Source organism: Halomonas sp. 25-S5 (assembly GCF_029889845.1).
Classification (GTDB): Bacteria; Pseudomonadota; Gammaproteobacteria; order Pseudomonadales; family Halomonadaceae; genus Halomonas.
Map to the genome: position 1 here is coordinate 1 of NZ_JARANV010000004.1, position 55,341 is coordinate 55,341.

General features: G+C 67.5%; 55 protein-coding genes and 1 pseudogene (1 of these 56 only partly in view). 32 read left to right on the plus strand and 24 right to left on the minus strand.

Annotated elements, in window-relative coordinates:
* On the plus strand, positions 1-514 hold a 514-nt coding region (locus tag OP498_RS04365; protein WP_280552728.1), incomplete at its 5' end, for a transposase.
* A gap of 240 nt (positions 515-754) precedes the next feature.
* On the opposite strand, the gene OP498_RS04370 is transcribed toward OP498_RS04365, so the two are convergent.
* Complete coding sequence (locus OP498_RS04370; protein ID WP_280552729.1) at positions 755-2,032, minus strand: Y-family DNA polymerase; 1,278 nt, start codon at positions 2,030-2,032, stop codon at positions 755-757.
* Positions 2,029-2,463, minus strand: a complete 435-nt coding sequence (gene umuD, locus OP498_RS04375; RefSeq protein ID WP_112053160.1) for a translesion error-prone DNA polymerase V autoproteolytic subunit — start codon at positions 2,461-2,463, stop codon at positions 2,029-2,031. Before umuD (OP498_RS04375) ends, OP498_RS04370 begins: the two co-directional genes overlap by 4 nt.
* A 665-nt stretch (positions 2,464-3,128) precedes the next feature.
* Here umuD (OP498_RS04375) and OP498_RS04380 point away from each other — a divergent pair.
* Genes OP498_RS04380 through OP498_RS04390 form a run of 3 tightly spaced genes read left to right on the plus strand, consistent with a single transcriptional unit; the run spans position 3,129 to position 4,847 of the window.
* Complete coding sequence (locus OP498_RS04380; protein WP_146742453.1) at positions 3,129-3,788, plus strand: hypothetical protein; 660 nt, start codon at positions 3,129-3,131, stop codon at positions 3,786-3,788.
* A gap of 28 nt (positions 3,789-3,816) precedes the next feature.
* Positions 3,817-4,491 carry a hypothetical protein gene (locus tag OP498_RS04385; RefSeq protein ID WP_146742452.1) on the plus strand — a complete coding sequence of 225 codons (675 nt, stop codon included), beginning with the start codon at positions 3,817-3,819 and terminating at the stop codon, positions 4,489-4,491.
* A 20-nt stretch (positions 4,492-4,511) separates the two neighbouring features.
* Positions 4,512-4,847, plus strand: coding sequence for a phage minor head protein (locus OP498_RS04390; protein WP_112053159.1), 336 nt, complete (start codon positions 4,512-4,514; stop codon positions 4,845-4,847).
* A gap of 103 nt (positions 4,848-4,950) precedes the next feature.
* On the opposite strand, the gene OP498_RS04395 is transcribed toward OP498_RS04390, so the two are convergent.
* Both OP498_RS04395 and umuD (OP498_RS04400) read right to left on the minus strand, forming a co-directional pair.
* Entirely contained in the window at positions 4,951-5,139 is a 189-nt protein-coding gene (locus OP498_RS04395) for a hypothetical protein (protein ID WP_280552731.1), read from the minus strand.
* Positions 5,136-5,594, minus strand: coding sequence for a translesion error-prone DNA polymerase V autoproteolytic subunit (umuD, locus tag OP498_RS04400; protein WP_280552733.1), 459 nt, complete (start codon positions 5,592-5,594; stop codon positions 5,136-5,138). Before umuD (OP498_RS04400) ends, OP498_RS04395 begins: the two co-directional genes overlap by 4 nt.
* 147 nt (positions 5,595-5,741) lie before the next feature.
* Here umuD (OP498_RS04400) and OP498_RS04405 point away from each other — a divergent pair, with 147 nt between their 5' ends.
* Positions 5,742-7,715, plus strand: a complete 1,974-nt coding sequence (locus tag OP498_RS04405; RefSeq protein WP_280552734.1) for an acyl CoA:acetate/3-ketoacid CoA transferase — start codon at positions 5,742-5,744, stop codon at positions 7,713-7,715.
* Between the two features lie 9 nt (positions 7,716-7,724).
* On the opposite strand, the gene OP498_RS04410 is transcribed toward OP498_RS04405, so the two are convergent.
* On the minus strand, positions 7,725-10,835 hold the full coding sequence (locus OP498_RS04410) for an EAL domain-containing protein (protein ID WP_280552735.1): 3,111 nt from the start codon (positions 10,833-10,835) through the stop codon (positions 7,725-7,727).
* 172 nt (positions 10,836-11,007) lie between these two features.
* On the opposite strand from OP498_RS04410, the gene OP498_RS04415 reads away from it, so the two are divergent.
* Positions 11,008-12,288 carry an MgtC/SapB family protein gene (locus OP498_RS04415; RefSeq protein ID WP_280546177.1) on the plus strand — a complete coding sequence of 427 codons (1,281 nt, stop codon included), beginning with the start codon at positions 11,008-11,010 and terminating at the stop codon, positions 12,286-12,288.
* 9 nt (positions 12,289-12,297) lie between these two features.
* Here the strand turns inward: OP498_RS04415 and OP498_RS04420 are convergent, their stop codons facing one another.
* Genes OP498_RS04420 through OP498_RS04430 form a run of 3 tightly spaced genes read right to left on the minus strand, consistent with a single transcriptional unit; the run spans position 12,298 to position 14,478 of the window.
* Positions 12,298-12,777, minus strand: coding sequence for an SRPBCC family protein (locus OP498_RS04420; protein WP_280552736.1), 480 nt, complete (start codon positions 12,775-12,777; stop codon positions 12,298-12,300).
* A 34-nt stretch (positions 12,778-12,811) separates the two neighbouring features.
* Positions 12,812-13,435 carry a hypothetical protein gene (locus tag OP498_RS04425; RefSeq protein ID WP_280552737.1) on the minus strand — a complete coding sequence of 208 codons (624 nt, stop codon included), beginning with the start codon at positions 13,433-13,435 and terminating at the stop codon, positions 12,812-12,814.
* Positions 13,436-13,455: 20 nt separating this feature from the next.
* Positions 13,456-14,478, minus strand: coding sequence for an AraC family transcriptional regulator (locus tag OP498_RS04430; protein ID WP_280552738.1), 1,023 nt, complete (start codon positions 14,476-14,478; stop codon positions 13,456-13,458).
* Positions 14,479-14,672: 194 nt separating this feature from the next.
* Between OP498_RS04430 and OP498_RS04435 the strand changes: the two genes are divergently transcribed.
* Positions 14,673-16,112 (plus strand): FAD-binding oxidoreductase, encoded by a 1,440-nt coding sequence (locus tag OP498_RS04435; protein ID WP_280552739.1) that lies wholly within the window; start codon positions 14,673-14,675, stop codon positions 16,110-16,112.
* A 72-nt stretch (positions 16,113-16,184) separates the two neighbouring features.
* Here the strand turns inward: OP498_RS04435 and OP498_RS04440 are convergent, their stop codons facing one another.
* Positions 16,185-16,406, minus strand: coding sequence for a hypothetical protein (locus OP498_RS04440; protein ID WP_280552740.1), 222 nt, complete (start codon positions 16,404-16,406; stop codon positions 16,185-16,187).
* A 227-nt stretch (positions 16,407-16,633) separates the two neighbouring features.
* On the opposite strand from OP498_RS04440, the gene acsA reads away from it, so the two are divergent.
* Genes acsA through OP498_RS04465 form a run of 5 tightly spaced genes read left to right on the plus strand, consistent with a single transcriptional unit; the run spans position 16,634 to position 21,962 of the window.
* Positions 16,634-18,388 (plus strand): acetate--CoA ligase, encoded by a 1,755-nt coding sequence (gene acsA, locus OP498_RS04445; RefSeq protein ID WP_280546179.1) that lies wholly within the window; start codon positions 16,634-16,636, stop codon positions 18,386-18,388.
* On the plus strand, positions 18,385-19,434 hold the full coding sequence (gene pdhA / locus OP498_RS04450; protein WP_280552741.1) for a pyruvate dehydrogenase (acetyl-transferring) E1 component subunit alpha: 1,050 nt from the start codon (positions 18,385-18,387) through the stop codon (positions 19,432-19,434). The genes acsA and pdhA overlap by 4 nt, the downstream gene beginning before the upstream one ends.
* Complete coding sequence (locus OP498_RS04455) at positions 19,431-20,411, plus strand: alpha-ketoacid dehydrogenase subunit beta (protein WP_280552742.1); 981 nt, start codon at positions 19,431-19,433, stop codon at positions 20,409-20,411. Before pdhA ends, OP498_RS04455 begins: the two co-directional genes overlap by 4 nt.
* Before the next feature lie 31 nt (positions 20,412-20,442).
* The gene (locus OP498_RS04460) at positions 20,443-21,717 is read left to right on the plus strand and encodes a dihydrolipoamide acetyltransferase family protein (RefSeq protein WP_280552743.1); all 1,275 of its coding nucleotides are present in this window, start codon (positions 20,443-20,445) and stop codon (positions 21,715-21,717) included.
* On the plus strand, positions 21,705-21,962 hold the full coding sequence (locus tag OP498_RS04465) for an acyl carrier protein (protein WP_280552744.1): 258 nt from the start codon (positions 21,705-21,707) through the stop codon (positions 21,960-21,962). The genes OP498_RS04460 and OP498_RS04465 overlap by 13 nt, the downstream gene beginning before the upstream one ends.
* Before the next feature lie 84 nt (positions 21,963-22,046).
* On the opposite strand, the gene OP498_RS04470 is transcribed toward OP498_RS04465, so the two are convergent.
* Complete coding sequence (locus OP498_RS04470) at positions 22,047-23,237, minus strand: Xaa-Pro peptidase family protein (protein ID WP_280552745.1); 1,191 nt, start codon at positions 23,235-23,237, stop codon at positions 22,047-22,049.
* Between the two features lie 150 nt (positions 23,238-23,387).
* Here OP498_RS04470 and OP498_RS04475 point away from each other — a divergent pair, with 150 nt between their 5' ends.
* Complete coding sequence (locus tag OP498_RS04475; RefSeq protein ID WP_280552746.1) at positions 23,388-24,116, plus strand: YebC/PmpR family DNA-binding transcriptional regulator; 729 nt, start codon at positions 23,388-23,390, stop codon at positions 24,114-24,116.
* A 99-nt stretch (positions 24,117-24,215) separates the two neighbouring features.
* Here OP498_RS04475 and OP498_RS04480 read toward each other — a convergent pair whose 3' ends face one another.
* The 3 genes from OP498_RS04480 to dbpA all read right to left on the minus strand — a co-directional run bounded on the left by OP498_RS04480 (position 24,216) and on the right by dbpA (position 27,109).
* Positions 24,216-24,650, minus strand: coding sequence for a DUF4399 domain-containing protein (locus tag OP498_RS04480; RefSeq protein WP_280552747.1), 435 nt, complete (start codon positions 24,648-24,650; stop codon positions 24,216-24,218).
* A 97-nt stretch (positions 24,651-24,747) separates the two neighbouring features.
* Complete coding sequence (locus tag OP498_RS04485; protein WP_280552749.1) at positions 24,748-25,650, minus strand: PA4780 family RIO1-like protein kinase; 903 nt, start codon at positions 25,648-25,650, stop codon at positions 24,748-24,750.
* Between the two features lie 64 nt (positions 25,651-25,714).
* Positions 25,715-27,109, minus strand: a complete 1,395-nt coding sequence (gene dbpA, locus OP498_RS04490; RefSeq protein WP_280552751.1) for an ATP-dependent RNA helicase DbpA — start codon at positions 27,107-27,109, stop codon at positions 25,715-25,717.
* 323 nt (positions 27,110-27,432) lie between these two features.
* Between dbpA and OP498_RS04495 the strand changes: the two genes are divergently transcribed.
* From OP498_RS04495 to OP498_RS04540, 10 genes are read left to right on the plus strand one after another with little or no spacing between them, the layout of a single operon-like run.
* Positions 27,433-27,693 carry a HypC/HybG/HupF family hydrogenase formation chaperone gene (locus OP498_RS04495; protein WP_280552847.1) on the plus strand — a complete coding sequence of 87 codons (261 nt, stop codon included), beginning with the start codon at positions 27,433-27,435 and terminating at the stop codon, positions 27,691-27,693.
* Entirely contained in the window at positions 27,686-28,051 is a 366-nt protein-coding gene (locus tag OP498_RS04500; protein WP_280546193.1) for a hydrogenase maturation nickel metallochaperone HypA, read from the plus strand. Before OP498_RS04495 ends, OP498_RS04500 begins: the two co-directional genes overlap by 8 nt.
* 13 nt (positions 28,052-28,064) lie before the next feature.
* A complete protein-coding gene (gene hypB / locus OP498_RS04505) occupies positions 28,065-28,850 on the plus strand; it encodes a hydrogenase nickel incorporation protein HypB (protein WP_280552754.1) in 786 nt (261 codons plus the stop codon).
* 3 nt (positions 28,851-28,853) lie between these two features.
* Positions 28,854-32,393 carry a carbamoyltransferase HypF gene (gene hypF / locus OP498_RS04510; RefSeq protein WP_280552756.1) on the plus strand — a complete coding sequence of 1,180 codons (3,540 nt, stop codon included), beginning with the start codon at positions 28,854-28,856 and terminating at the stop codon, positions 32,391-32,393.
* The gene (hypE, locus tag OP498_RS04515) at positions 32,390-33,418 is read left to right on the plus strand and encodes a hydrogenase expression/formation protein HypE (RefSeq protein WP_280552758.1); all 1,029 of its coding nucleotides are present in this window, start codon (positions 32,390-32,392) and stop codon (positions 33,416-33,418) included. The genes hypF and hypE overlap by 4 nt, the downstream gene beginning before the upstream one ends.
* Positions 33,419-33,466: 48 nt before the next feature.
* Positions 33,467-34,660 (plus strand): 4Fe-4S dicluster domain-containing protein, encoded by a 1,194-nt coding sequence (locus OP498_RS04520; RefSeq protein ID WP_280552759.1) that lies wholly within the window; start codon positions 33,467-33,469, stop codon positions 34,658-34,660.
* The gene (locus OP498_RS04525; protein WP_280552761.1) at positions 34,657-35,490 is read left to right on the plus strand and encodes an FAD/NAD(P)-binding protein; all 834 of its coding nucleotides are present in this window, start codon (positions 34,657-34,659) and stop codon (positions 35,488-35,490) included. Before OP498_RS04520 ends, OP498_RS04525 begins: the two co-directional genes overlap by 4 nt.
* Positions 35,491-35,492: 2 nt before the next feature.
* Positions 35,493-36,314, plus strand: coding sequence for a sulfhydrogenase subunit delta (locus OP498_RS04530; protein WP_280552763.1), 822 nt, complete (start codon positions 35,493-35,495; stop codon positions 36,312-36,314).
* A complete protein-coding gene (locus OP498_RS04535) occupies positions 36,311-37,612 on the plus strand; it encodes a Ni/Fe hydrogenase subunit alpha (protein ID WP_280552764.1) in 1,302 nt (433 codons plus the stop codon). Before OP498_RS04530 ends, OP498_RS04535 begins: the two co-directional genes overlap by 4 nt.
* Positions 37,596-38,168, plus strand: coding sequence for a hydrogenase maturation protease (locus OP498_RS04540; RefSeq protein WP_280552766.1), 573 nt, complete (start codon positions 37,596-37,598; stop codon positions 38,166-38,168). Before OP498_RS04535 ends, OP498_RS04540 begins: the two co-directional genes overlap by 17 nt.
* Here the strand turns inward: OP498_RS04540 and OP498_RS04545 are convergent.
* Positions 38,165-38,662 carry an Lrp/AsnC family transcriptional regulator gene (locus OP498_RS04545; protein WP_280552767.1) on the minus strand — a complete coding sequence of 166 codons (498 nt, stop codon included), beginning with the start codon at positions 38,660-38,662 and terminating at the stop codon, positions 38,165-38,167. The genes OP498_RS04540 and OP498_RS04545 overlap by 4 nt on opposite strands.
* A 179-nt stretch (positions 38,663-38,841) precedes the next feature.
* Here OP498_RS04545 and OP498_RS04550 point away from each other — a divergent pair, with 179 nt between their 5' ends.
* The 3 genes from OP498_RS04550 to OP498_RS04560 all read left to right on the plus strand — a co-directional run bounded on the left by OP498_RS04550 (position 38,842) and on the right by OP498_RS04560 (position 41,977).
* Positions 38,842-39,447 (plus strand): LysE family translocator, encoded by a 606-nt coding sequence (locus OP498_RS04550; RefSeq protein WP_280552769.1) that lies wholly within the window; start codon positions 38,842-38,844, stop codon positions 39,445-39,447.
* A 116-nt stretch (positions 39,448-39,563) separates the two neighbouring features.
* Positions 39,564-41,030, plus strand: a complete 1,467-nt coding sequence (locus tag OP498_RS04555) for a dihydrolipoyl dehydrogenase (protein ID WP_280552771.1) — start codon at positions 39,564-39,566, stop codon at positions 41,028-41,030.
* A gap of 2 nt (positions 41,031-41,032) precedes the next feature.
* Positions 41,033-41,977, plus strand: a complete 945-nt coding sequence (locus OP498_RS04560; RefSeq protein WP_280552773.1) for a patatin-like phospholipase family protein — start codon at positions 41,033-41,035, stop codon at positions 41,975-41,977.
* 95 nt (positions 41,978-42,072) lie between these two features.
* Here OP498_RS04560 and OP498_RS04565 read toward each other — a convergent pair.
* Positions 42,073-42,252, minus strand: a pseudogene (locus OP498_RS04565) (transposase); the annotation flags it as partial.
* Between the two features lie 216 nt (positions 42,253-42,468).
* Complete coding sequence (locus tag OP498_RS04570; protein ID WP_280552774.1) at positions 42,469-43,818, minus strand: GGDEF domain-containing protein; 1,350 nt, start codon at positions 43,816-43,818, stop codon at positions 42,469-42,471.
* 188 nt (positions 43,819-44,006) lie between these two features.
* On the opposite strand from OP498_RS04570, the gene mltF reads away from it, so the two are divergent.
* Positions 44,007-45,398, plus strand: a complete 1,392-nt coding sequence (mltF, locus tag OP498_RS04575; protein ID WP_280552776.1) for a membrane-bound lytic murein transglycosylase MltF — start codon at positions 44,007-44,009, stop codon at positions 45,396-45,398.
* 40 nt (positions 45,399-45,438) lie between these two features.
* Here mltF and OP498_RS04580 read toward each other — a convergent pair whose 3' ends face one another.
* Together OP498_RS04580 and OP498_RS04585 are read right to left on the minus strand one after the other, a co-directional pair.
* Positions 45,439-46,383, minus strand: coding sequence for a sensor domain-containing diguanylate cyclase (locus OP498_RS04580; RefSeq protein WP_280552778.1), 945 nt, complete (start codon positions 46,381-46,383; stop codon positions 45,439-45,441).
* A gap of 65 nt (positions 46,384-46,448) precedes the next feature.
* On the minus strand, positions 46,449-47,063 hold the full coding sequence (locus OP498_RS04585; protein WP_280552779.1) for a LysE family transporter: 615 nt from the start codon (positions 47,061-47,063) through the stop codon (positions 46,449-46,451).
* A 139-nt stretch (positions 47,064-47,202) separates the two neighbouring features.
* Here OP498_RS04585 and OP498_RS04590 point away from each other — a divergent pair, with 139 nt between their 5' ends.
* The 3 genes from OP498_RS04590 (at position 47,203) to OP498_RS04600 (ending at position 49,897) form a co-directional block, all read left to right on the plus strand.
* Positions 47,203-48,072 (plus strand): LysR family transcriptional regulator ArgP, encoded by an 870-nt coding sequence (locus OP498_RS04590; RefSeq protein WP_280552780.1) that lies wholly within the window; start codon positions 47,203-47,205, stop codon positions 48,070-48,072.
* A 373-nt stretch (positions 48,073-48,445) separates the two neighbouring features.
* Positions 48,446-48,757 carry a hypothetical protein gene (locus OP498_RS04595; RefSeq protein ID WP_280546215.1) on the plus strand — a complete coding sequence of 104 codons (312 nt, stop codon included), beginning with the start codon at positions 48,446-48,448 and terminating at the stop codon, positions 48,755-48,757.
* A 141-nt stretch (positions 48,758-48,898) separates the two neighbouring features.
* A complete protein-coding gene (locus OP498_RS04600) occupies positions 48,899-49,897 on the plus strand; it encodes an NADP-dependent oxidoreductase (RefSeq protein ID WP_280552848.1) in 999 nt (332 codons plus the stop codon).
* Positions 49,898-49,927: 30 nt separating this feature from the next.
* Here OP498_RS04600 and OP498_RS04605 read toward each other — a convergent pair whose 3' ends face one another.
* The 3 genes from OP498_RS04605 to OP498_RS04615 form a co-directional block, all read right to left on the minus strand.
* The gene (locus OP498_RS04605) at positions 49,928-50,293 is read right to left on the minus strand and encodes a hypothetical protein (RefSeq protein ID WP_280552781.1); all 366 of its coding nucleotides are present in this window, start codon (positions 50,291-50,293) and stop codon (positions 49,928-49,930) included.
* A gap of 112 nt (positions 50,294-50,405) precedes the next feature.
* Positions 50,406-51,281, minus strand: a complete 876-nt coding sequence (yghU, locus tag OP498_RS04610; RefSeq protein ID WP_280552782.1) for a glutathione-dependent disulfide-bond oxidoreductase — start codon at positions 51,279-51,281, stop codon at positions 50,406-50,408.
* Positions 51,282-51,402: 121 nt separating this feature from the next.
* Positions 51,403-52,071 carry a lysozyme-like domain containing protein gene (locus OP498_RS04615; protein ID WP_280552783.1) on the minus strand — a complete coding sequence of 223 codons (669 nt, stop codon included), beginning with the start codon at positions 52,069-52,071 and terminating at the stop codon, positions 51,403-51,405.
* Between the two features lie 296 nt (positions 52,072-52,367).
* Here OP498_RS04615 and OP498_RS04620 point away from each other — a divergent pair, with 296 nt between their 5' ends.
* Positions 52,368-53,513: a putative sulfate/molybdate transporter gene (locus tag OP498_RS04620; RefSeq protein ID WP_280552784.1), complete on the plus strand. Its 1,146-nt coding sequence runs from the start codon at positions 52,368-52,370 to the stop codon at positions 53,511-53,513.
* 66 nt (positions 53,514-53,579) lie between these two features.
* Positions 53,580-53,789, plus strand: coding sequence for a TOBE domain-containing protein (locus OP498_RS04625; protein WP_280546221.1), 210 nt, complete (start codon positions 53,580-53,582; stop codon positions 53,787-53,789).
* A gap of 215 nt (positions 53,790-54,004) precedes the next feature.
* Here the strand turns inward: OP498_RS04625 and OP498_RS04630 are convergent, their stop codons facing one another.
* The 3 genes from OP498_RS04630 to OP498_RS04640 form a co-directional block, all read right to left on the minus strand.
* Entirely contained in the window at positions 54,005-54,451 is a 447-nt protein-coding gene (locus tag OP498_RS04630) for a DUF6789 family protein (RefSeq protein ID WP_280546222.1), read from the minus strand.
* A 113-nt stretch (positions 54,452-54,564) separates the two neighbouring features.
* Entirely contained in the window at positions 54,565-54,987 is a 423-nt protein-coding gene (locus OP498_RS04635) for a VOC family protein (protein ID WP_280552785.1), read from the minus strand.
* Positions 54,988-55,021: 34 nt separating this feature from the next.
* Positions 55,022-55,341: the 3' end of a restriction endonuclease gene (locus OP498_RS04640; protein ID WP_280552786.1), read on the minus strand. Its footprint extends 616 nt past the window's final position; only the last 320 of its 936 coding nucleotides appear in the window; its start codon lies beyond the right edge, outside the window — the gene reads right to left on this strand; it ends in the stop codon at positions 55,022-55,024.

Below are 55,341 nucleotides of genomic sequence, written 5' to 3' on the forward strand. Positions count from 1 at the left end.
GATCCTGCTGAAGCGTGCTCACGACGTTTCAGATCGCGAGCGGCTCATCATGGAGACATGGACAGGGGCCTTCCCTCGGCTCCTTGCGGCCTACGAACACAAGGAGCGGTTCTACCACATCTGGGACTGCACCACTCGTCGTGATGTCGAGAAGGCGCTGGCTCGCTGGATTGACGATATCCCGCAGGGGCAGAAGGAGGTCTGGAAAGATCTCGTCAGCGCCGTCAGCGGCTGGCGTGAGGAGATACTGACCTACTTCGAGACTGACATCCCGATCACCAACGCCTTCACGGAGTCGATCAACCGGCTGGCCAAGGATAAGAACCGCGATGGCCGGGGTTATTCGTTCGAGGTGATGCGGGCCCGGATGCTCTACACCACCAAGCACAAGAAGAAGTCGCCGCAGACCAAGGAATCCCCGTTCCTAGGCAAGGCCACTATGACCTACAGCATGGGGCTCCCCGAGCCAGAGAAGAATTTCGGCGTCGATCTATCAACCTTCTGGGAGGATTAAGGGTTTGGAAGGGCTTGAGGGCCCCTTCAACCAGTTAATCCGGATACCCGAAATTATGTATAAAGCGCATTATAAAGAGCGCTTATTTTGCTGAGTGATCACAACCAGCACAAAATGCCAAGAACTATTAGGCCTATAGATCCTATGTAAGTGCAGCTTGTGTTTCGTTTGACTGACACCCCCGACCCCTAGTCTTCTTGCATGCAAAGCATATTTGATATACTAGACATATATTGGGCATCACGATTTTACTACTACCAGCTCCTCCCATCGCGTCGTGTACCTCGGCGATCTCTTTTCACACTTTAGTCTCCAGGAATTTTCTTGTCTAGGTAAGCCTAGTCTAACCTTGTCTCTCCCCAGCTCACGGTTAAGTATGTCGACTGTGGCCATCAAATTCTGACGTCGTTTACGCTCGCCCTCACTCTGTGTGGTCTCCCCCAACGATAGCTGGCGGTTAGCCTCGTCCGAGATATCGAGAAGCATCACGCCAACTTTTTGGTAGCGGTACCCTTCCAGGAATACGATATCAAGCCCGCGTGCTGCGGCCTGGGCAATATCGCGGGTGTCGTTGCAGGGCTGCGCCAAGGGCACCACGGCGCTGTTGCGATACTGTGGCTGGCTTGGCTGGAAGGGGTTGGTACGTACGAACACCATCACCGCTCTGGCCACGCTGCCCTGGCGACGCAGCTTTTCCCCGGCTCTGGCGGCGTGCTGCCGAACGGCTTCGCGCAGATCGGTGGGATCGCTAGTCAGACGCCCGAATGAGCGTGAGACCATGATCTGCCGCTTCGGCGCCGCCATGTCATCGAGCGTAATGGCGGGCTGGCCTCGCAGTTCCCAGACGATTCGCTCTAATACTACTGAGAAAGCTCGACGAATCCGCTTGGGATCAGCCTCACGCAACTGCCAGGCAGTCTCGATGCCCATCACTGCCAAGCGCTCGCCGGTGCGTCTGGCTACGCCCCATAGCTCTGTCACGGGCAAATTTTGAAGCAGCGACCGCGTGGTATGTCCGTTGTCAGCGTCCAACATGCAAACGCCCTCATAGGCTGGATTCATCTTGGCTGCTCGGTTGGCAACCTTGGCGAGAACACGGGTCTGCGCGATGCCCACCGACACCGGGATGCCGGTCCACTTGAGAACTGTTCGGCGCAACTGATGACTATGCTCTTCAAGCGTAGACGGATCGAAGCCCTGGAAACCGACGAAGCTCTCGTCGATGGAGTAGACTTCGATATGCGGCGAAAACTCGCCAAGTATCTGCGTTACACGCCGACTCATGTCGCCGTATAGCGCGTAGTTGCTGGACAGCAGCACAGCCTGGTGACGGACATGTGGTGGAAGCAGGTGCATGGCCGCACCCATTTCGACGCCTTGGCTTTTTAGCTCGCTGCTGCGGGCGACGATACAGCTGTCGTTGTTGGAAAGAACACCAACTTGGCGCCCTTCGAGCCGCGGGTCGAACACTCGTTCGCAACTGACGTAGAAGTTGTTGCAGTCTACCAGGGCGATCAAGTTGGTGCGCCTGGCAACGCGTGAATGACGTGAGTGACCACACCCCAGACATGAGTCTCGCGGCCAGCCAGCGGAATCGGCCGGTAGCTCGGGTTGGCTGCGACCAGATAGTACTGCTGGCCCACTCGCTCCAGGCGCTTAACGGTCAGTTCGCCATCTAGAGCGATGATTAGCACACGGCCTGGGCACGCCTCTAGGCTGCGGTCGACCACCAGTAAGTCACCGTGGTAGATCCCGTCGCCGTGCATTGAGTCACCCTCGGCGCGTACGAAGAAGGTCGCCGCTGGTCGCTTGACCACATAAGAGTGCAGGTTGATGTCGGTATCGAGGTGATCATCGGCGGGACTGGGGAAGCCCGCTCTTACGCAGCAGCCCAGCAGAGGCTGGGTCTTGCTGCCAGCGGCGGCGGTAATGTCTGGGGTCAATAACATGCCATGGGCTCCTGTGTTGTATATATATACAGTATCTAAGCTACAGACGCATGCTGCAAGCTTAAAAAGTTGCCCAATCAATGGCTAGATTGCTGTTGACAGCAGGAGCTGTCTCTTTGACTGTGCGGTTCAGGGGACATACTCGCTAGTACCACATAGCGTTAGGCTTGCGGGTGCCGTGCACTGACGGCGGCTGATTGACATCGCCTAGTTTGAGGCATCACCGCACCTTATAGTAGTTACAGAGCAAGCCACTGCCGCAGATGTCAGCGAGACGCTCAACACCGATGCCGTGAATGATTGAACTGCACAGAACGGACATTTTTGATCGGTAGAAATGAGGACTGTTCTAATTGGTATTGGCACTGCAGCCGACTCCAGCGGAGCCTCATGCTTGACGACGCTCCCCAGTAGCCGTTCATGAGATGTATCGCGTAGGTTTGTCATCTCAGTCTCCATAAAGGGAACGAGAAACGGCCCTTTCCTTATATAGAAGGAATATGCGCATTCTGTGCTCAAAATCAGCCCACAGCAGGGTGCCCAGGGGGCAAGGCACAACGCGTAAGGAAAACGACCTGGTTATTAACGGAGTTCATTTATCGACACCCTATATAAATAAAAGTTATCATTACACAAAGCATAGACGTTTTTATACTGAGGGAAAAATGGCCAATCTAATAAAAGTTATGTCTTCATCAGTTTTCTTGATGCTTGTTAGCAGCTTAACATTCGCAGAAGTTGAACCTGGTCTCTTAGAGGGTAAAGGATCATATGAAATCAGTGATATTATTTATGATCTAATGCAAGAGGACGGAGCAACCACTATACCCTGGTCGCATATGTCCAATAGCGACATCGCCTGGACAACAGATGGATACGACAGTGACGGAGAGACTACTGTAAGGCATGGTTTTTTAAGAATAAATATTCTTGGCGAAAAAAGTACAGTACTAAAACGAAATAAACGAGAGCTAGGGTGGAGCATATCCTATATCTCCACTGGGGTACCTAAATTTGGCGCAAATTATGCTTTTTTAGCACCTGGAGGACCAGGGGTCAGCAAGTGTTTTGGTAGCCTCTTTGAGATGTGCTCCTTTGATATAATAGACTCACTTAGAGAAAATGAAAACTTAGAAACTGAAGTCATATGTAGTTCAGAAACCTTTAGAGAAAACGATGTTTATTTGATTTCTTCTGAAGGCAAGGAACCTTCGGTTATAATAATAGAAACTAACGGGGGTTCCGGGGGAAGCCATTCAAAACTATTAATGACAATTGGAGATGAGGTGTTAAATAATAGCGATCTTTGCGCACCTAGATATTAGGTCAAGCTTAATAAAATAAGGAATGAAAATGGCGCCAGGGCAATTCTTAGGGGTAATAAAATTCTTTAGAAATGAAGATTTTTTAGACAAGATGATATCGGGGCTTTTCCACTGCCAGCCACCAGAGTTATATAGAATAAGTGGCAGTGAAGGAGTTTCAGACAAATTCGAAAGTTGTTACTATTCTTATAGGCGAAATCGGAAAGATAGCTCACCTCACTTTGCTGTAAATGGAATTGAATTTAATACGGAAAATATTAATTCATTAACAACATACAACCTACCCCAGAAAGACTCATGGCTTAGCTGCTGGATGTCTCTTAAGGCTCCTGAAAGTGAGGATGAACTATTGCTCCTAAAAAAAGATATCGAAAAAATGAAATATTTTTTTGGGAGATATTATGTGTACATAACTATTGATGATATGCACAAGCTAGTTTCTCGATTGAAAAGAGTAAGTGAAAAAGAGATGCGGGTCGGAGAAGTTATGTATACAAATGAAAAGAAGAAGTGGGGTAATTTTTGCAAGCACATAAATTATTCTTACCAGAGAGAATATAGATTTGCTTTCGGGCAATGTGAAACATTAGAAACCAAGCCTTATGAAATAGTATGTGCTGAAGGTCTGCAAGACTTAATGTATAAAAACCCAGAGATCAAAATAAATTTAAGTAATAATGAATTTGCTTTGATTGAATATTAGAGATTAAAGGATTGCTGATCATGTTTAGTTTAATTACAAAGATATTTAAAAAGACTCCTTTGGAATCAAGCTCTATCAACAAAGAGTATGTGATTAATCAGGCAAAAGAAAACGGAGCAGGGGAAGAAGATGTTATTAGAATAAAAGCATCCTTAGAAAAAAGAGAAAGAATGATAAATTCCGGTGTAACATATTATACTTGGGTGTCATCAAATGATGAAAAAGTGTGTGGAGAATGCAAAAATAATAACGGTAAGGAATTTAATATAAGAGGGATGAATAATCACCCAGGTGAGTTTATATGCAGCAAACACAAGAATGTATGCAGGTGCACAATAAGCCCGATAATCGCGTAGATCCACTGCCTACTTGGAGCTTTGAGACGAAAGCGGGCATTGTCCTCAGTGGCGTCCCGATACTCAAGCTAAAAAATGGACTAGCGAGTCATTGTGGTCCATTTCAAGGAAGAGAAAATGGGCTGGTTATGAAAATATAAGTTATTGAAAATAATGTAAAAAATAAAGTCCATTTCTTGAAAAATACAGGTCCATTACTGGAGAGCACGCCGACCGGACGTCCCTCCAGGCGCGGGTCGAAGACCCGCTCGCAGCTGACGTAGAAGTTGTTGCAGTCGACCAGGGCGATCACGGCCCGCCTCCCGGCAGGGCATGGAGCACATGGGTGACCACGCCCCACACCTCGCATTCGCGGCCCGCCAGGGGGATCGGCGCAAAGCGCGGGTTGCTGGCCACCAGGAAGGTCTGCTCGCCGCGGCGCTCCAGGCGCTTCACGGTGGGCTCGCCATCCACGGCGATTACCACCACCCGCCCGGGCAGCGGCTCCAGGCTGCGGTCCACCACCAGCAGGTCGCCGTCGTGGATGCCGTCGCCGAGCATGGAGTCGCCCTCGGCCCGCACGAAGTAGGTGGCGGCCGGGCGGCGCACCACATGGGCGTGCAGGTCGATCTCCACGTCCAGGTGGTCGTCGGCGGGGCTCGGGAAGCCCGCCCGCACCCGGCACCCCATCAGCGGCTGGGCCGTCTCGCCGGGGAATGGCACGGCACGGCCGATCACCCGGGCGGTGGTGGACAGCGGCGACATCATGGGCCTCTCCCTCGAATACTGTACATATGAACAGTATTCGACACTTCGCCCCTGCCTGGCAAGCCCTGCCGGCACGGGGGACGCGTGCTACCGTGAAGGGGCCATCACAAAGAGCCATCACCAAGCCCCCTCACCAGGACGCCCGCCATGCCCCATCCCTTGCTCTCCCGCCAGCCCTTCACCGCGAAGGGCAAGGTGGTCTCCGCCCGCGAGGCCGTGAACCTGATCCGTGACGGCGATGCCCTGGCGACCGGCGGCTTCGTCGGCATCGGCTTCGCCGAGGGGCTCGCCGTGGCCCTGGAGGAGCGCTTCCTGGAGACCGGCGAGCCCCGCGACCTGACCCTGGTGTATGCCGCCGGCCAGGGCGACGGCAAGGAGCGCGGGCTCAACCACCTGGGCCACGAGGGGCTGGTGGCGAAGGTGATCGGGGGCCACTGGGGGCTGGTGCCCGCCCTGCAGAAGCTCGCCATCGAGGGGCGCATCCAGGCCTGGAACCTGCCCCAGGGGGTGATCTCGCACCTCTTCCGCGACATCGCCGCCGGCAAGCCGGGCACCCTGACCCGGGTGGGCCTGGGCACCTTCGTCGACCCGCGCCTGGGCGGCGGTCGGATCAACGACGTCACCCTCGAGGAGCGCGTCTCGCTGCTGCCCATCGACGGCCAGGAGTACCTCTTCTACCGGGCCCTGCCGCTGCAGGTGGCGCTGCTGCGTGGCACCACCGCCGACACCCTGGGCAACGTCAGCATGGAGCGCGAGGCCCTGACCCTGGAAGCGCTGGCCATCGCCACGGCGGTGCGCAACTCCGGGGGCGTGGTGATCGTGCAGGTGGAGCGCCTCGCCGAGCACGGCACCCTGCACCCCAAGGACGTCAAGATCCCCGGCGTGATGGTCGACTGCGTGGTGGTCTGCGAGGATCCAGCCCACCACTGGCAGACCTTCCGCACCGCCTACAACCCGGCCTTCTCCGGCGAGATCCGCGCCCCCATGGCGACCCCCGAGCCGCTGCCGCTCTCGGCGCGCAAGATCATCGCCCGGCGCGCGGCCTTCGAGCTCAGGCCCAACAGCGTGGTCAACCTGGGGATCGGCATGCCCGAGGGCGTCGGCGCGGTGGCTAGCGAAGAGCGCCTGCTCGAGCACCTGACCCTGACCGCCGAGCCCGGGGTGATCGGCGGGCTGCCGGCCGGCGGGCTCGACTTCGGCGCGGCACTGAACACCCAGGCGATCATCGACCAGCCGGCCCAGTTCGACTTCTACGACGGCGGCGGGCTCGACATCGCCTTCCTGGGCATGGCCCAGGTGGACGGTGCGGGCCACGTCAATGTCTCGCGCTTCGGCCCGCGGCTGGCCGGCGCCGGCGGCTTTATCAACATCAGCCAGAATGCCCGCAAGGTGGTGTTCATGGGCACCTTCGTGGCCACCAGGGAGGCGCTGGCCATCGTCGACGGGCGGCTCGAGGCGCCCCCCGGCGGCCAGGGCAAGTTCGTCGCCGAGGTGGAGCATCGCACCTTCAGCGGGACCCTGGCCGCCGCGGACGGCAAGCCGGTCTGCTATGTCACCGAGCGGGCGGTGTTCGAACTCACCCCGGAGGGGCTCACCCTCACCGAGATCGCCCCGGGGGTCGATCTGGAACGCGACGTCCTGGCACTGATGGCCTTCACCCCGCGGATGCCCGAGCCGCCCCGACTGATGGACGCGCGGATCTTCTGCGAGGCGCCCATGGGGCTCGCCGAGGAGCTGCTCGACCGGCCGCTGGCGCAGCGCTTCAGCCTCGACGAGAAGGAAGGCATCCTCTTCATCAACTTCGAGCACCTGCGCGTCGCCTCCCGGGCGGACATCGACGCCATCGAGCAGGAGGTCGAGCGCCGTCTCGCCCCGCTGGGCCGCCGCGTCCAGGCCATCGTCAACTACGACCACTGCCGCATCGACGACGCCCTGCTTGCCCCCTACACCGAGATGGTGCGCGGCCTCGAGCAGCGCTTCTACACCCGGGTGACCCGCTACACCACCAGCGGCTTCATGCGCCGCAAGCTCGGCCACGCCCTGGAGGCGCGCGCCGTCTCGCCGCATATCTACGAGAGCGCCGAGGAGGCCGAGGCCCACCTGCGCGACCGCGACGCCTGAGCCCTCGCCTCAGGCATCGAGCGCCAGCGCCTCCAGCGGCACCGGCCGTCCGAAGAGATAACCCTGGAAGGCGTGGCAGCCGTGCGCCACCAGCCAGGCCCGCTGGGCCTCGGTCTCCACCCCCTCGGCGATCACCTCCAGCTGCAGGCTCTCGGAGAGGGCGATGGTGCTAACGACGATGGCGGCACTGGCCTCGTCCTCCAGCAGGTCGCGCACGAAGGACTGGTCGATCTTGAGCTGATCCAGGGGCAGGCGCTTGAGGTAGGAGAGCGAAGAGTAGCCGGTGCCGAAGTCGTCCAGGGCGAAGGTCACGCCATGCTCCCTGAGGCGCCGCATGGTCTCGCGGGCCTCGTCGCGATCCTCAACGAACAGGTTCTCGGTCACCTCGAGCTTGAGCCGCTCGGGGCGGGCGCCGGTGCGCGCCAGGGTGGCCAACACTTGCTCGACGAAGGCCGCCTCGCGGAACTGCTGGGGGCTGACGTTCACCGAGATCGTGAGGTCGGCCGTGGCGGAGTCCCTGGCCCAGGCCACCAGCTGCCGACAGGCGGACTCCAGCACCCAGCCGCCGATGGGCACGATCAGCCGATTCTCCTCGGCCAGCGGAATGAACTCGCCGGGGGAGACCATGCCCCGCTCCGGGTGCTGCCAGCGCAGCAGCGCCTCGACGCCGATCAGGCGACGGTCGGCATCCACCTGGGGCTGGTAGTAGAGCAGGAACTCGTCCCGGGACAGCGCCTGGCGCAGGTCCGCCTCGAGCCGGGCCCGCGCCTGAAGCTGGGCCTGCATGGCCGGGTCGAAGAAGCGCAGGGTGTCGCGCCCGGCCCGCTTGGCCTGGAAGAGGGCCATGTCGGCCTGCTGGAGGATCTCGTCGAGGGTCGTGCCGTGATCGCGGTAGAGCGTAATGCCGATGCTGCCGGTCATCGTCACCGAGCTCCCGGCCAGGCCGATCGGCGCCTGGAGCACCCCGAGCAGCTTGTGGGCGATACGCTCGGCAACGGCCGCCACCCGCTGCGGGTCACGCCCCAGGTCGTGCAGCAGCACGGCGAACTCGTCGCCGCCCAGCCGTGCCAGGGTATCGGTGGCGCGCAGCACCCCACCCAGCCGGCTCGCTACCTCCCGCAGCAGCTGGTCGCCGGCATGATGCCCCAGGGTGTCGTTAACCTGCTTGAAGTTGTCCAGGTCGAGATAGAGCAGCGCGCCGAACTGGTCGCTGCGATAGCTGTCCTCGAGCTCGCCCTCCAGGCGGTCCAGCATCAGCCGGCGATTGGGCAGCCCGGTCAGGGGGTCGTAGAAGGCGAGCTGGTGGACCTCCTCCTCGGCGGCCTTGCGCTCGGTGATATCGCTGAAGGTGGCCACATAGTGGGTCAGCTCGCCGGCCTCGTCACGCACCGCGCTGATGGTCAGCCACTCCGGGAACACCTCGCCGTTCCTGCGCCGGTTCCAGATCTCGCCCTGCCAGCTGCCGTTCTCACGCACGCTCTCCCAGAGGTGCCGGTAGAAGGCCTCGTCGTGGCGCCCGGAGCTGAGCAGGCTCGGATTGCGCCCCAGCACCTCGGCCTCGGCATAGCCGGTGATGCGGGTGAAGGTGTCGTTGACCCTGATGATCCTGCCCTCGGCATCGGTGACCAGCATGCCCAGGTGGGTCTCGAAGGCCATGGCGGCGATGCGCAGCTGGGCCTCGGTGGCGCGGGACTGGGTCACCTCGCGCACCACGGCGAGCACCCCGCTGAAGCCCTCGCCCGCCTCGGCCAGCGGACTGATGATGGCCTGGAAGTCGCGGGGCACGCCGGCCAGGGTGACGCGATACTCGGTCTCCACCGGCTCGCCGGTGGCCTTGAGCTCGGCCAGGGCCTGGTCGAACTGCCGCGCCACCGCTTCCGGCAGGACCTCGGTGTAGTGGCGCTGCAGCAGCGCCTCGGCGTCCTCGAGCAGCTGGTCCCGGTCCACGGCATGGACATAGACGAAATGCCCATGGGCATCGAACACGAAGATCATGTCCTGGATCGAGCCGACCAGGGCCTGCAGCCGCGCCTCGCGGTCCTGCACCTCGCGACGGGCCTGCTCGCGCTCCACCAGGCGCCGGCGCAGGTCGCCCTCCAGCTGCAAGCGACCGAGATAATGGCGCAGCAGCCACCAGCCCAGCGCCGCCACCACCAGGAAGATGGCGCCCAGCAGCCAGAGCCGCTGCCACCAGCCGGCGAGCAGCACCTCGAGCTCCTCGCCGACCACCACCAGGAGCGGCAGCCCCGCGACCCGCTGCATGGCGTAGAGCCGGTCGCTGCCATCCAGCGGCGAGGCGGTGCGCAGGGTCGTCGACGCCTCGCCGCTGTCGAGGAAGGCGCGGGTCAGCGGCTCGCTGACCGGGGTGCCGAGCACGCCCATGGCGCCCCTCTCATCGAAGGCCGGCCGCCGGGTGATCAGCCGCATCTGGGTATCGAGAATGGCGATGCTCTCTTCCTGGGTCATGGTCAGTCGCTCGAGGACCTCGCCGAAGATCGCCGGATTGAGTCGCAGCACGGCCAGGCCCCGGAAGTCGCCATCCGGCCCGACCAGGCGCCGGGCATGCACCAAATGGAACTCCTGGCTGACGGCCGACCAGTAGAGTGGGGACACCCACTCCTGACGGTCGGCATCCTGCTCGAAGGCCTGGAAATGGGGCAGGCCGGTGATATCGAAACCCTGTGGAAATGCCGGGTTGTCAGAGGCCCGCAGCATCCCCCCGGCACTGAAGATACTGAGGTCATCGATCAAGGCATGACGATGGTTGTGCTGGCGATGGCTATGCTGATAAAGGAGTGCCTCGAGGGCCGCATCATTGCCGCGACGCGTCAGCAATGCCTGCCCGAGAGGCGACTGGAACACCTGCACCAGGCTGGAGAGCGTGTGCTCGTTGACCTCGAAGGTACTGGCCACCCACTCGGCCACCAGGTCGGCCTGCGCGCTGGCACGCTCCCGACCCACCTCGAGGTCACGCCGGTACTGATCCAGGAGGATGCCGGCGAACAGCAGCAGCAAGGTGAGCAGGGCAAGCAGGTAGAGGATGATGGCACGGCGCCGTATGCGCCGATGGCCGCTCTCGGGCAACGCCTTGGGGGGGAGCGACTCGCCGCTCATTGTCATGGACAATCCTTGCGTTGGATCAGAGAGATAGAGTGTACCGGGTCGACGACAGGAAGACGCTCGACGGTCGACGGGGCACTTGCTTCTTATTAGTAACCATTGAAGCAGACGTTGCCACAGGCCACCATGAGGGTATCCGCCGGCCATCGGGCGGCGTCGGGAAGGCCTACCCATGGATGATGTCGCCAGCCAGTTCCTCACCGCCAACGAATCCGCCATCCGCCTGGGTGTGGCGCTGCTGCTGGGTGCCCTGATCGGCATCGAGCGCGGCTGGGTGGCACGGGCGCAGAAGTCCGGCGAGCGCATCGCCGGCATCCGCACCCACTCGCTGGTCGGGCTGCTCGGCGGCATCGCCGCGCTGCTCTCGGAGACCGTCAGCGACTGGGCCTTCCCGCTGGTCTTCGTGACCGTGGCCGGCATCAGCCTGGTCGCCTGGCGGGCCAAGCTCGCCGAGCAGCATGACTACAGCATCACCGGCCTGGTGGGCCTGCTGCTGACCTTCTGCTTCGGCGCGGTGGCCGTGGCGATCGACCTGGCCCTGGCCGCCGCCGGCGCGGTGATCACCGCGGTGATCCTCGACAACAAGCACGAGATCCACGGCCTGCTGAACAAGCTGCAGGCCCACGAGCTCGATGCCGGCCTCAAGCTGCTGCTGATCACCGTGGTGATGTTGCCGCTGCTCCCCGACCGCGGCATGGGGCCCGGCGAGGTGCTCAACCCCTACGAGATCTGGTGGATGGTGGTGCTGATCGCCTCGATCAGCTTCGTCGGCTACTTCGCCGTGCGCCTGGGCGGTGCCGAGAAGGGCATCCTCTTCACCGGCCTCTTCGCCGGACTCTCCTCCTCCACGGCGCTGACCCTGCACTTCGCCCGGATGTCGCGCCAGAGCCGGGAACTCGAGGCGATGCTCGCCGCCGGCATCCTGCTGGCCTGCGGCACCATGTTCCCGCGCATCCTGATCTATGCCGCGGTGATCAGCCCAGGGCTGCTGCCGGCGCTGCTGCTCCCGGTCACGGTGATGGGGGGAATGCTCTACCTGCCGGCGCTCTATCTCTGGCGCCACCACCGCCAAGGCCTCAGGGTCGACAGCCAGACCCCGATCCAGAACCCCCTGGAGCTGCGCACCGCGCTGCTGTTCGGGGGCCTGCTGGCGGTGATCATGCTGCTCGGCGAGTGGCTGCGCGGCGCCCTGGGCGAGGCCGGCATCTACCTGCTGGCGGCCTCCTCGGGGGTAGCCGACGTCGACGCCATCACCCTGTCGCTGACCCGCATGTCGCTGGAGCGCATCGCGCCCTCTACCGCGGTGCTGGGCATCGTCATCGCCGCCGCGGTCAACAACCTCTTCAAGTCAGGGCTGGCCACCGCCTTCGGTACCCGACAGATCGGCATGCGAGTCGCCCTGCCGATGGTCGCCTCGATGGCGACAGGCCTGGCGCTGGCCTGGTGGTTGTAGGGCCCAGACTCAGTCGTGGGTCGTCGCCAGCAGCCGCGCCCCGAGCCGTCGGGCGAGCCCCTCGGCCCCGTCCTGCATCACGGCGTGGTGGTTCCAGGCGAACAGCGGCCCCGCGACCGGGGCGACCAGGGCCATCCAGCGCCGCACGGGGCGCACCCGCCACTCGTAGCGCACCCGGGTGACCTGCCCCTCCTCGCTCAGCCGCCAGCGGCCGGCTCCCTGCACGTCCCCCCGGGCCACGCCCTCGATCAGCCGGCCCGGCAGGACACGGGTCACGCGGACCTCGAAGCACAGGCGGTAACCCAGCCGGCTCTGCCAGGTGTAGCGATAGACGCGGCCGATCCCCTCACGGTCGCCCGGCGCCAGCTCCTCCACTGCACGCAGGCTCTTCCACCAGGCCGGCCAGCACTGCGATTCCGTGATCGTTCGGTACACATCGTCGATGGGGGCCTCGAGCCACCAGGTGGTGACGAACCGCAGCTCTGTCATGGGTGGGCTCCTGCGCATCGTCCGGGACGGGGAGTCAGGGCGTGAAGAAGCCGGTCGGCAGGTCGGGGTCGATGACGATCTCCTCCAGCCGCACTCGCTCGATCTCCTTGCCCCACCGGTCGGTGCTGATGACCCGGCGCGGAAACAGCGTCTCGGCGTCGAGCCACAGCTCATAGCCGGCGACCTCCCCCACGCGATGCCCCGCGTCGCCCTGCACGACCAGGTGGTGGCTGCGTCGGCCATCGATCGGCGCCTCGCCCAGCAGACGCAGCGTCCCCTGCCGGTGCAGGCGCTGCACGTTGCGCAGCAGGGAGGCGACGTCCGACTGGTCCACCCGGTGTCCCCGGGCGCTGCGCACCAGCGGGTTGAGGGGACTGAGGGAGAGGCCGGCCCGCCGCTCGGGCGACCCGAAGGGCCACAGCCGGACCCGCCGTGTCTCGGGGCTATAGATCACCACGGCCCCCGGATAGGGCGAGACCAGGTCCATGCGGATGAAGCCCGGGCGGCGATAGGCATAGCGGATCACCTCCTCGCCGCGTCGCCCCTGGCTGCGCAGGACCAGACGATACGCGTTCACCTGTTCGACACGGGCCAGCGCCGCCGAGACCGGGTCGGGCGCCTGGCCGAGGGCCACCATCAACAGCAGTTCCGGCAACATCATCTCCCTCCTGCGACGCCCTAGGCCGCACCAGCGCCCAGCCGGGCCCGCTGACGCCGCCACGCCGCGGGCGGCTGGCCGACTTCCCGGCGGAAGGCACGACTGAAGGCGGATTCGGACTCGTAGCCGACCTCCAGCGCAATCGAGGCGACCGGTGCGCTGGAGTGGCGCAGCAGCCCGGCGGCCACCTGCATGCGCCACTTGGCGAGGTAGTGCATCGGCGCATGGCCGGTGAAGCGGGCGAAGCGCTCGTGCAGGGACGAACGTGACAGGCCGACGTGATCGGCGAGCCGGTCGATCGTCCAGGCCTCGGCGGGCCGGGCGTGGAGCAGCGCCAGGGCACGCCCGACATAGCGGTCGTTGAGCCCGGCCAGCCAGGTCGGCGGCCCCTCGGGCAGGTCGTCGAGGTAGCGACGCACCAGCGCGACGAACATCGTCTCGCTCAGTCGCTCGAGCAGCGCCTCCCCGCCCGGCCGCTTGAGGGTCGACTCCGACAGCGCGAAGCGGATGAAGTGGGCGATCCAGTCATCGTCGTCGGCCTGCCCGGCAGGCACATGCAGCAGCTGGGGGAGGCTGGCGAGCAGCGGGTTGAAGGGGTGGGCATCGCAGCCGAAGAAGCCGCACACCAGGGTCGCCCCGTGCCGGTCGCTGGCCGGGTCGAGTCGCGACATCGACAGCGCGGCGCCGCGCTGGCTGGCGAAGAACGGCAGCTGCTCCGGGCGGGGTAACCCGTAGGGGCGCATGTCCACCTCGCCGCGCAGGCCCGGCTCGCTGGCGATCACATGGCGGTCGCCGTGGGGAAACATGACCACGTCGCCTGCCTGCAGCTGCACCGGCGCCTGGCCGACCACCATGGTCCAGCAGCTCCCCTGGGTCAGCACATGGTAGGCCATGACGTGCTCGATGCCCGGCATGATCAGCGCGGCGATGGCCCTGGCCGGGGGCGACTCGCTCACCCAGCGGTCATTGCCCTCGACATGGTAGAAGACCGCGCCCCGCAAGCGGATGCTGCGCAACACCTGGGACAGCGTGTCCTGACTCATGGCCACCTCGTCGGTGGGGGAAAATGCGTCGAAGCCTGCCTCACTCAGTATCGCGGACGATGCCCCTCATCGCCATGACAAACCGGATTCCCGGACAAGTCCGTCGGAGTCGGGGTCAGTCGCGCCACCACCCGGCGTCGCATACTTCAGCAGTGGCCCTTGCCATCGTCATTCCCCTTGACCCGGAGAGACCCATGGAAACCCTGACCTATCGCACCCTGGACGGCTCCCTGGCCGCGCTGCCCCCCGAGGAGGCCGAGGCACTCGCCGCCGGCATCCGGGGCGGCGTCATCACCCCCGCCGATGCCGACTACGCGGACGCCCGCCGCGTCTGGAACGGCATGGTCGATCGCCATCCGGCGTTGATCGCCCGCTGCCTGGGCAGCCAGGACGTGCGCCGTGCCATCGACTTCGCCCGCGACCACCGCATGCTGGTGAGCGTGCGCGGCGGCGGCCACCATATCGCCGGCAATGCCGTGGCCGAGGGCGGCCTGGTGATCGACCTCTCTGCCCTGCGGGGCGTGCGGGTCGACCCGCAGGGCCGGACCGCCCGTGTGGGCGCCGGCGCCCTGCTCGGCGACGTCGACCACGAGACCCAGGCCTTCGGCCTGGCCACGCCGCTGGGCATCAACTCCACCACCGGGGTGGCCGGGCTATGCCTGGGCGGCGGCTTCGGCTGGCTGACCCGCCAGTACGGCCTGACCATCGACAACCTGCTCTCCGCCGACATCGTGACCGCCGACGGCCAGCTGCACGTGGTCTCGGCCAGCCAGGAGCCCGAGCTGTTCTGGGCCCTGCAGGGCGGCGGCGGCAATTTCGGCGTGGTCACCTCCTTCGAGTTCCGGCTCCACCCGGTGGGCCCCCAGGTGCATGCCGGCCTGGTGGTCTATCCCTTCGCCCAGGCACAGCAAGTGTTGAGGGCCTGGCGCGACTTCAGCGCCGGGGCGCCGCGCGAGCTCAGCGTCTGGACGATATTGCGCAAGGCACCGCCGCTGCCCTTCCTGCCCGAGTCGATCCATGGCCAGCCGGTGGTGGTCTTCGCCCTGGTCCATAACGGCGCCCTCGAGGAGGGCGAGCGCCTGGCGGCCCGGGTGCTCGAGTTCGGCGAGCCGGTCGGCAGCATGCTCGGCATCCAACCCTATGCCGGCTTCCAGACCGCCTTCGACCCGCTGCTCACTGCCGGCGCGCGGAACTACTGGAAGTCCCACAACTTCCAGGCGGTTTCCGATGCGCTCATCGACACGGTGATCCGCGGGGCCGAGGCCCTTCCCGGGCCCGAGTGCGAGGTCTTCATCGCCCAGCTCGGCGGTGCCGCCGGCGAGGTCGCGGTGGCGGACACCGCCTACGCCGGCCGGGATGCCAACTTCGTGATGAACGTGCATGGCCGCTGGCAGGACCCCGCCGAGGATGACCGGGTGCGGGAGTGGGCACGGGGCGTCTTCCGTGACACCAGCCCGTTCGCCACCGGCGGCGGCTACGTCAACTTCCTGACCGAGGACGAAGCGGGCCGGGTCGACAGCGCCTATGGCCAGAACTACGCCCGGCTCCAGGAGGTCAAGCGCCAGTACGACCCCGACAATCTCTTTCGCATCAACCAGAACATCGCGCCCGCGGTGCTGGCCAGGACGGCATGACCCCGCCCGGGCCGGCAGCCCGCTGCCGGCCCGGGCCCCTTATGCCTGGCAGGCACGCAGGTGCCGGGAAAGCTACGGGGCCTCGTAGGGCCGGGCCTGCACCTCGTCGGGGCCGTGGCGATTGAGGATCTCTTCCGCCTCCGGCTGCGACGTCTCGGGGACGATCACCTTGACTTCGTTGGTCTCCTTGTCGAGGAACAGCTTCTCCCGAGGATAGCCCTCGGAGACCAGCTCATCGAAGGCGTTGGCGGCCTTGTCGATGCTGCCATAGGCAGCCGTAACGGTCTGTGTCATGTCACCCTCCGCAACAGGGGGTTGGAGTGTCCGGCACCGGACGGCACCGGAACGCGACGAGAGGGGCGCGCCCTCCCCTGCCTTCAGTGTAGTTATAGCTGTTCTTCCGCCACCGGCCAGGCGATCCGCGCGGCACTTGTCCCGGATCAAGCCGGCGCCATGGAAGGCGAGCGGAACCAGGCTCGAGGACTATGCTGGGGAGACATGACGCCACGAGGTCGCCGCGCATGGAAATACTCCGCAAGAGCCGCCGCGAGGCCCGGGAAACGGTGCTGGACGATTACCCGTCGGCCTGTGCCGGCTTTTCCTGGGACGAGGCCCGGACCTGGCTCGACGGCCTGCCCGGCGAAGGCGGGTTGAACATCGCCCACGAGGCGGTGGATCGCCACGCCACCGGCGAGGCCGGCGAGCGCACCGCGATCCGCTGGCTCGGCAAGGCGGGGGCGCGGCGCGAGATCCGCTACCGCGAGCTGGCCGAGCTCAGCGCCCGCTTCGCCAACGTGCTCGGCGAGCTGGGCGTGGCCCGCGGGGCCGGCGTCTTCCTGCTCGCCGGGCGGATTCCCGAGCTCTACCTGGCGGTGCTCGGGGCGCTGAAGCACGGCGCCGTGGTCACTCCGCTGTTCTCCGCCTTCGGCCCCGAGCCCATCGCGACGCGGATGAATCTCGGCGAGGGGCGGGTACTGGTGACCACCACCAGCCTCTATCGTCGCAAGGTGGCCGCGATCCGCGACCGGCTGGAAAGCCTCGAGCACGTGCTGGTGGTCCGCGACGACGACCAGGCGTTGCCCGAGGGCACACGGGAGCTCGGGCCGCTGCTCGACGCGGCCTCGCCCGAGTATGCGATCCCGGCCACCGACCCCGAACAGCCGGCCCTGCTGCACTTCACCAGCGGCACCACCGGCACGCCCAAGGGGGCGCTCCACGTCCACCAGGCGGTGGTCGCCCATCACGCCACCGCTCGCTTCGCCCTCGACCTGCGCGCGGGCGATGTTTTCTGGTGCACGGCCGACCCCGGCTGGGTCACCGGCACCTCCTACGGCATCATCGCCCCACTCTCCCTCGGCGCCACCCTGGTGGTCGACGAAGCGGAGTTCGATGCCGAGCGCTGGTACCGGATCCTCGAGGAGGAGGCGGTCAGCGTCTGGTACACCGCCCCCACCGCCGTGCGGATGATGATGAAGGGCGGCTCCGAGCGGGCCCGCTCCCGGGCCTATCCGTCGCTGCGCTTCATTGCCAGCGTCGGCGAACCGCTCAATCCCCAGGCCGTGCACTGGGGCGTGGAGGCCTTCGGGCTGCCGATCCACGACAACTGGTGGCAGACCGAGACGGGCGGGATCATGATCGCCAACTTCGCCTGCATGGACATCCGGCCCGGCGCCATGGGCAAGCCACTGCCCGGCATCGAGGCCGCCGTGCTGCGCCACCTGCCCGACGGCGGCGTCGCGCGGGTCGACCATCACGACGAGGAAGGCGAGCTTGCCCTGCGCGTCGGCTGGCCCTCCATGTTCCGCACCTACCTGCACGAGGAGGCGCGCTACCGGCGCTGCTTCGTGGACGGCTGGTATCTCACCGGTGACCTGGCCCGGCGCGACCCCGAGGGCTACTTCTGGTTCGTGGGTCGCGCCGACGACATGATCAAGTCCGCCGGCCACCTGATCGGCCCCTTCGAGGTGGAGTCGGCGCTGATGGAGCACCCGGCGGTGGCCGAGGTCGGGGTGATCGGCAAGCCCGATCCGGTGATCGGCGAGATCGTCAAGGCCTTCGTGGCCCTCAAGCCGGGTCATGCGCCCGACGAGGCGCTGCGCCGCGAGCTACTGGGTTTCGCCCGCCAGCGCCTGGGCCCGGCGGTGGCGCCCAAGGAGATCGAGATCCAGGCCTCGCTGCCCAGGACCCGCAGCGGCAAGATCATGCGTCGCCTGCTCAAGGCCCGGGAACTGGGCCTGCCGGAGGGTGACACCTCGACCCTGGAGACCTCACGATGAACGCCTCGCCTCCCCAGGAAGGCCCCGATACCCGGCCCGCCATCGGCGCGGCCGGCCTGGATGACCCCGACCGGGCCCGGGCGCTGCTGTGGCAGATGCTCCGCATCCGCCGCTTCGAGGAGAAGTGCGCCGAGCTCTACAGCGCCGGCAAGATCCGCGGCTTCCTGCACCTCTATATCGGCGAGGAGGCGATCGCCGCCGGCGCCATGCCGGCCCTGGCCGAGCGGGACAATGTGCTGGCCACCTACCGCGAGCACGGCCATGCCCTCGCCCGCGGCGTTCCTGCCGGGGCGATCATGGCCGAGATGTACGGCAACCAGGAGGGCTGCAGCCGTGGCCATGGCGGCTCCATGCACCTGTTCGACGCGAGCCGGCGCTTCTTCGGCGGCAGCGCCATCGTGGGGGGCTCCCTGCCGCTGGCGGTGGGCTATGCCCTGGCCGACCGGCTGGCCGGGCGCGACAGCGTCACCGCCTGCTTCTTCGGCGACGGCGCCGTGGCCGAGGGGGAGTTCCACGAGTCGCTCAACCTCGCCGCCCTCTGGCAGCTGCCGGTGCTCTTCCTGTGCGAGAACAACCGCTACGCCATGGGCACCGCGCTGGAGCGCCACCAGTCCCAGGTCGACCTGGCCGCCAAGGCCGCCAGCTACCGCATGCCCAGCGAGTCGGTGGACGGCATGGACGTGGTGGCGGTGTCCCGGGCCACCGAGGCGGCGGTCGACCAGGTGCGCGCCGGCCAGGGCCCCATGTTCCTGGAGTACCGCACCTACCGTTTTCGCGCCCACTCGATGTTCGACCCCGAGCACTACCGCGACAAGGCGGAGGTCGCGCAGTGGAAGAAACGCTGCCCCGTCGAGACCTTCGCCCGGGACGCGGTGGCCTGCGGGCTGCTCGCCGCCACGGTGCGTGACGAGATCGAGCGCGAGGTGGCCGAGGAGATCGACGCCGCCGTGGCCTTCGCCGAGGCGGGCACCCGGGAGCCAGTGGAACAGCTCTGCCACGACGTCTATGCCCGCCAACCACCGACTGGCACGGAGGTGCGGCCATGACCACCCAGACGATCGCCTACCGCGAGGCCCTGCGCCAGGGGCTGCGCGCGGCCCTGGCCGGCGATGAGCGGGTCTTCCTGATGGGCGAGGACGTGGGTCGCTACGGCGGCACCTATGCGGTCAGCCACGGCCTGCTGGAGGAGTTCGGCGAGGCGCGCATCCGCGACACCCCGCTCTCCGAGTCGACCTTCACCGGCGCCGGCATCGGCGCGGCGCTCAACGGCATGCGTCCCATCGTCGAGATCATGACGGTGAACTTCAGCCTGCTGGCCCTCGACCAGATCATCAACAACGCGGCAACCCTGCGGCACATGTCCGGGGGCCAGTTCAGCGTGCCGCTGGTGATCCGCATGACCACCGGCGGCGGCCGCCAGCTCGCCGCCCAGCACTCCCACAGCCTGGAGGGCTGGTATGCCCATATCCCGGGGCTGCGCATCGTCGCCCCGGCGACCCACGAGGACGCCCGCGGCATGCTGCTCACCGCCCTGGAGGACCCCGATCCGGTGCTGATCTTCGAGCACGCCCTGCTGCTGGGTGTCGAGGGCGAGGTCGAGGGCAAGGTGCAAGGGGTGGACATCGACCATGCCTCCACCCGCCGCGAGGGCAGCCAGGTCAGCCTGATCACCTACGGCGGCATGTTGCACAAGAGCCTCGCGGCCGCCGAACAGCTGGCCACCGAAGGCATCGACGTTGAGGTGCTCGACCTGCGCACCCTGCGTCCACTGGACGACGCGGCGATCATGGCCAGCGTGGCAAAGACCCACCGGGTGATGGTGATCGACGAGGGGTGGCGTAGCGGCAGCCTGTCGGCCGAGATCATCACCCGCATCAACGAGCAGGCCTTCTTCGAGCTGGATGCCCCGCCGGCGCGGGTCTGCAGCCAGGAGGTACCGGTGCCCTACGCCAAGCACCTCGAGGACGCGGCGATCCCCCAGGTCGAGGATATCGTCGCCGCCGTCCGCCGGCTGCTCGGCTGATGCATAGCAAGCAAGAAAGAGGGAGTCACCGATGAGCGAGTTCCGCATGCCCTCGCTGGGCGCCGACATGGAGAGCGGTACCCTGGTCGAGTGGAACATCCAGCCCGGCGATCGGGTCGAGCGCGGACAGATCGTCTGCGTGGTCGAGACCCAGAAGGGCGCCATCGACGTGGAGGTCTGGGAGACCGGCACCGTGGAGCGGCTGGTGGCGGAGGAAGGCCAGAAGGTCCCGGTGGGCGAGGTGCTGGCGGTGATCCTTGGCGAGGACAAAAAAGCCGAAGGCGAAAAAGCCGAGGACAAAAAAGCCCAGGGCGAAACAGCCGAAGGCGAAAAAGCCCAGGGCGAGGCCGCCGGCCAGGAGGCGCCGGCCGAGCACCCCACACCCGAAGCGCCCCGGGCGCCCGACCTCTCACCGCCGCCTACGACGGCGGCGCCGGACGTGGCCGCCGGCGAGCGGCTGCGCATCTCCCCGGCCGCGCGCAAGCGGGCCGCCGAACTGGACCTCGACCCGGCAGGCGTTCGCGGCAGCGGTGTCGGGGGCAGCATCACCCTGGAGGATATCGAGCGCGCGACCCGGCCGGCCGCGGAGGAGCAAGCCGCCCCTTCCTCCCGGGTAGTCTCTACGTCCGACACCCACGCCGCCATGCGCCAGGCCATCGCCGCCGCCATGGCCCGTTCCAAACGCGAGATCCCCCACTACTACCTGGGCAACACCCTCTGCGTGGAACCGGCGATGGCCTGGCTCGAGGCCCATAACGCCGAACGCCCGGTGGCCGAGCGGCTGATCTTCCCGGTGCTGCAGCTGCGCGCCGTGGCGCTGGCGCTCGAGGCGGTGCCGGAGCTCAACGGCTGGTATCGCGACGACGCCTTCCAGCCGGCCGAGGGGGTGCACCCTGGGGTGGCCATCGCCCTGCGCGGCGGCGGGCTGGTGGCCCCGGCGCTGCACGACGCCGACCGGCTCGCGCCGGACGCCATGATGGCCGCGCTGCGCGACCTGCTGACCCGCGCCCGCCAGGACCGGCTACGCAGCTCCGAGCTCACCGCCGCCGGCCTCACGGTCACCAACCTGGGCGACCTGGGCGTGGAGAGCGTCCAGGGGGTCATCTACCCGCCCCAGGTGGCGCTGGTCGGCTTCGGGCGCATCGCCGAACGGCCCTGGGTCCGCGACGGCCAGGTGGTGGCCGCCCGCTGCCTGCACGCCTCGCTGGCCGCCGACCACCGGGTCACCGACGGCGCCCTCGGCGCGCGCTTCCTGACCCGACTCACCGACCTGCTGACGGAGCCCGAGCGCCTATGGCCCACCTGAGCCGCGACACCCTCCGCGAGACCGTCGTCGACTGTATCCTGGCGGTGGCCCCCGAGGCCGACGTCGACTCGCTGCCCCCCGGCCGCCCCTGGCGGGAGGCGCTGGAGATCGACTCCTTCGACTTCCTCAACATCCTGGTCGACCTCGAGAAGCGCCTCGGCGTCAGCGTGCCGGAGAGCGACTACCACGAGCTCGCCACCCTGGACGGCCTGATCGACTACCTGGAGAGGCGGCTCACCGCCTGAGCCAGGGCCGCCAAACAAGGCCGGCCATCGAGAGCGCCAGGCCGGTCAAGATCGCCTTCGCAGCGCGCATGGCGTTGGCCTCCCTCAGCGTCCCCGCTCGTGCAGCTGCCAGTCGTTGTCGGTGAGCGGCTGGCCCCCCTCGGGGGTGACCCGCACGGTGTCGCTGAGGCCGATGCCCCACTGCCCCGGCAGCCGCAGGCAGAGCGGCAGGTGGAAGACCATGTCGGCGGCGAACTCGCGATGCTGGCCGCGGGCGATGTAGCCGGTGCCCTCGACCCAGCTGGGCGGGAACTGGGCCCCCACCGCATAGCCGAACACCCCCGAGAAGAACACGCGCTCGGCGTGGGGGGCGAGCACCGCCTCGGCGGCACGGGCGGCATCATCGAAGCTGTGGCCGGGGCGCATCGCGGCGGTCAGCGCCTCGAACATCTCGCGACAGACATCGCGCAGCGCCTGCATCTCGGTGCTGGCCCGGCCGGCCACGGCGGTGCGCATCATCGGCGCGGTGTAGCGGTGAAAGGCCGAACCGAACTCCAGGAACACCGGTTCGTCCGCGGCGATCGCATGGCGCTTGTGATTGACGTGGATGACGCTGATGCGCCGGCCGGTGGTGACGATAGGCTGCAGGCTCATGAACTCGCTGCCGGCCGCCAGCAGCGCCCGGCTGCCTTCCGCCGCGACATCGTTGTCGGTGACACCGGGCGCGATGACCTCGATGGCCGCCCGCAAGCCGGCGGCGGTGATCCGCGCGCTCTCGCGCAGGCAGTCAAGCTCCGCCGGCGTCTTGACGATGCGGATGCGGTCGAGCAGCTCGCCGCCGTCGTCGCGGAAGCGCCCACTGCCCAGGCGTGCTTGCAGCTCACGGATGACGCCGAAGCGCAGGCCGGCCCCGAAGACATCCAGGCCGATGGCATGGAAGGGGGCGAGGATCTCGGCCAGCGGCGCGATCACCTCCTCGATGCCTTCCCAGCGATAGCCCAGGATCTCGTCCACCGAGGCGGTGACCACGGCCGGGCCGGTCTCGATGGAGGGCACCTGCAACACCAGCCGGTCGTCGGAGACGACCAGGCAGGTGTAAACCGAGACCTCGAAGGTGTGGTAGCCGGTCAGGTAGAAGATGTCGGCGGGGTCGGTCAGCAGCAGCGCCTCGAGCCCGGCGGCCTGCATGGCCTGTCGCACGCGGCGGCGCCGTGCCGCGAACTCCTCGGCGGCAAAGGGCAACTCGCTCTCGGCGAGGCAGTCGGCCAGCGCATGGCGGTAGGCGTGATGATCCATCGGATGACGCTCCTGGGTGGACGAGACTCCCTGCCAGTGTAGTCATGACGGCCGTCAGGTCCCCCGGGAATCGCGGCAAAATATCCCTGTTCGCCTCCGCCCCGGTTTCGTAGAATCCAGCCTCGTGTTTCGACGCCACAGGACAATGCAATGGGCAGGGCCTTCCAGAACCGCAAGGAATCCATGGCCAAGACGGCCGACGCCAAGACCAAGGTCTACAGCAAGTACGGTCGCGAGATCTACGTCTGCGCCAAGCAGGGCGGCACCGACCCCTCGGGCAATCTCTCCCTGCGCGGCCTGATCGAGCGCGCCAAGAAGGACCAGGTGCCCAGCCACGTGATCGACAAGGCCCTGGACAAGGCCTCCGGCGTGGGTGGCGAGGACTTCTCTCCGGCCCGCTACGAGGGCTTCGGGCCGGGCAATTGCATGGTCATCGTCGAGTGCCTGACCGACAACCCGAACCGCACCTTCGGCGACGTGCGTGCCTGCTTCACCAAGGCCAAGAGCAAGCTCGGCACCCCCGGCAGCGTCAGCCACATGTTCGATCACTGCGCCATCCTGGCCTTCCCGGGCGATGACGAGGACGCCACGCTCGAAGCGCTGATGGAGGCCGATGTCGACGTCACCGACATCGAAAGCGAGGACGGTCATATCACCGTCTTCGCCCCCCATACCGAGTATGCCAAGGCCAAGCAGGCGCTGCTCGATGCCTTCGGCGAGCTCGACTTCGAGGTCGACGAGATCCAGTTCGTGCCCCAGACCGTGACCCCGGTCGAGGGCGACGACGTGGCGATGTTCGAGAAGCTGCTCGACACCCTCAACGACCTGGACGACGTGCAGAACGTCTTCCACAACGCCGAGATAGCCAGCGAGGCGTGAGGTGCCGCCGGCCAGCATGTAGGCGATGCCCATCGACTCGGCCTCGAACGGCTCCTTGTTCTGCCAGGTCTGTCCCCACGCCTGCCCGGCTGGGGAGGATCACTCCACCGTGATGGTGAGGGGCTCGGAGGTCACCGGGGGGGCGAAGCTGAGATGGTTGGCATCCATGAACAGCAGCTGCAGGGTATGCTCGCCGGGCTCGAGTTCCAGGGTGGTCTCGGTCTGGCCGCCGCCGAAGTGGCGCATCGCATCATTGGCCGGCAGGGGCTGGTCGAGTTCCACCTCGTCCAGCGGCGTGTCCACCAGCAGGTGGTGGTGGCCGGTGCCATCGGCCTGGGTGCCGGCGGGCGCCACGCCCATGCCCTTGAGGCCCATGCGCACGGTCAGCGGGCTCTCGACGGTGGCTCCCTCCTGTGGCGAGATGAAGTAGACCTCGGTGCCCGCCGGGGCCGTGGCGCGTTCCATCTGGGCCAGGGCCGGACCGGCCAGCAGCACGCCGCCCGCCAGGGCCAGGCCCGCTATCCACTTGTTCATTGCCGTCTCCTCGTCGTTGACCGGGGTCGCCCGCGTCGGGCGACGCTCGCCTACAGCATAGTCGAGCCAGGCACCGGGAGCGACGCGAGCACGGGCCTCAGCGCTCGCCGTGGGACTCCCGCCAGGCCTCGGCGGCTTCCTCGACGCCCGGCTCATCGTCGCGGGACAGAGCGGCGCGGCGCTCAGTCTCCTCCTCGCGGACATCGTCGATCACGGTCATCAGCTCGTCCACATCCACGGCACTGGTGTCGTGCTCGAAGCAGCCGGTCAGCGGGCTATCCGGCTGCAGGTCGCCGGCTTCATAGAGCGCCCAGATCTCCTTGCCGTAATCGGTGGCCAGCAGCTCCGGGGCGAAGCGGCCGAAGTAGCGGCGCATGTTGTCGACATCGCGCTCGAACATCATTTCAGCGCTGTTGTTGCCGGCGGCATCCACCGCCTGAGGCAGGTCGATGATCACCGGGCCATCCGCGGAGAGCAGCACATTGAACTCGGACAGGTCACCATGGATCAGGCCGGCACACAGCATGCGCACCACGTCACCGATCACCTTGGCGTAATGGGCCCGGGCCTCGTCGGCCGTCAGGGTCACGTCGTCCAGCCGCGGCGCGTTCAGGCCCTCGGCATCGGTGATCATCTCCATCAGCAGCACGCCGTCGACGAAGCTATGCGGTTGGGGCACCCGCACGTCCGCCGCCGCCAGCCGATAAAGGGCATCGACCTCGGCGTTGAGCCAGGCCTGTTCCTGTTCCTTCTGGCCATAACGGGTCTTCTTGGCCATCGCCCGGGACCGACGACTGTTGCGCTCCTTGCGTCCTTCCTGGTACTGCACGGCCTGCTTGAAGCTGCGCTGCTTGGCTTCCTTGAAGACCTTGGCACAGCAACGCTCGCCATGGGAGCGCACCACATACACCTGGGCTTCCTTGCCACTCATCAGCTGGCTCTCGACCACGTCGATCAAGCCGTCGTCGACCAGCGGTTGCAATCTCTTGGGTATCTTCATGTCACCACGTTGGCATAGAACCCGGCGGCTGGGTATCCCGCGGGCGTATCACATTTCCTTAAGGTCAGCGGCTGATGCGGCGGGCACGAAAGGTGCGCCCCTTGAGCTTGCCGTTGCCCAACTGGTCGAGGGCCGCCGCGGCGACATCGCGCCGCACGGCCACGTAGGCGCTGTTGGCGAGCACCTTGATCTTGCCGACCTGCTCCCCGGCGATCCCCCCCTCGCCCGTCAGGGCACCGAGGATGTCGCCGGGTCGCAGCTTCTGCTTCTTGCCGCCGCCGAGCTGCAGGGTCGCCATGGCGGGACGGTAGGGCTGGCGCTCCAGCACCGCGCGAGAGGGCAGCGGCTCGGTCTCCAGCGCCTCGCCGAGCAGCTCGGCGAGGCGCGCCAGCCGGTAGTCCTCCTGCTCGGTGAGCAGGGTACAGGCCGTCCCGGAGCCGCCGGCCCGGCCGGTGCGCCCGACGCGGTGGACATGCACCTCGAGCTCGCGGGCGATGCGATAGTTGATCACCGCATCCAGGGCGTCGATATCCAGTCCGCGCGCGGCCACGTCGGTGGCCACCAGGATCGAGGCGCTGCCGTTGGCGAACAGCACCAGCAGGCGGTCGCGGTCGCGTTGCTCCAGGTCGCCATGCAGCGCCAGGGCGCTGAAGCCCGCGTCGTTCAGGGCGTCGGCGACCTCGTCGGTCTCGCGCTTGGTATTGCAGAACACCACGCTGGAAGAAGGCCGAAAGTGCAGCAGCAGGCGACGCAGCGCCTCGAAGCGGGCCGACTCGTCCGCCACCCGATAGAAGTGCTGGCGGATCGTGGTGGCGTCGTGGGGCTCGGCCACCTCCACGCTGACCGGCTCATGCATCAACCGCTCGGCGATGGGCCTGATGCCCTCGGCGAAGGTGGCGCTGAACAGCAGCATCTGGCGGCTCGCCGGGGTCGCGGCGATGATCGCCTCCATGGCCGCCTGGAAGCCCATATCGAGCATGCGATCGGCCTCGTCCAGCACCAGGGTCTCGAGCGCCCCCAGGGCCAGCGAGCCCTTGCGCAGGTGTTCCTCCACCCGCCCCGGCGTGCCGACGACGAGGTGCGCGCCATGCTCCAGCGAGGACAGCTGAGGCCCCAGCGGGGCCCCGCCGCACAGGGTCAGCACCTTGACGTTGGGCAGGCTGCGCGCCAGGCGACGGATCTCGCCGGCCACCTGGTCCGCCAGCTCGCGGGTCGGGCAGAGCACCAGCCCCTGCACCCGGAAGTCCGCCACCGACAGCCGTGACAGCAGCGCCAGGCCAAAGGCGGCGGTCTTGCCCGAGCCGGTCTTCGCCCGAGCGATCACATCGCGGCCCGCCAGCATGGGCGGCAGGCTCTCGGCCTGGATCGGCGTCATGGCGTGATAGCCCAGCGAATCGAGGTTGGCCAGCAGTTCCGGTGCCAGCGAGAGCGTGGCGAAATCGGGAGAGGAATCAGACACGTGGATAGACCTGCAAGAGGAAGCGGGCACCGAAACGAGACGCGGAGACGGCGGGAGCCGTCGGGCAGTACTGTGGGAGCGAGTGCCGTGGGAGCAAAGATGAAGACGGCCAGGATAGCAGAAAGTGGCGCGCATCACCCGGATCGGTGGCGTTGCCACGACATTCGGTGCACGCCTCGCCGAGGAGGCTGCCCCGCTTCCGGGCAGAGCCATGTCTAACGGCGCCCCATCTTCTATAGTCAATGGCAGGTATAGTCAATGGCAGGGTGGGCTGATGCCACCCGCGACCATCACGCCACATGACAAAGGGGCCGACGCGGATCATGTGCCTGGCGATTCCCATGCAGATCACTCGCCTCGACGGCGACACGGCGCGCGCGGCGTCCCGCGGCATCGAGCGCGACATCGACCTGATGCTGGTCCAGGACCAGGCCCTCGTCGTGGGCGACTTCGTCATCGTGCATGTCGGCTACGCCCTCCAGCGACTGGACCCCGAGGATGCCCTGGCGACCTGGCGACTGCTCGACGAGATGGACGACGCCACCCCCGCAGAGACGGACGACGGAGCCCTCGGCCATGCATGAACTGAGCCTGTGTCGCTCGCTGGTCCGCCAGGCCAGCCGGGTCGCCGCCGAGCACGGTGCGCTGCGCATCCGCCGCGTCTGCCTGCGCATCGGGCCGCTCTCCGGGGTCGAGGCCGCGCTGATGCGCGAGGCCTTTCCGCTGGCCAGCCGCCATACCGCCGCCGAGGGCGCGCGGCTGGAGATGGCCAGGTGTCCGGTCCGGGTGCACTGCCCCCGCTGCCGGCAGGAGGCCGAGGCCAGCGTCAACGACCTGAGCTGCCCGCGTTGCGGGCACTGGCAGACCCGGCTGACCGGCGGCGACGAGCTCCTGCTGGTCAGCGTCGACCTCGCCGACACCCCTCTCCCCCCGACCGGATAACAGGAGCCCCATCGTGTGCCAGACCTGCGGCTGCGCCCTTCCCGACCACCTGCAACACGCCTCGACCGAGCACGACGTCCATACCGTGGAGGTCCTCGAGGGCTTGAAGGCCCACAACGACGAGGTCGCGCGCCATAATCGCGAGCACTTCGACCGCGCCGGGCTGCTGGTCGTCAACCTGATGTCCTCCCCCGGCGCCGGCAAGACCCGCCTGCTGGAGGCCACCATCGAGGCGCTGGGCGCCCGCTACCGCCTGGCGGTGATCGAGGGCGACCTGGAAACCGAGAACGATGCCCGCCGCATCCGCGCCAGGGGCGTGCCCGCGGTCCAGATCACCACCGGCAGCGCCTGCCACCTGGATGCCGCCATGGTGCACCGCGCGGCCCATGCGCTGCCGCTGGACGCGCTGGACATCCTGTTCATCGAGAACGTCGGCAACCTGGTCTGCCCCGCGAGCTTCGACCTGGGCCAGCATGCCAACGTCACCCTGCTCTCGACGCCGGAGGGCGACGACAAGCCGCTCAAGTACCCGGTCATGTTCCGCGCAAGCGACCTGGTCCTGATCACCAAGACCGACCTGCTGCCGGTCCTCGACGACTTCGACGTCGAGGCGGTGGCGGCGCACATGCACCGGCTCGCCTCCGCCGCCCCGGTGATGGCGCTGAGCAGCAAGTCGGGGCCGCTCGACGCCTGGCTCGCCTGGCTCGAGGCGGGCCTGGCCGAGCGGCGCCGACCCTTCCGCCCGGCGCCTCCCGCCGAGGGGGCGTGCCTGCTGTCCCGTCCCCGGGGCCTCGCCTGAGCCATGGCGGTCACTACCCCCGGCGAGTGGCTGGACCGGATACGCGCCCTGCCCCGCCCGGCATCGGGTCGCCTGCGTATCATGAACGTCTGCGGCGGCCACGAGCGCACCATCACCCATGCCGGCCTGCGCAAGGTGCTGCCCGACTACCTGGAGCTGATCCCCGGGCCGGGCTGCCCCGTCTGCGTCTGCCCCGAGGAGGACATCCATGCCGCGGTGGCCCTGAGCCTCGCGGACGACGTGATCGTCGCCACCTTCGGCGACATGGTGCGCGTGCCCTGCAATGCCCCCCGGCGGGAACCGCGCTCCCTGCAGGCCGCCCGCGCCCTCGGCGGCCGGGTGGTCCCGGTCGCCTCCCCCGGCGAAGTGCTGGCCCTGGCCCGCCAGCATCCCGGAAAGCGGGTGGTGTTCTTCGCCGCCGGCTTCGAGACGACCACGGCGCCGATCGCCGCCCTCTTCTCCCGCACGGACCTGCCGGACAATCTGCTGCTGCTGCTCAGCGCCCGCCAGACCTGGCCGGCCATCGCCCACCTGCTGGAGGACGGCGCGCCGGGCTTCGATGCGCTGATCGCCCCGGGGCATGTGGCCACCATCATGGGCGCCGAGCAGTGGCGCTTCGTGGCCGAGGCGCATGGCCTGCCCACCGCCGTGGCCGGCTTCACCCCCGGCCTGATCCTGGCGGGCCTGCATGCCGTGCTCCAGCAGGCGCTCGACCGGGCCCCGCGGCTCGACAACGCCTACCCGCAGTGCGTCACCGCCGACGGTAACCGCCGGGCACAGGCGCTGATGAGCTCGGTGTTCGAGATAACCGACGCCGACTGGCGCGGCATCGGCTCCCTTCCCGACTCGGGCTATGCCTGCACGGACGCACTCGCCCACCGCGACGCGCGCCGGCAGTTTCCCGGGGTGTTCGAGGCCGCCTATGCGCGACGCGGCGAGATGCCGCCCGGCTGCGACTGCGCCGAGGTGGTGCTGGGGCGGATCCGGCCGCCGCAGTGCCGGCTCTACGGCAGCGCCTGCCGGCCGGACACCCCCGTGGGCCCCTGTATGGTCTCCGAGGAAGGCGCCTGCCGGATCTGGTGGAGCCACGGCGTCCGGTCGGCGCAGGAAGCGCCCGCCGGGCGGATCGCCGCCACCCCGGTCGAGACGGCCCCGGCCGAGCCAACGCCCGGCCAGGAGGCACGACGCTGGGTGCTGGCCGGCGTGGTCCAGGGCGTGGGGTTCCGGCCCTTCGTCCAGCGGCTGGCCAGCCGGCTGGAACTCGCGGGCCAGGTGCGCAACAGCGGTGGCAAGGTGGTGATCGAGGCCCAGGGAAGCGCCGACCGCCTGGACGCCTTCGAGCGGGCACTGCTCGCCGAGGCGCCGCGGCTGGCCCGCCCGCGCCTGGCGGGGCGCGAGACGATCCCGGCGATGCCGAGCCCGCCGAGCGCGGCCCGACCGAACGCGGCCCGACCGAACGCGGCCCGACCATTCGTGATCCAGCAAAGCGACGGCGACCCGGGCGGCGCGATCCACCTGCCACTGGACACCCCGGTGTGCCCGGCCTGCCTGGCGGAGATGCACGACCCGCAGGATCGTCACCACGGCTACCCCTTCACCCACTGCGACCAGTGCGGCCCGCGCTACAGCGTGATCGAACGGCTGCCCTACGACCGAGCGCGTACCAGCCTCAAGGCCTTTCCGCTCTGCCGCGAGTGCCAGCGGGAATACGACGACCCGCACAACCGACGCTTCCATGCCCAGTCGATCGGCTGCCCGCAGTGCGGGCCACGGCTGACGTTTGTCGAGGGCTTCGTGCAGGGCGAGCGGACGCTGCCGGACCCGCGGGAGGCGCTGGCGGGCGCCATCGCGGCGCTGGCCGATGGCCGGATCGTCGCCGTGAAGGGGGTCGGTGGCTATCACCTGATGGCCGATGCCGGCAACCCGGCGGCGCTGGCGACCCTGCGCGAGCGCAAGCATCGGCCCCACAAGCCGTTCGCCGTGATGGTCCCGTGGCAGGGCGAGGACGGCCTGGAGGCCGTGCGCCGCCATGCCCGGCTGGAGCCAGCGGCCGCCGAGGCCCTGCTCGCCGACGAGCGGCCGGTGGTGCTGCTCCCGCTGCGCGCCGACCACGGCCTCGAGGCGGGCCTCGCCCCAGGGCTCGACGAGGTCGGCGTGCTGCTGCCCTATGCGCCCCTGCACCATCTGCTGCTGGAGGCCCTGGAGCGCCCGCTGGTCGCCACCTCGGCCAATGTCGCCGGCGAGCCGATCATCGCCGACCGGGCCACGGCGGAACGGCGCCTGGGCCGGGTGGCCGATGCCTTCCTGCACCATGACCGCCCCATCCTGCACCCCGTGGATGACGGCATCCGGCGGCCCATCGCCGGCAGGGCGCGTCCGCTGCGCCTCGGCCGAGGCGCCGCCCCCCTCGAGCTCGAGCTGCCCTGGCCACTGTCCTTGCCAGAGTCCCGGGCCCTGCTCGCCGTGGGTGCCCAGCAGAAGGGCACGATCTGCCTGGCCTGGGAGACGCGGCTGGTGCTGTCGCCGCACATCGGCGACCTCTCGAGCCTTGGCAGCCAGCACGCCTTCGCGCGGCAGATCGAGACCCTGGCCGGGCTGTATGGCGTACGCCCCGAGCTCGTCCTGCACGATGCCCACCGCGGCTACCACAGCACCCGCTGGGCCCGCGACAGCGGCCTGGCGTGCCGGGAGGTCGCCCACCACCACGCCCATGCCGCCGCCCTGTGCGGGGAGCACGGCCGCTTCCGGGAGCCGACCCTGGTGTTCACCTGGGACGGTACCGGGCTGGGCCCGGACGGCACCCTGTGGGGCGGCGAGGCCCTGCTCGGCCGACCCGGCCGCTGGCAGCGCCTTGCCTCGTTCGCGCCCTTTGCCCTGCCCGGCGGGGAGGCGGCGATTCGCGAGCCCTGGCGCCTGGCCACCACCCTGAGCTGGCAGAGCGGCCTCGAGGGGCCGGTCGCCGAGGGCACCGACGAGGAGCTGGCCCTGCTGCGAGCGGCCTGGGAGCGGCGCCTCAACGCCCCCGCCTGTTCCGCCGTGGGCCGGCTGTTCGATGCCGCCGCGGCCCTGCTGCTGCCGATTCGCCGGATCAGTCACGAGGCCCAGGCCGCCATGTGGCTCGAGGCCTTGGCTAAGGAAAGGGCCGAGGGCGACGGCCAGGGCCTTGACCTGCCTCACCATCGCGACGCGGACGGGGTGCTACGCTGTGACTGGCGTCCGCTGATCCGTCACCTCCATGACGCACGCCTCGCCCCGGAACGGCGCGCCGCGGACTTCCATGCCACCCTGGTCCAGGTGCTGCGCCGGCAGGCCAGGGCGGCCCGGGACGCCTCGGGGGTCACGACCCTCGGCCTGACCGGCGGCGTGTTCCAGAACCGCCGGCTGACCGAGGCGGCCGTGGCAGCCCTGGAGGGCGACGGCTTCAAGGTGCTGCTGCACGAGCGGCTGCCCTGCAACGACGCCGCCATCAGCGTCGGCCAGGTCATGGAGTCCCTGGCCCGACTGTCACGGCACGACTGGTCAGGCATGAGGAGAAGTGAGTGACCCAACCCGGTCCCGACACGGCCACCGTCACCCTGGCCCACGGCAACGGCGGGCGCCTCATGCGCCAGCTGATCGATGCGGTGTTCGTCCGCCAGCTGGGCAACCCCTGGCTGGCGCCGCTGGCCGATGCCGCCATCCTGCCCCCCTTCCCGGACGGCGACCATGAGCTGGTCTTCACCAGCGACGGGGTCACCGTGCAGCCGCTGTTCTTCGCCGGGGGCGACATCGGCAGCCTGGCGGTGCACGGCACCGTCAACGACCTCGCCGTCTGCGGGGCGACCCCGCGCTACCTGAGCCTCAATGCCTTCCTGGAGGAGGGGCTGCCGCTCGAGGCCCTCGAGCGGATCGTCGCCAGCCTGGCCGAGGCCGCCCGGGCCTGCGATGTCCAGGTGGTGGCCGGCGACACCAAGGTACTGCCGCGCGGGCTCTGCGGCGGGCTCTACTTCGGCGTGTCCGGAATCGGCACGCGGCCCCCCGGGCTGGCCCTCGGCACCCGCGGCATTCGTGCCGGGGATGCGGTGCTGGTCAGCGGGCCGCTGGGCGACCACGGCATTGCCGTGATGCTGGCCCGCGAGGAATTCGGCCTGAGCGGCAGCCTGGCCTCCGACAGCGCCAGCGTGGTGCCCCTGACCCGGGCCCTGCTGACGATGCCCGGCCTGCGCTTCATGCGCGACCCGACCCGCGGCGGCCTGGCGACGGTGCTGCATGAGGTGATCCAGGCCACGGGGCTCGGCGTGACGCTCGAGGAGCCACGGCTGCCGATCCGCGGCAGCGTGCGCAGCGTCTGCGACATGCTGGGCTACGACCCCCTCTATCTCGCCTGCGAGGGGCGGGTGGTCGCCATCGTGGCCGAGGAGCAGGCCGACGAAGCCCTGCACCGCTGGCAGGCGCTCCCGCAGGGGCGAGGGGCGCAGCGGATCGGCACGCTCGACCCGCACCACGACCGGCTGCTGCTGGTCAACGAGTGGGGCGGCGAGCGCCTCCTGCAGGAGCTGGAGGACGACCCGCTGCCACGCATCTGCTGAGCGTGGCGGTACCGGCCACCTGACGACCATTGAACGGGACACGCCACCATGAAGGTACGGCACTTTCTCGCCCGCGAGCGCCTCCAGTCACTCCTCGACCGGCTGGTGGAGGCGGGCTATGAGGTCATCGGGCCCCGGGTGCGCGATCATGCCATCCTCTTCGAGCCCCTCTCGACGGTGGAGCAGCTGCCTGTCGGAATCATCGATGACCAGGCCCCCGGCCGCTACCGGCTCGAGCACACCGATTCCGGACGCGTCTTCGACTGGGCCACGGGCCCCCAGGCGATCAAGCCGCTGACCTTCACGCCCCGCGAAACGCTGTGGCGAAGCGAGCGACAGCCCGACGGCCGCCTGGTGTTCCGCGAGCAGCCCCCCGAGGCACAGCCGACGGCGGTCATCGGCGTGCGGGCCTGCGACCTCGCGGCGCTGGCGGTCCATGACCGCCACTTCCTGCATGACGCCCATCCTGACCCGCACTACCGCGAGCGGCGCCGCAACCTCTTCCTGGTCGCCGTCAACTGCCTGCGCTCCGCCGCCACCTGCTTCTGCACCGCCACCGGCGACGGCCCGCGAGTCCAGCACGGCTTCGACCTGGCGCTCTCGGAACTCGACGACGGCTTCGTGGTGGAGGCCCACTCCCAAGAGGGCCAGGCCATCCTCGACACCCTGGAGACGACGCTGGCAAGCCATGACCAGCTCGAGCAGGTGGAGGCCGGCATCGAGCGTGCCACCCGCCAGCAGACGCGACGCCTGCCCGAGGGCTCGCTGCCGGAGATGCTGCAGGCGGCCGTCGACCATCCGCACTGGCAGAGCCTCAACGACCGCTGCCTGACCTGCGGCAACTGCACCGCGGTCTGCCCCACCTGCTTCTGCCAGACCCACGTCGACGAGCTCTCCCTGGACGGGAAGACGTCCGAGCACGGCCGGCAGTGGGGCAGCTGCTTCGACCCCGACCACAGCTACATCCACGGCACCGTCATCCGCGCCGAGCGGCCCCAGCGCTATCGCCAGTGGCTGACCCACAAGTTCGGCACCTGGGTGGAGCAGTATGGCCGCAGCGGCTGCGTGGGCTGCGGCCGCTGCATCGCCTGGTGCCCGGTGGGCATCGACGTGATCGAGGAACTGGCCGCACTCTCTAAAGCGCCCGAAGATGCGCCACCTAAGGCGCCCGAACACGCGCCTCCCAAGTCGCCCGAGAACGCGCCCACCACTCGGCCCACCGATGGGGAGGACACGCCATGACCAGCGCGCTGGTGCCCTTCGAGGCCGAGGTCGTCGGCTGCAAGGACGAGACCCCGGACATGTTCAGCCTGCAGCTGCGCTTCACCGACCCCGAGGTGCAGGCCGCCTACCGCTTCTCGATGGGCCAGTTCAACATGCTCTACCTGCCGGGCATGGGCGAGGTGCCGATCTCCATCGTCTCCGACCCCGACGAGCGGGAGATGATCGACCACACCATCCGCAAGGTCGGCTCGGTCACCCGTAACCTGGGGCGGCTCGAGGTCGGCGACCGGCTCGGCCTGCGCGGCCCCTACGGTCGCGGCTGGCCCACCGAGGAGGCCGAGGGCACCGACCTGGTGATCGTCACCGGGGGGCTTGGCTGCGCCCCGTCGGTCTCGCTGATCGAGTACGTGCTGCACCGCCGCGGACGCTACGGCCGCATGCATATCATCCAGGGGGTCAAGCACTCCAACGACCTGATCTGGCGCGACCGCTACGACGCCTGGCGACAGCACCCGGACGTCGAGGTCTACCTGACCGCCGACACCGGCGACACCTTCTGGCCCTGGCATGTCGGCCCGGTGACCCAGTTCTTCGAGCGCATCGACGTCGACCCGGCGCGCTGCTCGGTCTTCATCTGCGGCCCCGAGGGCATGATGCGGGCGGTGATCAAGGCGATGCGCGAGCGCGAGGTGCCGGAAGAGCGGATCTGGCTCAGCATGGAGCGCAACATGCACTGCGCCATCGGCTCCTGCGGCCGCTGCCAACTGGGGCCCAAGTTCGTGTGCCGTGACGGCCCGGTCTTCACCTGCCGCGAACTGGCGCCCTACCTCTCGCACAAGGGAGTCTGACCATGACCACCGCGCCCCCCCGCCCGCGCATCGCCGTGCACAAGTTCAGCTCCTGCGACGGCTGCCAGCTGGCCTTCCTCAACCTGGGCGAGCCCCTGCTGGCCCTGGCCGAGACGGTCGATATCCTGCACTTCGCCGAGGCCGGCCCGGTCGACGAGGAGGCAGAGGTCGACATCGCCTTCGTCGAGGGCAGCGTGGCCACCTCCCAGGACGCCGCACGCCTGAGCGGTATCCGCCAGCGCAGCCGCTTCCTGGTCACCATCGGCGCCTGCGCCACCGCCGGCGGCATCCAGGCGCTGCGCAACCTCCACGACGCCGACGAGTGGGTGTCCGGGGTCTATGCCCAGCCCGAGCATATCGACCTGCTCGCCGACTCGACCCCGATTGCCGAGAGCGTCAGGGTCGACCTGGAGCTCTGGGGCTGCCCGGTCAGCGGCGAACAGGTGCTCGGTGCCACCAAGTCGCTGCTGGCCGGCCACCTGCCCCGGGTCGACCACAGTGCGGTGTGCATGGAGTGCAAGCGCCAGCAGGCGGTGTGCGTGATGGTCGCCCAGGGCCGGCCCTGCATGGGCCCGGTCACCAGCACCGGCTGCGGCGCGATCTGCCCCCGCTTTCAGCGCGACTGCTACGCCTGCTACGGGCCCGCCGTGCAGGCCAACGTCTCGGCACTGGCCAGCCACCTGGCCGATACCGGCATGCCGGCTGACGAGGTCGCCCGGCGCCTGCTGTTTATCAACGGTCATGCCGAGCCCTTCAAGAGTGAGGGCCTGGACTGGCAGGCACGGGTCATCCAGCGTCAGGGCAGCGAGGAGGAGCAGGGATGAGTCGCACCACGCGAACCGGCGAGATCCATGTGCCCATCCTGGCGCGGGTCGAGGGCGAGGGCGCCCTGGACCTTCGCATCGAGGCGGGCCGGATCGAAGAGTTGAAACTGCGGATCTTCGAGCCGCCCCGGCTGTTCGAGAAGCTGCTCGAGGGGCGCAGCACCCAGGACGTGATCGACAGCGTGGCCCGCATCTGCGGCATCTGCCCCGTGGCCTACCAGATGAGTGCGGTGGCGGCGATCGAGTCGATCCTCGGCGTCACCCCCGGCCCCTGGGTGGAGGCAATGCGCCGGGTGATGTACTGCGGCGAGTGGCTGCAGAGTCACAGCCTGCACATCCACCTGCTGGCCGCCCCCGACTTCCTCGGCTACGAGAGCGCCCCGGCGATGGCCCGGGACTACCCGGACGAGGTGCGCCGCGGCCTGCGGCTCCAGGGGCTCGGCAACGAGATCCTCCGCACCTTCGGCGGCCGCTCGGTGCACCCGGTCGGTGTCTGTCCCGGCGGCTTCTTCCATGCCCCCGAGGCGGCCACCATCGAGGCCCTTCGACAGCGCCTGGCGGAAGGCCTCGAGGAGGCCCGCGAGCTGATCGCCTGGACGGCCGGACTCCCCATCCCCGAGGACGACCAGGACTTCGTCTCGGTGTCGCTGCGCCATCCCCGTGACTACCCCATCACCGCGGGCCGCATCGTCTCCGACCAGGGGCTCGACATCGACCCGGCCGACTTCGAGCAGCGCTTCCGGGAGTTCCAGGTCCCCCACTCGACGGCCCTGCACGCCCAGCTCGACGACCACCCCTACCTGGTCGGCCCGCTGGCCCGCCTCAACAACAACCTCGACCGGCTGCCCGCCGAGACGAGGCAGCTGCTCGACGACTGCGGCGTGGCCTTCCCCAGTCGCAACATGTTCCACAGCATCGTCGCCCGGGCGGTGGAGATGCATGTCGCCCTCAGCGAGGCGCTGCGCCTCACCGAGGACTACGAGCCCGCCGCCGAGCCCCATGCCGAGGCGCCCGCCCGGGCCGGGGTCGGCGTCGGCTGCACCGAGGCCCCCCGCGGCATCCTCTGGCACCGCTATGAACTCGACGAGGAGGCCCGGGTCGTGGAGGCGCGGATCGTCCCGCCGACCAGCCAGAACCAGGCGCGGATGGAGGAGGACCTCGCGGCGAGCCTGACGCGCTTCGGCCTGGAGCGTGACGACGACGCCCTGCGGCTGCACGGCGAGATGGTGATCCGCAACTACGACCCCTGCATCTCCTGCGCCACCCACTTCCTGGACTTCCATGTCTTGCGAAAATGAGTCACGCGGGACGGGGGCATACGGGAATGAGCCACGCCCGGCCGGACCCAGCCAGGCCCGGCAGGAGGGGGCCGACGGCCGGCCGGCGGGCCATGCCTATCTCTTCGGCCTCGGCTCGCCCCATGGCGGGGACCGGCTGGGCTGGCTGGCCGCCGATGGCCTGCGCGACGCGTTGGCCGGCCGCGACGACGTCAGCGTCGACTGCCTCGCCCAGCCCGTCGACCTCTTCCTCCACGCGGTGACGGCGAGCGACCGCCTGCTGCTGGTCGACGCCATGCGGGGCCAGGGGCCACCCGGCACCCTCAAGGCCTTCGCCCCGGGGGAACTCCCCACGGCCGCCGCGCGGCTGTCATCACACGGCCTCGACCTGGCGGGCACCCTGGCGCTGGTCGAGGCCCTGGGGCTCTTCCGGGCGGGCATCCGGGTCATCGGCATCGAGATGCCGGAAAAAACAGGCCCCGACACGCCTGGCCCCGAGATGACGGCACCAGGGCTCGACGCCGCCCAGGCCCGGCGACTGCACGCGGCGGTGCTGGACTGGCTCGACGCCGGCTAGGCGCCCCGGCCCTCGCCCTCGAATCGCGTCAACGGCAGCGGGCCGTGCTCCTTGACGGTCTGGATGGCGAAGTTGCTGCGGATGTCGCTGATGCCCGGCAGGCGCAGCAGGGTCCCGGTCAGGAAGTGCTCGTAGGCCGCCAGATCCGCCACCACCACCTGCAGCAGGAAGTCCGACTCCCCCGACACCAGGTGAGCGGAGACCACCTCCGGCAGCGCCACGACCGCCTCGCGGAAGGCGTTGGCCTGAGCCTCGTGGTGGCGCTCCACCTTGATGCCGACGAAAACGGTGAGGCCGAGGCCCACCCCGCCGCGGTCCAGCTCGGCGTGGTAGCCGCGGATCAGCCCCGCCGCCTCCAGCTGGCGAACCCGGCGCAGGCAGGGCGAGGGCGAGAGGTTCACCTCCTCGGCCAGCTGCACGTTGCTCAGCCGGGCGTCGCGCTGCAGTGCCGCCAGGAGGCGACGATCGATGGCATCCAACCGATACCTTGGCATGAAACGTCTCCCTCTCCTTTTCCATTGGCACTTTCTGCCAACGTTATCCGCCTTCCGGGTCGATTTCGCAAGGACCTGCCGGCGCCCCCGAGGCTAGACTGGCACGGTGCTGACGCAAGGTGTCACGCGCCAGGCATGTCGCGACCGGACAGTTCGCAACAAGGGGGGGAGGCGAGTCCATGGAGCTGTGGCTGTTCATCGGTGCCCTGGCGGCGGTCTACCTGCTGCCCGGCCCCGACATGTTGCTGGTGCTGCAGACCGGCAGCCTGCAGGGGCACGCCCGGGCGCTGGCCACCGCGGCGGGACTCGCCATGGCGCGCGGCGTGCACGTCGCCCTGGCCGCCCTGGGGCTGGCCACGCTGTTCGCCACCGCGCCCTGGACCTTCGATGCGGTGCGCTACGCGGGCGGTGCCTACCTGGCCTGGATCGGCCTTCAGCTGTTTCGCTCCCCCGCCGTCACCCCGGACATCGAGCCGGGCCGGCCGTCAGTGCCCGCCGCCGGCCTCCGTCGCGGCCTGCTGACCAACCTGCTCAACCCCAAGTCGCTGCTGTTCTGCTCGGTGCTGCTGCCCCAGTTCGTGCATCCCGGCGAGGGCGCCGTGCTGCTGCAGTTCGCCCTGCTGGGTGGCCTGCTGGTGGGCATCGGCCTGCTGTTCGATGCCGGTTACGCCACCCTGGGAGCCGCCCTGCAGCGCTGGTTTGCCGGCAGCCCGCTGCGGGCGCGCCTGCAGCGCTGGACCTTCGGCTCGCTGATGATCGCCTTCGCCCTGCGCCTGGCCGCCTGAGGGGCCGGCCTTGTCCTGCGTCAAGACGCCACCGTTGTCTCCCGGCGGCTCATCCCCACCCTGTGCCATAGTGGAGCAATACTCATCGACGCCCCCACCAATGAAAGGAGACCCCGATGCAGGAACGTGAGGTCGATATCGCCATCATCGGCGCCGGCAGCGCCGGATTGAGCGCCTGGCACGCCGCCCGCAAGCACAGCGACAGTGTGCTGCTGATCGAGGGCGGGGCCTATGGCACCACCTGTGCCCGCGTCGGCTGCATGCCCTCGAAGCTGCTGATCGCCGCCGCCGAATCCGCCCACCACGCCCGCGATGCCGGCGGCTTCGGCGTGCGCACCGGCCCCGTGGAGGTGGACGGGCGCGCCGTCATGGAGCGCGTCCAACGCGAACGCGACGGCTTCGTGGGGCGCGTGATGAAGACGGTGGAGCGCCTCGGCGAGGAGAACCGCCTCGAGGGCCATGCGCGCTTCGAGGACCCGCACAACCTGATCGTCGGCGAGCATACCCGCGTGACGGCGCGTAACATCGTCATCGCCACCGGCTCGCGCGGCACCTGGCCGGGCTTCTTCGAGGCGGCCGGCGACCGGCTGGTCGTCAACGACGATGTCTTCGAGTGGGACGACCTGCCCGAGTCGGTCGCCGTCTTCGGCCCCGGCGTGATCGGCCTGGAGCTCGGCCAGGCGCTCCACCGGCTGGGCGTGCGCCTGCGGGTCTTCGGCGTGGGCGGCGCCCTGGGCCCCTTCCAGGACGAGGCCGTCAGGGACTACGCCGACCGCACCTTCAACGAGGCGTTCTACGTCGACCCCGACGCCAAGGTGGAGAGCATCGAGCGCGACGGCGACGCCGTGGTGATCACCTTCCTCGAGCGCGATACCGGCAAGCGCCTCACCGAGCGCTTCGACTACCTGCTCGCGGCCACCGGCAGGCGTGCCAATGTCGACCGGCTCGACCTGGAGAAGGCCGGCCTGGCCGTCGACGACAAGGGCGTGCCCCACTACAACCGCTTCACCCTGCAGTGCCGCAATGCCGATGACAGCCCCAGCCACGTCTTCATCGCCGGCGATGCCAACCAGGCGCTGCCGTTGCTGCACGTCGCCAATACCGAGGGGCGGATCGCCGGCGACAACGCCGGGCGCTACCCGGAACTGCGCGCCGGCACCCGCAACGTCCCCCTCGCCGTGGTCTTCACCGACCCGCAGATGGCCACCCTCGGTACCAGCCGCGCCGAGCTGGAAAGCCAGTACGGCGGCTGCGACTGCATCGCCACCGGCGAGGCCTCCTTCGAGGACCAGGGGCGGGCCATGGTGATGCGCCAGAACCGCGGCCTGATGCGCCTCTACGCCGAGCACGGCTCGGGTCAGTTCCTGGGCGCCGAGCTGTTCGGTCCGCGGGTCGAACACATGGCGCACCTGCTGGCCTGGATGCTGGAGCAGAAGCTCAGCGTAAGCCGCATCCTCGAGATGCCCTTCTACCACCCGGTGCTGGAAGAAGGCCTGCGCGGTGCCCTGCGCGACCTCAATGCCAACCTGCAGCAGGGCCCGGCCATCACCGAGCGCTGCATGGAGTGCGGGCCCGGAGACTGAGCATGACGCCACGGCTCATCATGCCCCGGCTCGCGTTTGCCCTGTTCACCGCCGCCCTGCTGGCGGCGGCCCCGGGCGCGCCGGCATCCCCCGATACCCCGTCGCCCCGTCCGACCATCGGCCTGGCGCTGGGCTCGGGTGGCGCCAACGGCCTGGCGCACATCGCCATCCTGCAGGTCTTCGACGATCTCGGGATCGTGCCCGACCGTATCGTCGGCACCAGCATCGGCGCGGTCATCGGCGGGCTCTATGCCGCGGGTCTCCCGGCCGAGGCGATCCGTGACATCTTCGACGACGTGGCCGGCTCACCGCTGGATGCCCTCTCGGGCCTGGCCGAATCGGAGGTGGATCTGTCGGCGCTGGTACCGTTCGGGCGCGACGATGCCGGGCTGCTCGATTCGGCGGGCTTCCTGCGCTTCCTGGCCGGCCAGACCGAGGTTCGCACCTTCGACGAACTGCGTATCCCGCTGGTGGTGGTGGCCACCGACTACTGGACGACGGACAGCGTGGCCATTGACGAGGGGCTGCTGTTTCCGGCCATCGAGGCCAGCATGGCGGTGCCGGGGCTCTTCATGCCCGTCCACCGTGGCGAACAGCTGCTGATCGATGGCGGCACCTCCAATCCCCTGCCCTTCGACCTGCTGCAAGGTGAAGTCGACCTGGTCATCGCGGTGGACGTCTCGGGGAGCCGCCAAATGACGGATGGAGAACAGGTCGGCCTGACCGACATGCTGTTCAACAGCTTCAAGATCATGCAACAGACGATCATCCGACAGGCGCTGCGCCACCAGCCACCCGACCTCTACCTGCGCCCGGAGACCCAAGGCGTGCGCCTGCTGCACTTCAACCGCATCGACGAGATCCTGCGCCAGACCCAGCCCGCGGCCGAGGAGCTTCGCGACCTGCTGGAGGACTCGCTGGCCCTGCAAGCCGATGAAAGCCGATGAAAGCCGATGAAAGCCGATGAAAGCCGATGAAAGCCAGCGCAGGGTCCCTGATAATCAGGGAGGTGCAATACGTCGTCAGGCAAACTACTGACAGCTCCCTTTCTTGACCATCGGTTATAGCGCATATAGACAGTGTACCAGCGACCGAAGGCATCCGGCAGATCACGCCAGGGAGCGCCAGTCCGAGCGGTCCAGAGAACGGCTTCCACGAATAGCCGGTTGTCCTTTGCCGTCACCCCGCGATCCGAGGCCTTGCCGGGAAGCAGGTGCTCGATTCACTCCCATTGGTCATCACTTAGCATCAGCCTGGGAGCCTGTCGGGTTTGACCGATCGTAGCGAGAGAGACGGAGTTCGAGACAAGTTTATCGATCTGATGAGGAGAATAGCCCGCTATTTAACGAATCAGATCGAATGAAGTTGGCCGAAAGACCGGTTCTCGCAGTAGATCAGCGTTAAGTCCGACAGGCTCCTGGTCATGGTTCATGCCGAATCAGCGGTGCTGAAGTCCCGCTGCCTGGGCACGTTTTGCCGCATACATGTCGGCATCGGCATGGCGGAACAACTGGTCTCGGTTCGTGCCATGGTCCGGGTAGAGCGCGGCACCGATACTGGTGGAGAGGGTCGCCGCACGTGACGGCAACACGATCGGCTCATCGAAGAGCTTGCGGATCTTGTCCATCACGATACCGACGGCATCCTCGCCGCGAATATTGGTCAACAGCACGGTGAACTCGTCGCCCCCCATCCGGCCGATCATATCGGAATCACGCACGCACTGGACCAAGCGCCGCGCCACTTCGCAGAGCACCTGATCGCCCGCTTCATGGCCCAAGGTGTCGTTCACCTCCTTGAACTCATCCAGGTCCAGGTACAACAGCGCAAATTGGTCGCCCTGGCGCTGGGCGACCTGAAGCGCCATATCGACGTGGGCGTTGAACAGGGCCCGATTAGGCAAGCCGGTCAGCGGGTCGTAACGTGCCATTTGGTGCAAGCTGATTTCGGCCTGCTTGCGCTCGATGGCCGTGGCGACCTGAGTGGAGACGAACTGCAGCAGCTCCTTGTCCTGCTCTTGGTAACGAGCGCTACCGACATAACTCTGCACGACCACCGCCCCCAGGACGCCGGCCTGAGAGGTCAGCGGCACCCCCAGCCAGTCTTGCGTCTTGCCAGGCAGCGATACAACCGGCGCCTCAGCATCGTCGTTGACATCAAAGCGGTACAGGACAGCGCGGCCCTCACGAATGACCGTAGCGATCGGGTTTCCCGTGTCCAGCGGTCCGGGCATGGCGCCTATGGCCTGGTCGTCGGCCACGTACGGAAAAGAAAGTGCCTCGCAGGTATCGTCATACAACGCCACGAGGAAGTTATCGACCGGCAGCAGGTCGCAGATGACTCGATGAATATGCTGATAGAGCTCGGAGAGCCCCTCGGCGAGGTGGGCCGCCTCGGAAATTCGATAGATCGCACTCTGGATGCGTTCCGCGTGCTTCAGTAGCGTGATATCGCGCGCGACCGCAAGACGGATTCCCTCCGGCTCGGACCAGCGCGCCGACCACATGATATCGACGATTCGCCCGTCCTTGCGCACATAGCGATTCTCGAAATGCATCTGCGCCTGGCCGCGCATGATATCGCCGGCCGCTTCCAGGGTTCGCTGGCGGTCGTCCGGATGCACCAGATGTATCATCGACATGCCGATCATCTCGTCCGGCGTATAGCCAAAGATGCGCTCACAGGCGGCACTGACGAACACAAACCGACCCTCGGCATCCACCACGCAAACTGCATCGATCAGCAGGTCCATGATGCGAGTGCCAATAAATTCGGTATTCAATGCCATGCCCATGCACTCGCTAGTCAGTTTGCTGGATCTTTTTTATCACTCGCTGTCGCCGCATGCCAACGCCGGGTATCGCAGCGGGGTCGCGGATAACCGCGATCAGTGCGGGCCCCTGCTCGAGGATGGCGCTGACTGAAACAAGCGCAAAGCTGATAGAGTTCACACAGGCCCCTCTGGAGCGAACACCCATGAATGCGCCTGCAAATCCGCGAACCCTGACCGCCCTGCTGCTGTCGCTGGCCCTGCTCCAGGGCTGCGAGCCGGGCGACCCCCCGGTCACGCTGCTCGACCCGCCCGAGCCGGGCGAGACGCTGAAAGTGGCCACCCGCAACGCCGCCACCACCTACTACCTCGACCGCGACGAGACCCCCGCCGGACCGGAGCATGACTTGGTCCAGCAGTTCGCCGAGGCCCATGACTGGGAGCTCGAGTGGACGCTGCAGGACTCCACCGCCGGGGTATTGCAGGCCCTGGAGACCGGCGAAGTCGACCTGGCTGCCGCCGGGCTGACCCACCTGCCCTCCCGCGACGCGCGCTTCCGCCGCGGCCCCGGCCATACCGACATCGTCGAGCAGCTGGTCTGCCACCGCGACATGCGCCCCCTGCCGCGCCGCGTGGAGGAGCTGGCCGGCGTCGAGATCCGCGTCACGGCGGGCTCCAGCTATGCTGAGAAGCTCGAGAGCCTGGTCAACCGCCACACCGGCATCGCCTTCGAGGAGGACCCGCGCACCACCGAGGTACTGCTGGCCGAGGTGGCCGAGAGGCGCATCGACTGCACCCTGGCCGACTCCAACATCGTGCGGGTGGTGCGCCGCCACTTCCCGCACCTGGAGGTCGCCATGAACCTGACCAGCGGCGACCGGCTGGGCTGGTACCTGCCCGCCGGCCATCAGGCACTCGCCGACATGGCAAAGCAGTGGATGGCGAGCGCCGAGGGTCAACAAAGCGTCGCGGCGATGAAGGACCGCTACTACGCCTACATCGGCGAATTCGACTTCGTCGACCTGCGCGCGCTTAACCGGCGCATCGACGAGCGCCTGCCCTCCTTCCTCGATCTCTTCCTGGCGGCCGAGGAGACCACCGGGATGCCGGCTGACCTGCTCGCGGCCCTGGCCTACCAGGAGTCGCACTGGGACCCCCGGGCCGTCTCGCCCACCGGTGTGCGCGGCATCATGATGCTGACCCGCAACACCGCCGAATCCCTCGGCGTCACCAACCGCCAGGACCCGGCCGCGGCGATCGACGGCGGCGCGCGGTATCTCGCCGACCGCCACCGGCGCCTGCCCGAGACGATTCCCGAGCCGGACCGCACCTACCTGGCCCTGGCGAGCTACAACATCGGCCGTGGCCACCTGCTGGACGCCCGGCAACTGGCGCGCGATCTGGGCAGGGACCCGGACTCCTGGGAGGACATGAAGGAGGTGCTCCCGCTCAAGGCCGACAAGCGCTACTACCCGCAGACCCGCTACGGCTATGCGCGGGGCTACGAGCCGGTGCACTACGTCCAGCGGATCCGCAACTACCAGGACGTGATCGCCGCCGCGGTGGAGCTGGAGCTGTCGCCGTCCGGCGGGGAATAAGCACGGGGAGAGTGAGGGTCTCGCGCGCGGAGCCGGCGTCCTAGGCCTGGCAGAACGAGCGATTGCGACCGGCCCGCTTGGCGGCATAGAGCGCCTCGTCCGCCCGCTGCAGGAGGGCATCCGTGGAGGCATCCCCCGCGCCCAGGGTCGCCACGCCGGCACTGGTGGTGACACTCACCCGCTCGCCGTTCTCCTCGAGGTCGAGGCCCTCGGTTTGGCGGCGCAGGCGCTCGGCCAGTGGCAGGGCCCCCTCCAGGCCGGTGGCCGGCAGCAGCACCACGAATTCCTCGCCGCCGATGCGCCCGAACAGGTCCTCCCGGCGCAGCAGCGAGCGGACCCCGGCGGCAAAGGCCTGCAGCACCCGATCGCCCGTGGCGTGCCCCCAGTGGTCGTTGATCCGCTTGAAGTGGTCGAGGTCGAGCATCACCAGCGAGAGAGCATCGCCATGGCGCCGGGCGCGGGCGAGCTCCTCGGCGGCCCGCTCGAAAAAGTGGCGACGGTTGGCGGCGCCGGTCAACGGGTCATGTTGGGCCAGTTGCTCCAGGGCGTGCTCCACCCGCTTGCGCGCCGTGATGTCGCGGAAGAACCAGACACGGCCGACATAGCACTGGTCCTCCCCCCAGAGGGCCCTGGAGTGGCGCTCCAGAGTGCGGCCATCCCGGCACTCCAGCTCACAGTGGTCCTCGAGCAGGGGGTCGGCGTAGAGCATCATCACCCGCTGCAGGAAGGGCTCCGGCTCGTGGATGAGCGGCAGGACCTGCGTCAGGAGGTTCTGGTCGTCCAATCCCGCCAGGTCACCGTCCTCACCACCCGCGATCGCCCCGGGGGCGATGCCGAACACCTCGAGCAGCCGCTGGTTGTGGCAGAGAATTATCCCCTGATCGTCGACGACGAAAATGCCGTCGGGCGAGGCTTCGAGGATCGCCTCGAGCAGCGAGCGCTCGAACTTGCGCTCCGGGGTGGCGGGGGCTTGGGTCGATGTCATGGCCCCAGTAGAGCCAAACCGTTCGTTGATTGCAAAGCCCTCGGCCGGCGGCCTCTTGCCCCCCGTCAGGTCGCGAGGCCGGCCCCGCCGGCCAGGTTCACGGCGATGGCCGCCATCATCACGCCGATGGTGCCGTCGATCGCCCGCCAGGCCAGGGGCCGGGAGAGCCAGGGCGAGAGCGCCGAGCCGCCCCAGGCCAGCAGGCTGAACCAGAGGATCGAGGCGGTGACGGCGCCCGCCACGAAGGTCGCGGCGCTCTGCTGCTGGGCACCGATGGCCGGGATCAGCAGCAGGGTGTCGAGGTACACCTGAGGGTTGAGCAGCGTGACCGCGAGGGTGGCGAGCAGCACGCCCCGGCGGCCGCGCCCGCCCGAGGCGCCATCGGCCAGCCCCTGCCGGCCAGTGGCGGCACGATGGAAGGCCTGGGCCGCCAGCCAGGCGAGGAACACCACCCCCAGCCAGCGCAGCGCCTGCATGGCGCTCGGCATGCTCAGCAGCACTGCACTGACCCCGAACATCCCGGCGGCCAGCAGCAGCACATCGGTACTCATGCACAGCCCGGCCGACCACCAGTGGTGCTCCCGTCGCACGGCCACTCCCAGCACATAGGCGTTCTGCGCGCCGATGGCGACGATGATCCCGCCGCACACCACCAGCCCGGTGAGATAGCTCTCCAGCATCGCGTTTCCCCTGTCCTGGTACCCGTCGAGAACGGCCAGCATAGCGACGACCCGAGATGCTGAAAAATCATCCTGCTAATATGGCATCAGTTTTGCTTATACTTGAGCGTCCACCAACCCCTCCCGGCAAGGAGAGCCCATGCTGGACTACAAGCTGCTCCAGGCGTTGGCCACGGTGGTCGAGTGCGGCGGCTTCGAGCGCGCCGGCGAACGGCTGGGCCTCTCGCAGTCGGCGGTCTCCCAGCGGATCAAGGCGCTGGAGGTCCGCCTGGGGCAGCCGGTGCTGATCCGCCACCCTCGGCTTGCGCCCACCCCGGCGGGCCAGCGGCTGCTCAACCATGTCCAGCGGGTCCAGCTGCTCGAGCGCGACCTGCGCACGGCCCTGCCCACCCTGGAGGAGGCCTCGCCCCGGCTGCGCATCGCCGTCAATGCCGACAGCCTGGCGACCTGGTGGGCCGCGGCCGTCGGCGACTTCTGCCGGGCGGAGGGCCTGCTGCTGGACATGGTGATCGAGGACCAGGACGTGGGGCTCAAGCGGCTGCGCGACGGCGAGGTAGCGGCCTGCCTGTGCGCCAGCGACCGGCCCATCGCCGGGGCCCGCTGCGTGCCGCTGGGCACCATGGTCTACCACCCCTTCGCCACCCCGGCCTACATCGCACGCCACTTTCCGGACGGGCCGACGCCCGAGGCCTTCCGCCGGGCAGCGGCCATCGTCTACGGCCCCCATGACCAGCTGCAGCACCGCTTCCTCGCCAGCTGCGGCTACCACGGCAGCTTTCCCTACCATCTCTGCCCCTCGTCGGAGGGCTTCGTGCGCCTGACCGGCGCCGGCATGGGCTACGGCATGTTGCCGCGGATGCAGGTGGCGTCGCTGGTGGCCGAGGGCCGGCTGGCCAGCATCGCCCCCGAATGTTCGCTCGCCGTGCCGCTCTATTGGCACTTCTGGCGTCACAGCGGCGAGGTACTGGAGCGGCTGACCGGGGTGCTGGGCGAGGTCCGGCTTAGCTAACCCGCTGATTTTCGGTGGTGGATAGTGACCGAGGAAGGCGCACCCGGGCTGATCACGAAAAACCTTGCTGCACTGCAACAAAAGCGCCTATGGTGGTAGTGCAATCCCCCTGATGAGGGCAATCGCAATGACTACCCCACGAGTGCAAGTCCAACCGTTCGACTCCTACGTGCTGAAGTGCTGGGCACACCAGGCTCAGTTGCAGCGAGCCGCCTTCGAAGCCTTCGCCGCCTACCTGGGCTGAAGAACCTCACTGACGTGCCGGATGCACTGGCCCGATGGTCGAAAGCCTGTATGATGATTGTGCAACATCTTCAGATACGGAGCAGAAGACACGATCGATCATTCTTTCAAGCCAGCACGGGAGGTTCTCATGAAGGTCTACAAACCGGAGTGGCAGTGCACGTTTAGCGTAAACGAAGGCGTGGAAGAATCAGCCAGCTGGAAGGCGCGAATCGCCTGGCGCTTTCGGGAGTTCGCCGACAAGCTGGACGGTGGTGGAAGAACGATCAAGATTGACTGCAACGTCACCCCCGAAGTGAGCCGTGAGGACGTCGACACCTGCCTGGAGAAGGGCTTCGCCCTGAGCCAGAGCCTGCTCACCCAGCTCGCCCATCAGGCCGCCTGCGAAGACGTCATGCGTGATGCCAAGGCAGAGCTGTTCGAGGAAGCGCCTCAGCGTTGAGGCCGTGACCGTACCTGCAAGTGCCGTCACCGCACCCCATTCGGCCCCAGGTCGAATGGGGTGTTTTCGTTCACAGGTTGGTCCGTCCGCCGTCTCTGCATTAGACTGGTCGTCTACTCACCGAAGCGAAGGAGCTGCATGATGCAATCCCGCTACTTCACCATCAACGACATCCCCCTGGGCACACCAGGGCGCGAGCTGTTCGAGCTGCACGAAGCCGAGTTGGCCGAGCTGGCCGAGGGCGAGGTGCGCATCCGCAACACCTGGCTGTCGGTGGACCCCTACATGCGCGGACGGATGAGCGGCGTGAAGACGTACATCGACCCCTTCGTCATCGGCGAGCCGCTGGAAGGCGCCGCGGTGGGCGAGGTGATCGCGTCACGGGATGCGCGCCTGGCCGTGGGCGACAAGGTCCGGCACATGGCCGGCTGGCGAGACATCGCCCAGCTGCCGGGCGATCAGGTGGAGCCGCTGCCGGGCATCGAGGTGCCGGAACAGGCCTACCTCGGCGTACTCGGCATGCCGGGCATGACCGCCTGGACGGGCCTGAACCGGATCGCCGAGATGCGCGACGGCGACAACGTGCTGGTCAGCGCCGCCAGCGGCGCGGTGGGCTCGCTGGCCGTGCAGCTGGCCAAGGCCAAGGGCGGCACCGTGGTCGGCATCGCCGGGGCGCCCGAGAAGCTCGCGTGGCTGGAGTCCCACGGCATCAAGGCGGTGAGCTACCGCGACCGCGACACCCAGCAGCTGACCGAGGCGCTCAAGGCGGCCTGCCCGGAGGGTTTCGACGTCTACTACGAGAACGTCGGCGGCGTCTGCCTGGAGGCGGCCCTCAACACCCTGCGAACCGGCGGTCGCATCGCCGTGTGCGGAATGATCGCCCGTTACAACGCCGAGGGGCCAGCGCCAGGGCCGAGCAACCTGGCCATGGTGCTGATCCAGCGCCTGCGCATGCAGGGCTTCATCATCTTCGACCACTGGGCCGACTATCCGCGCTTCCTGGAAGAAGTCGGCCCGCGGGTGGCCAATGGCGAGATCGACTACGCGGAGACCGTCGAGACGGGCCTCGAGCGCACCCCGGACGCCTTCCTGGCGCTGTTCGAGGGCGCCAACACCGGCAAGATGCTGGTGCGGCTCTGAACGACGCCGGGCATCGGTTGCGGCTGAGCGCTACTCGGCCGGCGCTCGCACCACATCATCGACGAGCACGGTGCGCTCATCGCCCCTCACCCGATAGCGCACCACCGCCTGCGCGTCGACCGTGCCATACGAAACCCCGTTGACGATCAGCCGGCCGTCGTACCGTTCGACCCGGTCGCCATTGACCGCCACCCGTGCGCTGGGCCCCGTCAGCACGGCCTCCACCACTGCACCCTCGCCCGAGGCCGAGCTGACCACGGCCGAGCTGATGCTCGACCCCGCCTGGGCAATGCCGGTCATGGCCAGCAGCGCCAGGCCGAAGACGATATGGCCCAGCAGGGTGGAGAGGGGCGCCACCAGCCCCGCCAGCATTCCACTACTCAAGCGAGCGAACATGGCGCACCTCGCGAGGACGGCTACCGTTAGTCAGAGTATAGGCGAGGCAGTCAGGCCGCGCTGTCGCCCAGTGCCTCATGTGTTGCGCCTGATGCGTTGCGGCATCGGCCCCTCAGACCCGGGCCTGGCGCTTGTCCTGGGTCTTCGTCTGGACGTCGCTGGCGTGGTGTCGCTCGTGAAGCTGCAGCGCCGGGTCACCGAAGGTGCGGTTGACCATGCGCCCGCGCTGCACCGCCGGGCGCGCATCGATCTCCCTGGCCCAGCGCTGCACGTGCGCGTACTCCTGCACCTGCAGGAACTCGCCGGCGTCGTAGAGACGCCCCAGCGCCAGTTGGCCGTACCAGGGCCAGTTGGCGATGTCGGCGATGGTGTAGGTATCACCGGCCAGAAAACGGGTCTCGGCCAGGCGCCGATCGAGCACGTCGAGCTGGCGCTTGGCCTCCATGGCGTAGCGATCGATGGGGTACTCCAGCTTCTCCGGCGCGTAGGCGTAGAAGTGGCCGAAGCCACCGCCCAGGAAGGGCGCGCTGCCCATCTGCCAGAACAGCCAGTTCAGCGTCTCGGTGCGCCCGGCCAGACTGCCCGGCAGGAACTCGCCGAAACGCTCCGCCAGGTAGAGCAGGATCGCGCCCGACTCGAACACCCGGATGGGCGGCGTTGTGCTGTGATCGACCAGTGCCGGGATCTTGGCGTTGGGATTGATCTCGACGAAGCCGCTGCCGAACTGGTCACCCTCGCCGATGCGGATCAGCCAGGCATCGTACTCGGCGTCCTGGTAGCCCAGTGCCAGCAGCTCCTCGAACATCGCCGTGACCTTGACGCCGTTGGGCGTGCCCATCGAGTAGAGCTGGAAGGGGTGCGTGCCGACCGGCAGCGTCTTCTCGTGGGTGGGGCCGGCGACGGGCCGGTTGATGCTGGCGAAGGTGCCGCCGCTCGCCTTCTCCCAGGTCCAGACCCTCGGCGGGACGTACTCGGTTCGTTCGCTCATGTCAGCTCCTTGTCGGACGATGGCTAGCCCACCAAATTACATCAATTACATAGAGATGGACGTGATGTACCCTATCACTTCGACAAACGATAGCCTGTTAAGGTTTCTTCCGCGATCGACGTCACCCCCGACAGAACGGCCAGACCTGGTAGAAGCGCCGGCAACGAAACTCGGCTTCGCAGGCGGCCAGCTGTGACTGGTAGCGACTCGCCAGGGCGCCGACCTGGCGGGCGGCCTGCCTCACCCGGGGCTTGTTGCGGTAGCTGCCGCGCCGATACCCCCCGGCCCCCTCGTGGTAGGCCAGATAGAGGTGCTCAGGGTTGTGCAGCGAGATGCCCAGCTGCCGATGGGTGCGCGCGTTGTACCAGCCGATGAAGTCGGTGGCGTCCTGCATATGGGTGCGGCGCGCGAAGAGGCTCCCGGCATCGTCCTGGTACTCACCCCAGACCGGGTCCTGCGCCTGCGCATAGCCCCGTGCCGAGGAGGAGCGTGGGCCGGGGAAGATCCCCAGGATACGCTTGCGGGGCGGGCGCACATGGCTGCGGAACGAGGATTCCCGCTGGACGAAGGCCATCTGCGTGGCGATCGGTGTGCCCCACTGCTCCTGGGCGTCGCGGGCATAGTCATACCACTCGGGTTGTTCGCGGAAGATCTCGCAGATGTTGCTCTGATCCTGCGGCGGCGACGGCGCCAGCATGGCACAGCCGCTGGCAAGCAGCCCGAGTCCCACGATCAGCAACCATCGCACGGCCCGCGCCACCACGCCGGGTGCCCTTCCCTGTCGATCCATCGATGATCCCACCTGGCCTCCTGATATGTCGCGACGGATGTTTCGCCCCGCATGATAGCGCTCCGACAGGATGGCGTCTCACACGGCCCGGTGGGCACAGGAGCCATTCGAGGCTTTCCCTCGGCGTCTCGCCGATGTATCGCGCCGCTAGCGGTGCTCCCACGACATCACCGAAAGTGCCTCGTGACCTGGCGACCTGGCTTGACAGTGAGGGCGTGGCGCGAGCTGGCTGTCCCCTGAAAGGGCAGCCCCAGACGTTGACGACGGGTTGGCCGCCGAGCGCTACAGTGAATGGCATGAACCCCGACACCTCCTGGCGACGCTACCAGCAAGCGTTCGCGAGCCTCTCCGGCGATATTTCCGGTGCCTTCGGCGACCTCGGCACCCTCCTCCCGTTCGTGATCTCGGCCATTTCGCTGGGCGTGCTCGCGCCGACGCCGGTGTTTTTCGGCTTCGCCGCCGGCTACCTGCTGGTGGCCGTGGTCTACCGGCTGCCGATCGCCGTGCAGCCCATGAAAGCGCTAGGCGCGATCATCCTGACGGGCGGCCTGACCAGCCTAGAAACCGCCTGGGCAGGCACCATCATCGGCGCGGTGCTGCTCACCATGTCCTTCACGCCGCACCTGGTCCGACTCGCCCGCGCACTGCCGCAATCAGTGGTCACGGGGCTGCAGGCGGGTTTGGGTTTGATGCTTGGCGTTCTGGCAGTGGACATGATGGGCGCGGGCTGGCTTATCGCCCTGCCGGCGCTGGCGCTGCTCGCCCTCTCGTGGATCTGGCCGCGCGGCCCCTGGGCGCTACTGGTCGTCGGCGGCGCTCTGCTGAGCGACTCGACCGCCACTCTCCCCCTGGCCGCGGGCTCGTCCCCGGAAAGCCTCGAGCTGTCGATGCCCGCCGTGGCCGAGGGGTTAATGGCGCAGTTGCCGTTGACCCTGCTCAACGCCGTGGTCGTGGCGACGGCGGTCGCGCATTCGCTCTTTCCCGATTCGGCCCGACGGGTCAGCGAACGTCGCCTGGCCGCCACCAGCGGGCTGCTCAATCTGGCGCTGGTACCCTTCGGCGCCATGCCCATGTGCCATGGTGCCGGCGGCATTGCCGCCCACTACCGCTTCGGCGCACGCAGCCTCATCGCCCCGCTGACTGTGGCTGCCGCCTGCGTCCTGGCCGCCCTCCAGGGCCCCACGGTGATCGCATGGCTGGCCGCGATTCCAACACCGGTGATCGGCGCCCTGCTCGCCAATGCCGCGATCGAGCTGATGCTCGGCAAACGACTGTTCGACGCTCGCCCCGACTGTCGCCCGGTAATCGCCGCCACGGCCCTGGGCACACTCTTTGGGGGAGCCCTTGTCGGCCTGGCGATGGGGCTTGTCTCCGACCGCTTGCGCCTGCATGTTAAGCACAGGCGCGCCGCAAGGGCGCCACAGGATGGGGGCGATAGCTGATAGCTGATAGCTGGAAGCAAGGCCCGCGACACGCAATCCATCAATACGGCGAAAGGAGAGACACGCATGAAGATCAGCGCACGCAATGTGATCAAGGGCACCGTGCTCGAGGTGAAGGAAGGCCCGGTGAACAGCCAGGTACGCGTCGACATCGGCGGCGGCAACACCATCAAGTCGATGATCACCAGTGACGCCATCGAGGACCTCGGCATTGCCGTGGGCAGCGAGGTTCAGGTCGTCATCAAGGCCTCGGACGTGATGCTCGGCATCGACTGACCGCTCGCGCCAGTGGCGACGCAGGGCGACCGACAGAGGCTGCGTCGGGCGCCGGCCCCTTGACCAGAGCAGCGCGAGGATGGGGCGACGGGAGCAACTCGCCAAGCCCCCTCTTCCCGCGGTATCAGCCGTGGCCCTTCTCACCCGCCACCATGTCCTCGGCGGTGGAATGAGGGTCTGTCCCCGATTTTCCCCCTTGGCCGCCCCTTCCGGGGCTAGACCACGCCTTCCGCCCAGCCGTAGACGGCCCCGATCACCGCGCCGAAGATGAGATGGGCGATCAGCATGGACAGCGGTGCCACCAGCCCGAAGCCCAGGCCGAACAGGCCGGAGCCCGCCAGGGGAAAGACCGTGACCATCACCACCAGCCAGCTGCCCACGCCGAACTCCAGGCCCCGCCGGGTGGGGGTGCGGCCCGGGAGATAGGGGACCAGCAGCGCGAACAGCAGCCCCCAGATCAGCGTGCCCACGGCGAAATGGATGCCCCAGGCCAGCATGTGGCTGTCCGGCGCGCCGAGCAGGTCCTGAGCGGCCAGGTTCATGACCTCGATGGGGTCGTACCAGGGGATGATGCCCGCCGCCAGGCGCAGCACCAGCATCAACGAGATGACCAGGGTAGCCGCGAACCCGGCCATCAACCCTCGTAACAGGCGAGTGCTCATGACGTCCTCCCTGCGGTGGCTGTACCTTTCAGTGTAGCCACTCCATCGGAGACGATGCACAGGGCCAGGCGCCCGGCAAGCCACGCCCCTGCGGTCACACCGGGAGGCCTCGATCAGCCAAGCCGGGTATTGCCCTGGGCATCGATGGGGAACCCCGGGTTGTGGGCCACCTCCCAGAGATGGCTATCGGGATCGGCGAAATAGCCGGAGTAACCGCCCCACTCCGCCCGGCTGGCCGGTTTCACGACACGACCGCCGGCGCGCTCGGCCTCGCTCAGCACCGCGTCGACCTCGGCCTCCGAGCGCACGTTGTGGGCCAGGGTGATGCCGGCGAACCAGCCGCCTGCATCCACCACCCCGGCATCACGGGCCAGGGCGGCGCGAGGGTAGAGCGACAGGATCAGCCCGTTGAGCTGGAAGAACACCACCTCGTCGTCCACCGCCATGCCCACCTGCCAGCCCAGCGCCTCATAGAAGCGCCGCGCTCGCGCCAGGTCGCTGACGCCCAGGGTGATCAGACTCACGCGCTGTTCCATCGCAACTTCTCCCGCAGGTGGGCGCTAAAAACTGTTACTCTTCGACAAAGTAGTCCGTGTCCAAGCGCTTGATCACATAACGTTCGACCGGCGACACACCCACGTCGTGATCGATCATCAGTCGGGCCAGACGATACCCATCGATCAACACGATACGGTTATCGATCATCGACGCATACTCGCGGGCCTCCCGGGTGAAGCTCGAGGTGGTAATGAAGACACCCTTCTTGGCACGCCGCCCCTGAAGCGCGCCGGCAAACTTCTGGATCTCGGGGCGCCCTACCACGCCTTCCCAGCGCTTGGCTTGCAGATAGATCACGTCCAGGCCGAGCGGATCCTCGTCGATGATGCCAT

Bases quoted from the DNA above. Each gene is read 5' to 3' on its own strand.
- umuD (WP_112053160.1), bottom strand. From the start codon at position 2,463: ATGTTATTGACCCCAGACATTACCGCCGCCGCTGGCAGCAAGACCCAG.
- OP498_RS04380 (WP_146742453.1), top strand. From the start codon at position 3,129: ATGGCCAATCTAATAAAAGTTATGTCTTCATCAGTTTTCTTGATGCTT.
- OP498_RS04385 (WP_146742452.1), top strand. From the start codon at position 3,817: ATGGCGCCAGGGCAATTCTTAGGGGTAATAAAATTCTTTAGAAATGAA.
- OP498_RS04390 (WP_112053159.1), top strand. From the start codon at position 4,512: ATGTTTAGTTTAATTACAAAGATATTTAAAAAGACTCCTTTGGAATCA.
- umuD (WP_280552733.1), bottom strand. From the start codon at position 5,594: ATGATGTCGCCGCTGTCCACCACCGCCCGGGTGATCGGCCGTGCCGTG.
- OP498_RS04405 (WP_280552734.1), top strand. From the start codon at position 5,742: ATGCCCCATCCCTTGCTCTCCCGCCAGCCCTTCACCGCGAAGGGCAAG.
- OP498_RS04410 (WP_280552735.1), bottom strand. From the start codon at position 10,835: ATGACAATGAGCGGCGAGTCGCTCCCCCCCAAGGCGTTGCCCGAGAGC.
- OP498_RS04415 (WP_280546177.1), top strand. From the start codon at position 11,008: ATGGATGATGTCGCCAGCCAGTTCCTCACCGCCAACGAATCCGCCATC.
- OP498_RS04420 (WP_280552736.1), bottom strand. From the start codon at position 12,777: ATGACAGAGCTGCGGTTCGTCACCACCTGGTGGCTCGAGGCCCCCATC.
- OP498_RS04425 (WP_280552737.1), bottom strand. From the start codon at position 13,435: ATGTTGCCGGAACTGCTGTTGATGGTGGCCCTCGGCCAGGCGCCCGAC.
- OP498_RS04430 (WP_280552738.1), bottom strand. From the start codon at position 14,478: ATGAGTCAGGACACGCTGTCCCAGGTGTTGCGCAGCATCCGCTTGCGG.
- OP498_RS04435 (WP_280552739.1), top strand. From the start codon at position 14,673: ATGGAAACCCTGACCTATCGCACCCTGGACGGCTCCCTGGCCGCGCTG.
- OP498_RS04440 (WP_280552740.1), bottom strand. From the start codon at position 16,406: ATGACACAGACCGTTACGGCTGCCTATGGCAGCATCGACAAGGCCGCC.
- acsA (WP_280546179.1), top strand. From the start codon at position 16,634: ATGGAAATACTCCGCAAGAGCCGCCGCGAGGCCCGGGAAACGGTGCTG.
- pdhA (WP_280552741.1), top strand. From the start codon at position 18,385: ATGAACGCCTCGCCTCCCCAGGAAGGCCCCGATACCCGGCCCGCCATC.
- OP498_RS04455 (WP_280552742.1), top strand. From the start codon at position 19,431: ATGACCACCCAGACGATCGCCTACCGCGAGGCCCTGCGCCAGGGGCTG.
- OP498_RS04460 (WP_280552743.1), top strand. From the start codon at position 20,443: ATGAGCGAGTTCCGCATGCCCTCGCTGGGCGCCGACATGGAGAGCGGT.
- OP498_RS04465 (WP_280552744.1), top strand. From the start codon at position 21,705: ATGGCCCACCTGAGCCGCGACACCCTCCGCGAGACCGTCGTCGACTGT.
- OP498_RS04470 (WP_280552745.1), bottom strand. From the start codon at position 23,237: ATGGATCATCACGCCTACCGCCATGCGCTGGCCGACTGCCTCGCCGAG.
- OP498_RS04475 (WP_280552746.1), top strand. From the start codon at position 23,388: ATGGGCAGGGCCTTCCAGAACCGCAAGGAATCCATGGCCAAGACGGCC.
- OP498_RS04480 (WP_280552747.1), bottom strand. From the start codon at position 24,650: ATGAACAAGTGGATAGCGGGCCTGGCCCTGGCGGGCGGCGTGCTGCTG.
- OP498_RS04485 (WP_280552749.1), bottom strand. From the start codon at position 25,650: ATGAAGATACCCAAGAGATTGCAACCGCTGGTCGACGACGGCTTGATC.
- OP498_RS04495 (WP_280552847.1), top strand. From the start codon at position 27,433: ATGTGCCTGGCGATTCCCATGCAGATCACTCGCCTCGACGGCGACACG.
- OP498_RS04500 (WP_280546193.1), top strand. From the start codon at position 27,686: ATGCATGAACTGAGCCTGTGTCGCTCGCTGGTCCGCCAGGCCAGCCGG.
- hypF (WP_280552756.1), top strand. From the start codon at position 28,854: ATGGCGGTCACTACCCCCGGCGAGTGGCTGGACCGGATACGCGCCCTG.
- OP498_RS04520 (WP_280552759.1), top strand. From the start codon at position 33,467: ATGAAGGTACGGCACTTTCTCGCCCGCGAGCGCCTCCAGTCACTCCTC.
- OP498_RS04525 (WP_280552761.1), top strand. From the start codon at position 34,657: ATGACCAGCGCGCTGGTGCCCTTCGAGGCCGAGGTCGTCGGCTGCAAG.
- OP498_RS04530 (WP_280552763.1), top strand. From the start codon at position 35,493: ATGACCACCGCGCCCCCCCGCCCGCGCATCGCCGTGCACAAGTTCAGC.
- OP498_RS04535 (WP_280552764.1), top strand. From the start codon at position 36,311: ATGAGTCGCACCACGCGAACCGGCGAGATCCATGTGCCCATCCTGGCG.
- OP498_RS04540 (WP_280552766.1), top strand. From the start codon at position 37,596: ATGTCTTGCGAAAATGAGTCACGCGGGACGGGGGCATACGGGAATGAG.
- OP498_RS04545 (WP_280552767.1), bottom strand. From the start codon at position 38,662: ATGCCAAGGTATCGGTTGGATGCCATCGATCGTCGCCTCCTGGCGGCA.
- OP498_RS04550 (WP_280552769.1), top strand. From the start codon at position 38,842: ATGGAGCTGTGGCTGTTCATCGGTGCCCTGGCGGCGGTCTACCTGCTG.
- OP498_RS04555 (WP_280552771.1), top strand. From the start codon at position 39,564: ATGCAGGAACGTGAGGTCGATATCGCCATCATCGGCGCCGGCAGCGCC.
- OP498_RS04560 (WP_280552773.1), top strand. From the start codon at position 41,033: ATGACGCCACGGCTCATCATGCCCCGGCTCGCGTTTGCCCTGTTCACC.
- OP498_RS04570 (WP_280552774.1), bottom strand. From the start codon at position 43,818: ATGGCATTGAATACCGAATTTATTGGCACTCGCATCATGGACCTGCTG.
- mltF (WP_280552776.1), top strand. From the start codon at position 44,007: ATGAATGCGCCTGCAAATCCGCGAACCCTGACCGCCCTGCTGCTGTCG.
- OP498_RS04580 (WP_280552778.1), bottom strand. From the start codon at position 46,383: ATGACATCGACCCAAGCCCCCGCCACCCCGGAGCGCAAGTTCGAGCGC.
- OP498_RS04585 (WP_280552779.1), bottom strand. From the start codon at position 47,063: ATGCTGGAGAGCTATCTCACCGGGCTGGTGGTGTGCGGCGGGATCATC.
- OP498_RS04590 (WP_280552780.1), top strand. From the start codon at position 47,203: ATGCTGGACTACAAGCTGCTCCAGGCGTTGGCCACGGTGGTCGAGTGC.
- OP498_RS04595 (WP_280546215.1), top strand. From the start codon at position 48,446: ATGAAGGTCTACAAACCGGAGTGGCAGTGCACGTTTAGCGTAAACGAA.
- OP498_RS04600 (WP_280552848.1), top strand. From the start codon at position 48,899: ATGCAATCCCGCTACTTCACCATCAACGACATCCCCCTGGGCACACCA.
- OP498_RS04605 (WP_280552781.1), bottom strand. From the start codon at position 50,293: ATGTTCGCTCGCTTGAGTAGTGGAATGCTGGCGGGGCTGGTGGCGCCC.
- yghU (WP_280552782.1), bottom strand. From the start codon at position 51,281: ATGAGCGAACGAACCGAGTACGTCCCGCCGAGGGTCTGGACCTGGGAG.
- OP498_RS04615 (WP_280552783.1), bottom strand. From the start codon at position 52,071: ATGGATCGACAGGGAAGGGCACCCGGCGTGGTGGCGCGGGCCGTGCGA.
- OP498_RS04620 (WP_280552784.1), top strand. From the start codon at position 52,368: ATGAACCCCGACACCTCCTGGCGACGCTACCAGCAAGCGTTCGCGAGC.
- OP498_RS04625 (WP_280546221.1), top strand. From the start codon at position 53,580: ATGAAGATCAGCGCACGCAATGTGATCAAGGGCACCGTGCTCGAGGTG.
- OP498_RS04630 (WP_280546222.1), bottom strand. From the start codon at position 54,451: ATGAGCACTCGCCTGTTACGAGGGTTGATGGCCGGGTTCGCGGCTACC.
- OP498_RS04635 (WP_280552785.1), bottom strand. From the start codon at position 54,987: ATGGAACAGCGCGTGAGTCTGATCACCCTGGGCGTCAGCGACCTGGCG.